The sequence below is a fragment of the Planococcus beijingensis genome, assembly GCF_016820615.1.
In the GTDB taxonomy this organism is placed as follows: domain Bacteria; phylum Bacillota; class Bacilli; order Bacillales_A; family Planococcaceae; genus Planococcus; species Planococcus notacanthi.
Genome location: NZ_JADHDZ010000002.1, coordinates 1 through 57,671, shown reverse-complemented (window position 1 = coordinate 57,671; position 57,671 = coordinate 1). Strand labels below are relative to the sequence as shown.

Sequence of the window (57,671 nt, the reverse complement as noted above, 5' to 3'; positions counted from 1 at the left end):
CATTTTTTCCGCTTCTTCAAATTCGCGGACTTGCATCAAAATACTTATGTATAATTCCATCGTCTCCAGGTAATGAATTGGTCCGATCTTCAATAATTCACGGCACACTTCAAGCGCTTCCTGGAATTCCCCAAGCTCATAGAGGCAATAGGCATAACCGCCCAGGGCTGCTGCGTGTTCAGGTTCATATGACAAAACTTGATATAGACTGTCACGGGCATCTTCGTACTTTTCTTCTTTTAAATAGGTCATTCCTTCAGACAACAAACGTGTTACGGTCGTCGGAAAAACAATGACATTCCCCTTGCGCTTTAAATCGCGATATTTCTTCCGCATCCTACCACCTCTTTTGTATCTCATAATCATATCATATTCCCGTTAGAGCGAAAATAAAAACCTTATTGTTGGAATAATGATTGCCCATCACCACAAAGCTTTCTGTTCGCTGGTCAGTTGCAGAAATTTCGGAATCAGGGACAGGCCAATTGCAAACAATCCAATCATCATGCCGACTGTGTAAACCAATGGAAAATCCAAAATGACCGCAAACGGCAAAGGCAAAAGAATCAGCCAATTGATCAGCGTCATTCGTTGCCGAGATTTTGGTGTTGCATATTGACTGCCTTTGCAATTCGGACAGTGCATGGGGCCATGGATTTTCCATGAGGCCTTGATCGACTGCTTCCAAGTCCATTGAGTTCCGCATCTTTCACATACTGGCATAAAAAAACCTCCTTATTAGTATTACGTCTTAAGCAGGATTTAGTTTCACTCTCCTTAAAATTCACGCCAAAAGCGAATACAAAAAGCCATATAGAAGCCGGTAGTTCAGAGATGAAAAAATCACCTGTTGCATGCACAAAGAAACCTCCCCGCCGTTCAATGAACGATGAGGAGGTTTCTTTCGTGTACTATGTACATTCCTATAATGTCCCAGGAGGGATTCGAACCCCCGACCGACGCCTTAGAAGGGCGTTGCTCTATCCAGCTGAGCTACTGAGACCAAAGCTTTCTTGTAGTCCAGACTGTGGCGCCTGCAGTTGCGGACGGCTTCGCTTTTCTAACGAAAGACAATTTTAATTATAGAAATGATTTGAATAAAAGTCAATGCTATTTTAAAAAAACATTAAAATTAATTTACAGACGTTTAATTTTGTTCGTTCATCCACGTTGGCAGGTTCGCTTGTAACTGGCGCAAAGCATTGCCACGGTGAGAGATCGCTGCTTTTTCATGCGGTTCAAGTTCAGCCATCGCTTTGTCTTGTTCAGGCACAAAGAAAATCGGATCGTAGCCAAAACCATTATTGCCTCGGCGTTCATGAAGGATCATTCCTTCACATGAACCTGAAAAGGTTTCAGTCTTCTGTCCGGGAGCTGAGACAGCCAGCACACAACGGAAACGCGCTGTACGCTCATTGTCCGGTACACCAGCCAATTTCCCAAGCACTTTATCGATATTGGCATCATCGCTCTTAGCGAGGCCGGCATAGCGCGCTGAGTAGACCCCCGGTTCCCCGTTCAATGCGTCGATCTCCAATCCGCTGTCATCTGAAATGACCGGGATGCCAAGCGCATCCGCCACAGCTTCAGCTTTCAAAATAGCGTTCTCTTCAAACGTTACCCCTGTTTCTTCTACGTCCATGTCTTGTGCCACGTCCCGCAAAGTCAGCACTTCATAACCGAGTGGAGACAGCATGGTTTCGAAATCCTTGGCTTTGCCTTTGTTTTGAGTTGCGATTACAATTTTTTTCATAGTTCCGCCGGCACCTTTTCACCAACACGCAAAGCGATGTCACCCAATGCCTGACGCTGCATGGTGATCAATTGGCTGATCCCCGCTTCTCCAAGATCCAGCAATTCGTTCAATTGGGCACGTGTGAAAGTAGATTCTTCGCCTGTCCCCTGCAATTCCACAAAATGTCCTGCACCGGTCATCACCAAGTTCATATCAACTTCCGCACTTGAATCTTCAACGTAATTCAAATCAAGGATCGGTCCGTTTTCAGCCGAAACACCGACACTTGTTGCCGCAAGAAAATCCGTTACCGGGAATGCCGGCAATTCTAATTTGCTGATGGCCATTGTCATCGCGATGAATGCACCTGTAATGGACGCTGTACGCGTTCCGCCGTCCGCCTGGATAACATCGCAATCAATCCACAAAGTACGCTCACCGAGCTTCTCCAGGTCGACTACAGCACGCAATGCACGGCCGATCAGTCGTTGGATCTCCATTGTGCGTCCACCAATTTTGCCGGCTGAAGCCTCGCGGCGGTTCCGGCTGTTGGTAGCGCGCGGCAACATAGAATATTCTGCAGTGATCCACCCTTTCCCCTGCCCCCGTAAAAATCCAGGTACTTTATCTTCAATCGTTGCTGTGCAAATGACTTTCGTCTGCCCTACAGTGATCAGGACAGAGCCTTCCGGATGAATCAAATAGTCGACATCCACTGATACGGGACGCAGTTCGTTTGTTTGTCTATTATCTATGCGTGTCATAAAAATCCTCCTCATATATGCTCAAATAGCTTACCATATTTCCTTGGCAACAACAAAAACCTGACAGCCGGAAGCCATCAGGTTTTGGGAAATCGAATCGAATGGATCATCGGTTCCTCGACTCCCAGCCATTTCTGGATGATGGAGCCGAAAATCTGCGTAGAGCCTGATGTATAAAAACGATGCACCGGCGGCTGTTTCCATTCAGCGAATTGATTTTTATAGCTCAAGTAACGTTCCACATCCTTGGCCGTCTCTTCAGCAGAAGACAGCACATGGACCGTATCGCCAAGAACTTCTTCGATAAAGCCTTGAAGCAATGGATAATGTGTGCAGCCTAAAATGGCGGTGTCGAATTCTTCATGGGCAATTGCTTCTAAAGTATCTTGGACAATGCGGTGAGCGAATTCCCCTTCATACTCATCACTTTCCACCAAAGGAACAAAACGCGGACAAGCCAGCTGTACGACATGGGAAGCAGAAACGAGCGACAAGATCGCTTTTTCGTAGGCACCGCTCTGCACTGTCCCTAAAGTGCCCAAAACGGCAATGTTTTTCGTCGTCGAAGATTTGATCGCAGCTCTGGCCCCTGGAAAAATCACACCGATTACAGGGATCGGCAAGTTTTTCTGTAGAGAAGACAGCGCTGCTGCCGTAGCGGTATTGCAAGCGATGACCAGCATTTTTATATTCTTTTTCATCAATGCATTAGCCATTTGCCATGTATAAGTCCGCACTTCCGAAAGCGGACGGGGACCATAAGGGCATCTGGCATTATCACCGATATAGTAAATTTGCTCATTCGGCAATAGTTTCATTATTTCCTTTGCGACGGTAAGTCCACCGACTCCTGAATCAATTACTCCGATTGGCGCGTTCAACATCATCGCCTCTATCCTATTTCATGTTTGTATGCAGTTTCTCAAGCAAAGCTGCAAATTGTTCCGCTTCGTCTACTGTGAAATCCGCTAATACCGTTTTCAAATATTCCTGGCGCTTCTGAATGACTTCTTCAATAACACGTTCGCCTTCTTTTAATAACTTGATCCGCACGACACGGCGATCCTGTTCTTCACGGATACGGACAACGAGCTCGTTCTTTTCCATGCGATCGACCAGATCCGTCGTTGTGCTGAACGCTAAATACATCTTGTTCGACAAATCGCCGATGGTCATGTCGCCATGCTCAAACAGCCATTGCAATGCAACGAATTGAGGTGGTGTAATCGTATAGGAATTCAGAATCTCCCGGCCTTTTTGCTTAATGATCCCTGAAATGTAACGCAGTTCCTTTTCCATGAATGCGATACGTTCTGAATCATGGCTGATGCCTTGCTTGTCATCATTCATTAATAATTACCACTCCTTGAAAAACCATCTTCTTCTTATAGTGAAGGTTTTTAATTGATATAGCAAGAACTCACTTATTTTTTAACGGTCGCCAACTGTTCGGCACGCAGCAATTCGATGTCTTGCTCGGACCAAGGATGGCCTTTTCCAGTCTTTTTCGAAATCTGGACGATCGTCCCTCTCCCAGTGAAACATGTTTCCTCTTTTTCGTTGACCGTCCAATAATGGACATCTGCCGAAGAAGTTCCGACACGCCCGATTTTGACGTAGACACGCAATTTTTCATCAAAAAAGACTTGCTGCACAAAATCCACTTGCATATCCGCGACGACAGGAAATAATTCATTTCCAGCTTCCAACCAACGCTGCATCAAACCCATCTCTTTCATGAATTCAATCCGTGCAAATTCAAAATAAGCGATCGGTACCGTATTGTTCACATGACCGAACATATCGGTTTCAGAAAACCGCACCTGCACCGGAGCGGAAAAGGAAAATTCCCGGCTCCACTCATTGAAATTCTCAATATAATTTGCTTTCATCGAAAAAACCTCCACTGGCTCAACTTCTTCATTTTCCTAGTATATCAAAAACTTGAGAAAAGAGCAGGCATTTTCTAAACAGGACAAAATAAAAACCCCGCCGCAGCGGGGTTTTCAGTAAATACTAGTCAACCATTCTGTCGCTTCCGAAGAAGTTACGGAACATTTGAACAGTCGTGTCGCGGTTCAACGCTGCGATTGAAGTTGTCAAAGGAATTCCTTTTGGACAAGATTCCACACAGTTTTGAGAGTTACCGCAGCTTGCAAGTCCGCCTTCACCCATGATCGCATTCAAACGTGCATCGCGGTTCATTGCCCCCGTTGGATGCGCGTTCATCAAGCGAACTTGTGAAAGTGGTGCAGCTCCGATGAAATCGGATTTATCGTTGACGTTCGGGCATGCTTCAAGACATACACCGCAAGTCATACATTTAGACAATTCGTAAGCCCATTGGCGCTTGCGCTCAGGCATACGTGGTCCGTCTCCAAGGTCATGCGTACCATCGATTGGCACCCATGCTTTAACTTTCTTCAACGAGTCGAACATACGGCTGCGGTCAATGACAAGGTCACGGACAACAGGGAATGTCTTCATCGGCTGAAGGCGGATTGGCTGTTCCAACTGATCGACCAAAGCAGTACATGATTGACGCGCTTTGCCATTGATGACCATTGAACATGCTCCACAAACCTCTTCCAGACAGTTCATGTCCCAGTTTACAGGAGTGGTTTTCTTCCCTTCCATGTTGACAGGGTTACGGCGAATTTCCATCAATGCCGAAATGACATTCATATTCGCCTTATATGGCAATTCGAACTTTTCCCAATACGAATCTTCATCCGTAGAGTTTCTGCGTTCGATTTCAAATATAACCGTCTTTGCTGCTTCACCCATGGTAAATTAGCTCCCTTCTAGATTATGCTTTTGCTGAATAATCACGTTTACGCGGTGGAATCAACGATGTGTCGACTTCTTCATAATGGAAGATAGGTGCATCATTGCCATTGAATTTAGCCATAGTCGTTTTAAGGAATTCTTCGTCATTACGTTCCGGGAATTCCGGTTTGTAGTGAGCTCCGCGGCTTTCGTTACGGTTAAGCGCTCCGATTGTGATCACTCGTGCTAAATGTAGCATATTTCGCAACTGGCGTGTAAACATTGCGCCTTGGTTGCTCCAAAGCTGTGTATCAGTAATGTTGATATGGTTGAAACGTTCAAGCAGTTCCTGGAGTTTTTCATCCGTCTTCTGCAAACGATCGTTGTAGCGTACGACTGTTACATTGTCCGTCATCCATTCGCCAAGCTCTTTGTGGAGGACATAAGCGTTTTCTGTGCCGTTCAATGCAAGGATTTCTTCCCATTTGCGCTGCTCTTCTGCTTCGTATTTTTCATAAATAGCCGAAGGAAGATCTTCTGCCAATACATCAAGGCCTTTTACATATTCAATAGCGTTCGGTCCTGCGACCATACCGCCGTAAATCGCTGAAAGCAATGAGTTCGCACCCAGACGGTTACCGCCGTGTTGAGAATAATCACATTCACCCGCCGCCAAAACGCCAGGGATGCTTGTCATTTGGTGGTCATCGACCCATAGTCCACCCATTGAATAATGGACAGCCGGGAAGATTTTCATTGGTACTTTGCGAGGGTCATCACCAGTGAATTTCTCGTAGATCTCAATGATGCCGCCTAGTTTAATATCAAGTTCTTTAGGATCTTTGTGTGAAAGATCCAGGTAGACCATGTTCTCGCCATTAATGCCGAGTTTTTGGTTGACGCAGACGTCAAAGATTTCACGTGTTGCAATATCACGTGGAACCAGGTTTCCGTAAGCTGGATATTTTTCTTCAAGGAAATACCAAGGCTTGCCGTCTTTGTATGTCCAAATACGTCCGCCTTCTCCACGAGCTGATTCTGACATTAAGCGCAGTTTATCGTCTCCTGGAATCGCTGTCGGGTGAATTTGGATAAATTCGCCGTTTGCGTAGTATGCACCTTGCTGATAGACGATAGAAGCCGCTGAACCTGTATTGATGACAGAGTTCGTTGATTTCCCGAAAATGATCCCCGGTCCGCCAGTTGCCATGATGATAGCATCTGCACGGAACGATTTGATTTCCATAGTCGTCATATTTTGAGCTGTGATTCCTTTACCGACGCCTTGCTCGTCAAGAACAAGACCCAGGAATTCCCAGCCTTCGTATTTTGTGATCAGTCCGTTCACTTCGTAGCGGCGAACTTGCTCATCAAGTGCATATAGCAATTGCTGACCAGTTGTTGCACCGGCAAACGCAGTTCTGTGGTACATCGTTCCACCAAAGCGGCGGAAGTCCAAAAGGCCTTCCGGCGTACGGTTGAACATAACGCCCATGCGGTCAAACATCCGGATAATTCCAGGTGCTGCATCCGCCATTGCTTTTACGGGACGCTGATTCGCAAGGAAGTCGCCTCCGTATACAGTATCATCAAAGTGAATATCCGGGGAATCCCCTTCACCTTTTGTATTAACCGCTCCGTTGATCCCGCCTTGCGCACATACTGAGTGGGACCGTTTAACGGGAACGATTGAAAATAAATCGACGGATGAACCTGCTTCTGCAACTTTAATTGCTGCCATCAATCCAGCAAGGCCGCCACCGACGATCGTAATTTTGCCCTTCGCCATGTTAGTATTCACTCCTCTTTTAGTTCACCAATGATTGAAACATTCTTAAACGAATGCAAACAATGCTCTGATACCAATGATCGATAATACAATAAATACTAGAAGCGTGAAATATGTTGCATTTCGTTGAGATGCTTCGGATTGTGTAATTCCCCAAGTAACAAGGAAAGACCAAATTCCGTTTGATAAATGGAAGACTGCAGCCAAGACACCGACGATGTAGAATGCCAGCATGAACGGATTGCTTAAAATGTTTTCCATCATGTTGAAATCAGCTGCAGCAGCTGCTCCGATTGCCACTTGGAATCTTGTTTCAAATACGTGCCAAGCGATGAAGACTACAAGGAAGACACCTGTATAGCGCTGTGCAACGAACAGAATGTTGCGCAAATAGCTATAATGGCCAGGATTGTTCTTCGAAGTAAACGCTATGTATAGGCCATAAAACGCATGATACAAGATTGGTAAATAGATGACAAAAATCTCCAGGAAAATGACGAATGGAAGATTAGCCATAAATTCGGATGCCTTATTGAATGACTCCACACCCTGAGTTGCAAAATGGTTGACGATTAAGTGCTGCGTTAAGAATAAACCGATAGGAATGATCCCCAACAATGAGTGCAGCCTGCGCATTAAAAATTCACGATTGTTATCCAAAATTTTACCCCCCTCAAAACATTGATTGGCAGCGTCCAGAGCAAACGAAAAATTGACGAAAGCACCTGAAGCCGCAACACCATCATGATACAAGAATATGACATATTTATTGTACTCCCCCCCTCTGAGAGCGTCAAGGCAACGAATTCCTTTTAAACAGATAGTTATTACATTAAAAAGGGGCACTTCACGCCGCATAAGGGGGAAAACCTATGTGAATGTAACCGTTTTATTAGATTTATGCGAAAAAGCGATTCTCTAATTGAGAATCGCTTTTTCGGCTGTTTCTGCTGTATTCCACTGTTGTCGGGATTATCGCAACATTGCTATTGAGAATTTGAACATTTTGTGAATATTTTCACGTACACTGTTTTTAATTCAAGATATGTCTTGATGCACCTGAAGTTCTGAAAGTCCATAGGCCTCGTGCAACGCATTTGCCGATTTCTTCATATCCGTTTCCGGCACTACCACTGAAATTTTGATCTCAGATGTGCTGACCATCTTCACTGGGATGTCTTGACTTCTCAAAATATCAAACATCCGTGCAGCCACCCCTGGATTTGATACCATGCCTGACCCCACAATGGAGACTTTCGATAGGCCGATTTCCACATTCACGGAAAGGAAGCCAATTTCACTTTGAGCTTCAGTCAACACGCGGCGTGTTTCTTCCAAGCATTCCTGGCTGATGGAAAACGATACCGAAGGAGGGAATTCATCACTGATGCTTTGAACAATAATATCAACGTCGATCTGATTTTCTGCCAACTTCGTAAAAATATTTGCCAGCGATCCGTTAAATGGTTTTTTGTAAGTGACAGTTACACGCGCCACACCAGGTTCAAACGCTACACCTCTGACGATTAAATTTTTTTCCACAGTGATCACCTCTTGTATGATTGTGCCAGGCTCGTCTGAATAACTTGCTCTGACGGATAATGGTACACGATTGTTCTTGGCAAACTCAACTGCACGAGGATGAAGCACTCCTGCTCCCAGATTGGCAAGTTCGAGCATTTCGTCATATGAAATCTGTTCGAGCTTCCGTGCACCTGTTACAAAACGCGGATCAGAAGTGTAGACACCGTCAACATCGGTGTAGATTTCGCATTTTTCAGCTCCGAGCGCTGCCGCAAGTGCGACTGCGGTCGTATCGGAACCTCCCCGCCCAAGGGTGGTGATGTTGCCGATTTTATCTACCCCTTGGAATCCAGCCACTACACATAAATAACCATTCTCAAGCACGCGTTCAAGCCGTTCCGTGTGAATTTGTTCAATCCGTGCATTGCGCGGCACAGACTCTGTTTCAATTCCGGCTTGCCAACCTGTAAACGAAAGCGCTTCATGGCCAAGTTTCTTAAAGGCCATAGCCAGTAACGAAATGGTAATCTGCTCGCCTGTAGCCAACAGCATATCCATTTCCCGTTTCGGCGGCTCAGCTGAGATCTTCCCTGCTAATCCGAGCAGTGTATCTGTCGTCTTGCCCATTGCTGAAACCACAATAACGACCCGTTTGCCTTTTTCTTTTTCACGGATGGCTCTTTCAGCAACTCCAATGATTTTTTCAGGTGTTGCAACGGATGTGCCTCCAAATTTCATGACGATCGTTTCCATTCCATCCACTCCCACATTTAGTATGTGGCCCTCAACATGCCGTGCCAAGAAGCTGCAGCAACTCCCAGGCAAAGACACAAAAAGAGGCAGCTCACCGCAACCGCGGCAAACTACCTCTTTTATCATGTACGAAAAACGTCCATGTGAGATAGCCCTCCAGAGATTGACTCTGACAGCTCTGCACTTCTTAAATGCAGAACCAGCATGCGCAACAGCAGTAAATACGCACACTTCGGCGACCGCCCCTTTCAACATTCTTCGCAGATTCTGCAAATCTCCGAATGTTTACTATTGACGTTCGCGCCTCTATCATCACTTTTCCAAGTGATTTAATTATGCTCTTACGATAACACGTTATGAATCGCTTGGCAACGCATCTTCAGCAAAATGCTGATTGATGGATGTCGCCAAAGCTAACGGGATTCCCGCTTGTTGAATATCTTCTATAGAAGCTTCTTTGATTTTTTTGACCGAACCGAAATGCTTCAGCAATTGCTGTTTGCGTTTCGGGCCAACTCCTTCAAGGCCATCCAAAGCGGACTGAATTGAATTCTTGCCGCGCAGCTGCCGGTGGAACGTGATAACGAACCGGTGGACTTCATCCTGAATGCGCTGCATTAAATAAAACGCTTCGCTGGTCCGTTTCAACGGAACCACTTCAGGAGGTGAACCATAGAGCAATTGGGACGTTTGGTGCTTGGCGTCTTTTGCCAAACCGGCAATCGGAATCGACAAGCCGAGTTCATCTTCCAGAATTTCACGGGCTGATTCCATTTGCCCTTTGCCGCCGTCAATGACGATTAAATCCGGCAAAGGCAAACCATCTTTCAAGACCCGTGAATAGCGCCGGCGGATCACTTCACGCATCGCTGCATAATCATCGGGCTTGGAAGCGTTTCGCGTTTTGTATTTCCGGTAATCTTTTTTAGAAGGCTTGCCGTCAATGAACGTAATCATTGCAGACACTGCATCTGCCCCTTGAATATGCGAGTTGTCGAACGCTTCGATGCGCAAAGGCGTTTCAATGTTCATTGCTTCACCTAAATCCACGCAGGCACCGACTGTCCGTTCTTCCTGACGCTCCAGCAGCTGGAATTTCTCTTTAATGGCAATTTCAGCATTTTTCTTCGCCAACGCCACCAAATCTTTTTTCTTGCCGCGCTGCGGAACGAGCACCCGGACTCCGAGCCATTCTTTCAGCATATCCGGATCGTCGGCTTCTGGAAGGAGAATTTCATTGGGCTTAACGTGGTTCGGCTTTTCGTAAAACTGGCCAAGATAAGTCAAAAATTCTTCTTCCGGGTCACGATAAAGCGGAAAAAGCGATACATCCCGTTCAATCAATTTGCCTTGGCGCACAAAAAAGACCTGTACACACATCCAGCCTTTATCGACCGCATAAGCAAATACATCGCGATTGGTGAAATCATTCATCGCCATTTTCTGTTTTTCCATAACGGTTTCAATCATCGAAATTTGGTCACGGTATTCCTTGGCCCGCTCAAATTCCAGATTTTCTGCCGCTTCAGACATTTTCTCGACTAATTCCTGTTTGACTTCACGGAAACCGCCATTCAGAAATTTGCTGATGCCGTCGATCATTTCCTGATAGGTTTCTTTTTCTACAGGCTTGACGCATGGCGCAAGACATTGCCCCAAATGATAATACAAACAAACCCGGTCCGGCATGGTATGGCATTTCCGCAATGGGTACAGGCGGTCCAACAACTTTTTCGTCTCTGCCGCGGCATAAGCATTCGGATACGGACCGAAATACTTGCCTTTGTCTTTTTTGACATGTCTGGTCGTGATCAGCTTCGGATGGCGCTCACCGGTAATCTTTAAATACGGATAGCTTTTGTCATCTTTCAGCATGATGTTGTACTTCGGATCGTATTTCTTGATCAAATTCAATTCAAGAATCAGCGCTTCCTTATCGGAAGATGTCACGATGTATTCAAAATCCTCGATTTCATTGACCAAACGCTGGGTTTTTGCATCGTGGCTTCCCGTAAAGTAGGAGCGCACGCGATTTTTAAGAACTTTCGCCTTGCCGACATAAATGACGGTATTCTGGCGGTCCTTCATCAAATAACAACCTGGTTGATCAGGCAATATTGCTAATTTATGCTGAATCAATTCGTTAGCCATCTTTTATCTCACCCTATTAAAAAACCGGGCACCATCACTGGACCCGGTTAAGAATTATGCGTGTTTTTCAACCAATTCAGCCAATGCTTCTTTTGGTCTGAAACCAACTACTTTATCTACTGTCTCTCCGTCTTTCATCAATAGCAAAGTCGGAATTGACATGATGCCGTAGTTTCCAGCTGTTTCCTGGTTTTGATCCACATCAACTTTTACGATTTTAACTTTATCGCTCATTTCAGCGTCTAACTCTTCCAGCACTGGAGCGATCATTTTACATGGTCCGCACCAAGTTGCCCAAAAATCTACTAAAACGAGTCCTTCTGATACTTCTTGTGAAAAGTTCTGATCTGTACCGTGTACGATTGCCATGAATAATTCCTCCTTATGATTAAAACCAAACTATATACAGAGTATAGCATGCGTTAAAAACAACAGCTATTTATTTGCCTACTCTTCCATTACCCGTCAATTGGGGACGTTAAACAGAAAATGGCGGCGAGTCCTGTAGACCCGCCGCCATCCAAAATTACATTACTTTCTTGAATTCTTCTGTCAGCATCGGGATGACTTCAAACAAGTCTCCGACAATGCCGTAATCTGCTACTTTGAAAATATTCGCTTCTGGATCTTTGTTGATCGCCACTATCACTTTCGAGTTGGACATACCCGCCATGTGCTGAATCGCTCCGGAAATGCCGGCTGCAATATACAGGTCCGGTGTAACCACTTTCCCTGTCTGTCCGATTTGAAGCGAGTAATCGCAATAGTCTGCGTCACAAGCGCCACGGGACGCGCCAACCGCGCCGCCTAGAAGATTCGCCAATTCCTGCAATGGCTCAAATCCTTCAGCACTCTTCACGCCACGGCCACCGGCGATGATGACTTTCGCTTCCGAAAGATCGACGCCTTCAGAAGATTTGCGGACAACGTTTTTAATGATGGTACGAAGGTTCGTGATATCTACAGACAATGAACTAACTTCGCCTGTACGCTCCTGGCGTTCAAGTGGTGCAATGTTGTTCGAACGCACTGTGATAAAGTCGATGCCTTCTTTCAGCTTCACTTTTTCAAATGCTTTACCAGAGAAGATCGGGCGGATAAAGACAGCTTCATCGCCTTCGCCTTCAATGTCCGTTACATCCGAAATCAATCCAGCTTGCAACTTGGAAGCGATTTTCGGTGCCAGGTCTTTTCCGACTGCTGTGTGGCCAAAGACAAGGCCTTCCGGGTTTTCCTGTTCAACGACTGCCATAAATGCTTGGCCATAGCCGTCAGACGTGTATGACTTCAAGTGCGGGTGTTCTACCGTTACGACACGGTCTGCTCCGTATGCAATCAATTCAGCACCAAAATCAGCAACCGAATCCCCAATCAGAACGCCTACTACTTCTCCGCCGCCAGAAATTTTCTTGGCAGCCGCAATTGCTTCAAATGAGACATTACGCAAAGCGCCTTCACGCGTTTCGCCCAAAACTAATACTTTTTTCGCCATAGTCCGTTTACCCCCTAAGTAGATGTGAAAATTATATGGAACCGTTACTTGCTGTCAGTCGAATGGAAAGTAGCCTATTCTTCGGGATGTAAGCCACTCTGGCTGTGCGGCTGAAAACATGCCGCTTCGCCAGATCGTCTTACCCCCGTCAGAGCTGAACGGGCACCTTCGCTTTTCTTTGTCCAGACTCCGGTACCCAGCTCTTTGGGTCATAAGCCAACCCAGCTGTGCGGCAAAGAGCGCCACTTCGCTGGTCTGTCTTATGCCCGTCAGAGCTGAACGGGCACCTTCGCTTTTCTTCAATTAAATAACTTTTGCTTCGTTGCGCAATAGTCCGACCAATTCTGTAACCTGGTTGGAGATGTCGCCTTCCAGAATACGCCCGGCCGCTTTTTTCGGCGGCAAGTAGATTTCGATTGTTTCAGTTTTAGCTTCTACATCGTCTTCTTCGATGTCCAGATCATCCAATTCCAATTCTTCAAGCGGCTTTTTCTTCGCTTTCATGATTCCTGGAAGTGATGGATAGCGAGGCTCATTCAACCCTTGTTGTGCTGTAACCAGAAGCGGCAAGGATGTTTCCAATTCTTCCGCATCCCCTTCGATATCGCGGACGATGGTAACTGTTTCGCCTTCAATGCTCAAGCTAGTGATTGTCGTTACGTAGTTGATGCCAAGCAAATCAGCCACACGCGGTCCGACTTGCCCAGATCCGCCGTCGATTGCTACGTTCCCTGCTAGAATCAAATCAGCTTCTTTGTCTTTCAAGTATTCAGCCAGTATGTACGCAGAAGTAAACTGGTCCATTTCTTCAACATCGTCTTCTGTATTGATCAAGACAGCTTTGTCAGCGCCCATCGCAAGTGCGGTACGCAGCTGTTTCTCTGCTTCTTCATTGCCGATTGTGACTACAGTCACTTCGCCGCCATGTGCGTCACGGACTGTGATGGCTTCTTCAATTGCGTACTCATCGTAAGGATTGATGATGAATTCCGCTCCGTCTTCCTGGATTTGTCCACCAGAAACGACGATTTTCTCTTCTGTGTCAAACGTACGTTTTACCAATACATAAATGTTCATGAACGTAAACCTCCCAAGTATTATTTCCCTTTAAATTGTGCTTCACGTTTTTCCAGAAATGCCTGGATTCCTTCTTTTGCATCTTCTGAAACAAAGACAGTTCCAAAAGATTGTGCTTCTGCATTTACGCCTTCATGATAAGACGCAGGCTTTGTGTACTGCAGCATCCCAATCGCCGCTTTGACGGAAACCGGGCTTTTCTTCGCAATTTTACGGGCGATTGAAAGCGTTTCCGTTAACAGGTCTTCTTCAGCGTAAGCACGGTTAGCCAAACCGTATTGTGCAGCTTCGGTACCGGAGATCGGATCGCTCGTCAACAGCATTTCAGCCGCTTTCGCTGAGCCTACATATCTTGGCAGGCGCTGTGTCCCAGCAAACCCGGGTATTAAGCCCAGTTGAAGCTCCGGTAATCCCAGTTTAGCATTTTCAGTGACAAATCGCATATGGCAACTCATTGCCAATTCCAATCCGCCTCCTAAGGCTGCTCCGTGGATCGCCGCGATTACAGGCTTGTGGAAGGTTTCAACCCGTTCAAAAACTTCCTGGCCGCTCGCTGATAATTTTGAAAATTCTTCTCCTGAAGATACTTGCGTAAACTCCTTGATGTCAGCTCCTGCAGAAAAGAATCTACCTTCCCCGTGCAGGACAATGACGCGAACCTCTTCATCATTCTCAACTTGGTTCAACAATTCATCGACTTCCAAAATGAGCGAACGCGACAGTGCATTTGCCGGTGGACGATTAATCGTCGCGACAGCTACCCCATCTTCTTTTTTCCAACTGATAAATTCCATCCAATGAGCCCCTTCCTTTAAGCCTGCATACCTTTCAGCAGCAAACGCTGAACTTGTGGTGCGAGTTCGACTAAATCATATTTATGATCATTCATCACCCAAGTGGTGATGGTCTCATCCATTGTACCAAAAACCATTTGTCTTGCTAAACGAATATCCATCGCTTGATCAAATTCTCCATCTTCCATGCCTTTAACCAGAATCTGATCCATCAGCTTCAAATACTCCCTCAGCACATTATTGATTTTCATGCGGATTTCGTAGTTGGATTGGCGCAATTCGAGCTGTGTGACAATCGCTAAATGGATGTCACCGGCTAAAAGTTCAAAATGGCTTTCAATCATCAATCCCAATTTGGATGCAGCATCCAAATCACGCGAGATGATCTGTTCAAGTTTGCTGACGAACACACCCATCTTTTCCTGGAATACAGAAATCAGAATGTCTTCTTTGTTTTTGAAATACAGATAAATCGTTCCGTCGGCTACCCCTGCTTGTTTGGCTATTTTCGAGACTTGTGCTTGATGATAGCCATTTTCAGCAATGACAATAACAGCCGCATCAATGATTTGTTTGTATTTCGGCTTATCCTTTTTTACCATGTTGTCACCACCCAAAAAAATATGAAAATATGAATGGCGATTCATTCATATTTTCATATTATAGTTTATTCAATAATGTGTCAAGCTTATTTCGTTAAGACGGCACTGCTTCATTCTGCTTGGCAATCTCTTCATCGACCAGTGAACGGCGCAGAATTTTCCCGACTGCTGTTTTCGGCAGTTCTTTGCGGAATTCATAAACGCGCGGCACTTTAAATGAAGCGAGGTGTTCACGGCAATACTGATTGAATTCTTCCTCTGTTACAGTATAGCCTTCTTTTAGCACAATGTATGCTTTTACCGTTTCACCTCGATACGGATCCGGTATACCTGCCACGACGCACTCTTGAACAGCTTCATGTTCATACAGCACTTCCTCGATTTCACGCGGATAAATATTGAATCCACCGGCAATGATCATGTCTTTTTTGCGGTCGACGATAAAGAAATGGCCTTCATCGTCCATATAGCCAAGGTCTCCTGTCAATAACCAGCCATCGACGATTGTAGCAGCTGTTTCTTCAGGTTTGTTCCAATATCCTTTCATTACCTGAGGCCCTTTGATGGCGATTTCACCGATTTCCCCATTTGGTACCGGATTGGTTGTGCCCGTTTGGAAAATTTTGCAGTCCGTATCCGGGTATGGAAGGCCGATTGATCCTTTTGTCCGTTCGCCCCAAACCAGGTTCGAGTGGGTTACCGGTGATGTTTCCGTCAAACCATAGCCTTCAACCAATTTCCCGCCGGTCAATGCTTCAAATTTCTCTTGTACTTCAGCCGGCAGAGGTGCTGAACCGCTCAAGCAGGCTTCAATGGAAGACAAATCATATTTGGCGATATCAGGATGGTTCATCAAGCCGATATACAAAGTTGGCGCTCCAGGGAAAAGCGTCGGTTTTTGCTTATTGATGGTCTTCAATGCCGTTTCCGGATCGAATTTCGGAAGCAACACCATTTTATTTCCCTGCATGACCGATAAAATCAAGACCGTCGTTAAACCATAAACGTGGAATAACGGGATGATTCCGATGATCGTTTCTTCCCCGTCCGTTGTTTTGTATAGCCAGCTGTCGCACATTGTTGCATTGGAGATGAGGTTCTTATGCGTCAGCATGACGCCTTTAGGAGAACCTGTTGTGCCTCCTGTATATTGCAGCAAAGCCAAATCTTCATCGAAATCAAATGGCGTTTCCGCTACAGTTGGCTGCGCCGTTTTCATGATTTCAGTAAACAAGTGATTGATGCCCCGATGTTCCACTTTCACGTTCATGCCATATTGCTTTTTCTGGATAAACGGATAAACCAAATTTTTGGGGAATGCCAGGTAATCCTTGATGCCTGTGACGATGACATTTTCCAGATCCGTTTCCTTCAATACTTTCGAAATCCTCGGGAACAGGATATCCAACCCAATAATGGCACGGGCTCCTGAATCTTTCATTTGGTAAGCGATTTCCCGTTCTGTGTAAAGCGGATTGGTCATAACGACAACACCGCCGGCATAGAGGATCCCATAAAAACTGATGACCGCCTGCGGACAGTTCGGCAACATGATTGAAACCCGATCACCTTTCTGGATGCCCAGTTTCTGCAGGTAGTTGGCAAACTTCATAGAGGATTGATAAAGTTCTTCATAAGAAAGTTCTCTCCCCATGAAATGGATGGCTATTTTTTTCGGGAACTTTCTGTATGCCTTTGTTAAATAATCCTGTACCGGCATGCTGGGATACGTTAACGTGTGCGGAACTTCCGGTGGGTAATGGGCTAACCACGGCTTTTCAGTCATTCTTTTGACCCCCTAGTTTTTTTAGAATCGCGCGAATATTCCTATATTTAATTATAGAGAAAAATGATACCGCTTACAAACTTTATTTTTTATATATTGTACTATCTTGCTTAAATCTGTCTATTCTTGGATTAAGGCAAGAAAAAAGCCAGCTCCAAGGCTGGCACTGTTCTTTAGAAAAGAAACAGAAAAATGACTCCCACAATCAGAAAGATTGCACAAAACACAAATAATATTTTGATTAAGTTTTCCACGACATCCAACTCCTATTGAATACTGGCTCCGATCACAAAAGACAAACCGACAGAAATGACCATTGAAATCAATCCGACAGACCGGTTGTCCTGCTCAATTTCATCATCCACTTTAAACTTAGGCGTCAGAAACTCAAACAGGATATAAGCAAAAATCAGCAAGGTGAAACCGAACAATCCCCAGCCGATCATTTCGAACAAGGAATTATGCTGTTCAATTGAAAAGCGAAAAATATTGGTGACACCAAAAATCTTTCCGCCTGTAGCCATTGCTACCGCTAAATTCCCTTTTTTGATTTGTTCCCAGTTATTATATTTTGTCACCATTTCAAAAATTACCATGGCAACGATCAGGCACAATACCACCACACTGAAGTAGCCAGCTGATTCAACTACTGGGTGCGTCCAAAATCCATTCTCAGTCATGTCCTATACTCCTCTGCGGAAACTCACTTTAACTCGGCTACGGTAACGCCCGAGCCGCCTTCCCCTGCTTCACCAAAACGATAGCTTTTCACCCGTGGATGCTTTTTCAAATATTGCTGGACACCTTGGCGCAATGCACCGGTCCCTTTTCCATGGATGATCGATACTTGATGGTAATTTGATAATAACGCATCGTCGAGGTATTTTTCAACACGCGCCAGGGCATCTTCATATCGTTCTCCGCGCAAATCGAGTTCCATCTTCACATGGCTGTCCCGGTCTTTCAAGGTTGCCATGGTCCGGGTCTCTTTCTGTTTTTCGGGTTTGGTATAGGATAAATCAGACTCCGGCAACTTCATTTTCAAAATGCCGATTTGAACAATCCATTCATTTTCCGATACTTTCTCGACCAATGTCCCTTTTTGGCCAAAGGAAATCACTTTGACTTCGTCATTGGCTTTCAGCGGTTTGGCTGCGTTATCTTTTGCCGCTTTTTTCAGGATTCGATTTTGAGGCATCGCATCTTCCAGGCGTTTTTTCGCATCGATCAATTCATGCTCTTTTACAGACGAGCTTTGATTCAGCTGCATCTTGCGAAGATCCGAAATGACAGCTTCCGCTTCTGCCCGTGCCTGCTCAACGATTTTCCGGGCTTTTTCTTTCGCTTTTTCTTCAAGCCGTTCTTTTTGCTGTTCGTACTCTTCCAGCTGCTTCGCCAACTCTTTTTTCAAGCGTTCTGATTCCGCCAGCACCTGTTTGCTTTCTTCGGCGTCCTGCTCCGCTTCACGGCGGCTCTTTTCGAGAGAAGCGATCATCGAATCGACTGCTTTGCTGTCAGTTCCTGTAAAGCTCTTGGCATGGCTGATGATATGTTCAGGCAAGCCGAGTCGCTTGGAGATTTCAAAAGCATTGCTTCGGCCTGGTACTCCGATCAACAGACGATAAGTCGGGCTTAGTGTTTCTACGTCAAATTCTACACTGGCATTGGCTACACCCGGACGGTTAAAGCCATAAGCCTTCAATTCCGGATAATGGGTTGTTGCAATGACACGTGCTCCTCTGCCATGCACTTCATCCAGCAGTGAAATGGCCAGTGCTGCGCCTTCCTGTGGATCTGTACCTGCACCCAGCTCATCAAAAATCACCAATGAATTCTCATCGAACTTGGTCAGGATATCAACGATATTGACCATATGGGATGAAAAGGTACTGAGGCTTTGTTCGATGGACTGTTCATCGCCGATATCCGCAAAAATCTGATCGAATACCGCCAGTTCCGATCCATCGAGCGCAGTAACCGGCAAACCGGATTGTGCCATCAAAGTTGATAAGCCAACTGTTTTCAACGTCACTGTTTTACCGCCTGTATTCGGGCCCGTAATGACAATTGCAGTGATTTCTCCGCCGAATTCGATATCATTCGGCACCACTTCATCTTTCGGAATCAATGGATGGCGGGCTTTCTTCAAATTGATGTAGCCTTCTATGTTCATAGTCGGCTTGGTCCCTCTATGGGCAGCTCCGTATTTCGCTTTTGCCAAAATCAAATCGATTTCCCCAAGCACTTCCACTAAATCAAATAGTTCATGGGCCACTTCCTGCACCTGTGCTGACAACATTTGCAGAATCCGGTCGATTTCCTCTTTTTCTTTCATTTTCAGGCGGCGCACTTCATTATTGGCCTGTACCACGGCATCCGGTTCAATGAACAATGTTTGCCCGGATGATGATTGATCGTGCACAATGCCGCCATAATGGCTGCGGTATTCCTGTTTAACGGGAATAACAAAACGGTCATTGCGGATGGTGACGATGGAATCCGACAGCATTTTCGATGCATTTTTACCGCGCACCAGACTTTCCAGCCGTTCACGGACACGGCTTTCCTGCGTCCGCAGTTGCTGGCGAATTGAGCGCAATTCAGAACTCGCACTGTCCAAAACGCCGCCGTTATCGTCAATACAGATGTTGATGGCATGTTCGAGAGCTGTCAGAATCGGCATCGATTCTTTTTTCTCCAGGAAATGTGGAATTTGAATCACTGCTTCTTCCTGGATCGTTTCGAAAAACTGGCGCAGAATGCGGCTGGCACGGATGGTCGATGAAACTTCCATCAGTTCCATCGGGCTCAGGCTGCCGCCAATTTGCGCTCTCCGTGCATGCAGACGGATATCAAAAATACCGCCCATCGGCACATTATTTTTGACACGCAATACTTGTGCGCCTTCATCCATTTCTTCGAGCAAACGATTAACTTCGTTGATATCTGTAGATGGCAGCAAGTTATCCACATGGGCTTTTCCTAGTGACGATGTGCAATACCGTGCCACTTCATCCCGGATTTTATAAAATTCAAGTGTTCTTAACGCGCGTTCTGCGATCATTTAAGAACCTCCTAACGTTTCAGATAAATTAATAAAGATATTCCGAAAAACAACTTCATTTTATTTTAAAAACTAATTTACTTCGATTTATTCAAATAGGCTTTCAATTTTTCCAGCGACCATGTGTTTACTACATTGTCTTTTTTCAGCCATGCCTTTTGGGCATGCTTGACGCCTGTTTCCATGACTTCCAGGCCTTCAATGGCATGGGCATCCGTATTGATTGCGACAGGCACACCTTTTTCCTGCGCCATCACCAAATACGGGACAGCAAGATCCAAACGGTACGGGCTGGCGTTCAACTCGACAATTTTGCCGTATTCCTTGGCCCAATCCAGAATCTGTTCAACATCCGGATCGTACCCTTCGCGTTGGCCTACGATTCGGCCAGTCGGATGCGCAATCATGTGGACATGCGGATTTTTCATCGCAGTCAAAATGCGTTCCATGATCTGTTCCTGCGACTGTTGGAAGCTAGAGTGGATGCTGGCAATGACAAAATCCAATTGTTTCAGCATGGCATCGTCAAAATCCAAGGTGGCATCCGGTAAAATGTCCATTTCTGTTCCGGACAACACTTCAATCGCCGGGTACTGCTTATTGATTTCGCGGATCAATCCATGCTGCTCCGTCAAACGCTCGGGTGTCAGGCCGTTAGCGACTTTCAAATATTGAGAATGGTCGGTGATGACCATGAATTCATAGGATTTCGCCACACAGGCATCGACCATTTCCTTCAAGGAATTGGCTCCGTCCGACCAGGTGGTGTGCATATGAAGATCGCCTTTGATGTCTTCAATCGCCACCAGCTCAGGCAACTCTTCCAGGCGGTCAAGCTCACGCCCATCTTCACGAACGGATGGCGGAATGAAAGGCAGTCCGAAATGCGCGAAAAATTCTTTCTCGGATGCAAAAGTCGCAACCGTCCCGTCTTCTTGCTCCACTCCGTATTCACTGATTTTCTTGTTCTGGGATTTCGCCAATTGGCGCATTTTGACATTATGGTCTTTAGATCCGGTGAAGTGATGCAAAGCGGTGACGAACTCTTCAGGCGCCACCAGGCGGAAATCGACATCGATCGGTTCCAATACATCTACAGTGACAGAGACTTTCGTTTCTCCTGATGCAATTGTTTCCTGTACAGGCAACGCCGCCAGCAATTGCTCCTTCACGATCGCCGGTTCAGCCGTCGCAATGATGAAGTCCAAATCCTTGCTGGTTTCTTTGGTCCGCCGGAAACTGCCGGCCACTGAAAACTCGGTGACTTCCGCAATCGTGATCAATACGTCTTCAATGAATGCCACGGTTTCTTCCGTTTTCCAGATCGGCTGGCGATCAGGTTTCGTCTCAAAATCATTCAGTTCTTTCAAAATTTTTTCTTCCGACTTCGGCCCGAACCCTGGAAGCTTTTGAATTTCCTGGTTCAAGCAAGCTGCTTTCAAGGCTTCCATCGAATCGATGCCAAGTTCCTTGTAGAGTTTGGCGATCTTTTTGCCGCCCATTCCCTGCAGCTTCATCATTGGGATGAGGCCTTTTGGGACTTCTTCCTGAAGTTCTTCAAGAACGGTCGATTTGCCGTCGTTGATCAATTCGAGGATGACGTCTCCCGTGCCTTTGCCGATGCCTTTCAGCTTCGTAACATCTTCAATTTCGTCCAGGCTGCGCTGATCCAGTTCAAGCGCCTGCGCAGCTTTTCGGAAAGCGGATACTTTAAACGGGTTTTCCCCTTTAAGTTCCATGTATAACGCTATTTTTTCAAGCGTACGAATGATGATTTTTTTATTCAACGAGAGCCCTCCCCATTTCGATTAAAAAAACTCCCCTCGTAAGAGAGAAGTTCCTACTACATATAAATATACCACCATTCTTTCACTTTCTCAGAGAAATAAGGCGTATGTTCAAGCATAGACTGGGCAATTCCGGAATTCTCCAATTGGTTCTGCACGGCATCAACCGGCAGTAACGCCAGTACATAGATGAAGATAAACAACAGGATGTAAACTTCAATTAAGCCTAATACCGCTCCAAGAATCTTGCTGAAAAATCCGAGCACCGGCAAAAACTTCAAGAAATCAAACATAGAAGCAATCAGCTGCAAACCGAACTTCACCACAAAGAAAATAAGCGCAAACGCCAATAATTGATAGAAGGTCTGATCCAGATCCAATTGGTCTACGACGATCGTGAACTGCGAGTTTTCATTTACTGCCGGGTACGGAATCCATAACGTGAAGTATTCGGACAAGGGTTTATAGTACTTATAAGCCACAATCAAAGCGACAACAAAGCCGACCATGTGGATTAACTGGACAATAAAGCCTCGTTTGGCGCCCACGATGATGCCACCGAGCAGAATGATGAGTAAAAGTATATCAAGCATTAGCGTCAACCCTTCAGTTTTTTCAATTCATTTTCTAATTGTTCAACTTGCTCTTTCAGTTTAAGATAGTCATGTACCGCATTTGAAGCCGTCAAGACCGCAAGCTTCGCTTGGTCCAGCGATGGATTCAAGGCATTGATCTCGCGCATTTTGCTGTCGACGATCGATGCGACCAGACGCATGTGGCCGGAAGTCTCAGTACCGACCATTTTATAGGTGTTGCCATAGATGTCAACGACCGTGTGAATTTTATGTTGCTCTGACAATGCAATATCCCCCTTTGGAATTCTATAGACCATCATACCATGAAAACAAGCCGATTGTGAATCAAAGAAAGGTGACGTGTCCATGTCAAATACAGTTCTGAAACTCCCGGAGGAAAGTCTGCTCCAAGTGATTTCGCATTACCAGAAAAACAAAATCCAGACCAAAAATCCATATGCCCGCTTTAGCGCCAAACTGCCGGATGCTGTGGTCACTGTCTACACTTCCGGAAAAGTCATGTTCCAAGGAAACGGTGCCGCTCGTGAAGCCGCCAAATGGGGAGCTGCAGAATCAGCAGTCGAAAAGACCGTTTCGACGAAAGGCGACAAACTGCCTGACGGATTCGCCAAGCTATCCGTCCTCGGGTCTGATGAAACCGGCACCGGCGACTTCTTCGGCCCGATTACGGTAGCTGCCTGTTATGTACCTGCAGACAAAGTCGAACTCGCCCATGAACTCGGCGTCAAAGATTCCAAGCAGCTTACCGATGCATGGATGCGCCAAGTGGCACCCGACTTAAGGGAAGCATTTGCCCATAAAGTGCTGACTTTGAAAAATGATAAATACAACAAAGTGCAAGGCCAGGGCTGGTCACAAGGTAAAATAAAAGCGCTTTTGCATAATCAGGCGCTGAAGCATGTGCTTCATGAGATCGCGCCGGAAAAACCGGACGCCATCCTGATTGACCAATTTGCCGAGCGCGGCATCTACTACAAACACATCAAAGAAGAACCTGAAATCATCCGCGAGAACGTCCTGTTCTCCACTAAAGCAGAAGGTCTCCACGTATCGGTTGCCTGTGCTTCCATCATTGCACGCGTCGCTTTTCTCGAAGAAATGGACCGCATGAGCGCTGAAGCTGGCGTCACGTTGCCGAAAGGGGCAGGGAAAATTGTTGATGAAGCAGCCGCGAAGATTTTGCTGAAGCATGGTGAGGAATATTTGAAGAGTTTGACGAAGGTGCATTTTGCGAATACGGGGAAGGCGAAGGTTTTGGCTGGGAAGAAAAAGAAATCTGATTGATATTTACAGCCGACTATTATCGTATTTAAAAGAAGCCGAAAAGGAATTGAAACTTCCTTTTCGGCTTCTTTTTGGCTATTGGAATGAGAATACTTGTTTCTTCATACTGTATTATTGATAGTTTATTATTTTTTCATCCTGCAAAATCCATTTAGGTACACCCAATATATCTTCTTTTGAAGCAGTAACCCCGCATGATAGTTTACTGGCATCTGTTACTTGTTGTCCTTTAAGTGCTTTAAAAGGATTTTTGATCTCGTTATACTTATTTTGGCTATCTAATTGATAAACCTTTCCGGCAATATAAAGATTTCTATCATCTTGCTTTTTGACATCATAATTATAGGTTCTTGGTAAGTATAAATCTCCGAAGACATATGCATTCACTTGATTTTTTTGCCAATTCCCAATTGTCGAGGGCAAATATGCATCATTCCTAACTAGTAACGAGGTTTTACTATGTCCCCAATTAAAAGACTTTAAAGCCACGAAATTTCCTCCAGCTGCAATACAAGCATGATTCTGAATAACTATATTTCCCGTAATATATAAATCTTTTCCAACTATTAAACTATCTGAACTACCACCCTCAATATCTAATTTTGTATTAATAATTAAATTTCCAGTATACCTTTTTATTTCCTTTTTCATAGTTAGTTCACTGAGTGTCACTGTATCAGGACTAGTAGGCATAGTAGGGGAATCTGCACTGCCACTAGCAATCGGTGCAGATGTAGAAACTCCTTGGTTTGCAGCATAAAAAGTTGCCTTAACTTCTTTTATAGTATCTTCGTTTATGATTCCTTTACTTTTGATCGTTATTTCCAATAGCTTGCTATTTTCCATTTCTTTGCATGAAGAACCTAAAGCATTGACAGGTTCCACTATATAATTACCGGCTGTAATTTTTTTCGTTGTACCTAGTAAGGCATCTATATCGCTACATTTCATAGCCGTGGCTGATGAATTTTTAATTTTTTCTTCCAGCACAGCACCATAATGTAGAATGCCCATTTCAGCCTGATGCCTTGCTTGTACTTGCTCTTCTTTAGTATTGAATTGTTTCGCTGCATTCATATTCATCGTAAGCAAGCCCATTCCCATTAAAGTAAAGAGAACGACCAATAGCATAACTAGTAATAATGCATAACCTTTTTCATTTCGGATCCGGTCCATTCTTTTTCCTCCTAGTTCAACTTACTGAATGACGTCTGGACTTCAAAGCATTGATCATTTGAACAAATCTCTAAATAAAAAGGCGAAGTTTTAGTTCTATCCAAAAATACTTCTAAGGTTCCTGTGGACTTAGCTAATTTATATTGGTAACCGTTAGATAAGGTTTTCTCGTTCTCATCTTCTAATGATGTAACCAACAATTCATCACCTTCAATTTTCACCTTAAACTCTTCAGCTATCAAATCAGATTTTTCATTTTCCAAGTAAGTCGTCCGGATCTGTTCCACAATCAGATTTGCTTCCTGTTGGAGCTGCTGGCGGCTCGCATTCCGATCAGAGGAATTCACTCCAGTGGAAAAAACGGACATGATTGCAACTACAATTATCCCCATAATCGCTAATGCAGCTAAAAGTTCTACTAATGTAATTCCTTTTTCGTTTTTCATCTAATTCACCTCAAAATACATTTCTGTTTTAAATGCAGAAGTAGGTTTGTCGAGGTTTTTTTTAGATAAGACAGTTATTGTTACTTTTTGTAGTTTAGAAGCAACTAAACCACCTTCTTTTTTTACACTAATATCATAATCAGAATATAGAATAGCTGAAGCAACTTTCTCTTCGTTTCCACTAAATTTTTCAGGAGCTTGTGTCAAATCCACAAGCGAATGAATATTTCTTACTTTAGATACAACTTCCTCTCCAACTTGGACCGCAGTTAATGTTTCATGATTACTGGCTGTAAACTTCGCCGACTGGGTAAAGAAACTCATCACACTCACAAGGACAATTCCCAGTATCACTAAAGCTGCCAACAACTCAACTAGCGTCAATCCTTTTTCATTTTGCATCAGGCTCTTCACGAGAGTACCTCCGTTTTTCATAATAGATAAATACTACCACATTTTTATGATGAAAAATCTAAAAAGTCCTATAAAAAGTAAATTTTTTATATCAAGTTACTTACTAAATCAAATAAAAAGGATGAACCCAATAGGTTCATCCTTTTTACACATTACTATCGAATCATTTTAACTTCTCAGCTCAGCGCCGACTTCCGTCAATGCTGCTAATACTTTATCGTGTGCGTTGATGACTTCTTCGTCCGTCAACGTCTTCTCAGGATCGAAGTAAGTCAACGAGAAGGCCACTGATTTTTTGCCTTCTTCCATTTTATCGCCTTCGTACAGATCGAATACGCGAACGTCTTTCAATAGCTTGCCGCCTGCGTTGCGGATGACTGTTTCAATCGTTGCCGCTTCGACAATTTTCGAAAGGACTAATGCCACATCTCGTGACATGGATGGGTAGCGCGGCACTGGCGTGTAGACCAAAGCTTCTGTTTCCAGGTTCAACAGCGCTGCCAGGTTTAATTCCATGACAATCGTTGTTTTTAAGTCGCGTGCTTTTTGCTCGGACGGGTGCAATTGGCCCATAACACCAATGCGTTGGCCGTCGTGCATGATGAATGCGGTTCTGCCTGGATGCAAGTCGTCCATTTGGCCGCGTTCAAACGTCAATTGAACGCCAAGTTTATCGGCAAGGCTTTCCACAATGCCTTTCAAGACGAAAAAGTCGACTGGCTTTTTCTCGCCCTGCCAGCTGTTATCAAGCCAAAGACCGGTCATGGCGACTGCCAAATGCTCCTGCTCGTTCAAAAGCTCGTCATCGCCTTTTAGGAAGACTGAACCAGTTTCATACAATGCCACTGAATCCATTCTTCTCGCTGTGTTATACGTAACAGATTCCAAAAGATGCGGAAGCAAGCTTTGGCGAAGGATGCTGCGCTCTTCGCTCATCGGCATCAACAGACGCGTCGTATCCGTTTCTTCCAAAGCGAATTGCTTCGCCGATTTTTCGGAAGTCAGTGAATACGTCGTCGCCTGAAGCAAACCGGCGCCTTCCATCAGGTTGCGGACAATGCGGCGTTTTGCCTGGTAAGGCGTCAAACCTCCTGGCGTTGTTTCTGCTTCCGGCAAGGTTGCTGGAATTTCGTCGTAGCCATAAAGGCGTGCGATTTCTTCCACCACGTCTTCAGAAATTTGAATATCCTGGCGGCGTGTCGGTACCGAAATCACCAATTGGCCATTTACAGCTTGCGTATCGAATTTCAGGCGCTTCAGAATTTCCAGCATGTCTTCGAAAGGAATTTTCATGCCGAGACGGCTGTTAATGAAATCCGGAGAAACTTTAACGATTTTCTCTTCTTTATTTAATTCGTCAAATACCACTGATCCTGCCAATACTTCTCCACCGGCAAGTTCAGACAGCAATTGCGCCGCACGTTCTGCAGCCGGGATGACACGATTTGGATCAACGCCTTTTTCGTAGCGTGAACTTGCATCGCTGCGAAGTCCGTGATCTTTCGATGTCTGGCGAACAGATCCTGATGCAAAATAAGCCGATTCAATGACAACCGTCGTTGTCGAATCACTTACTTCTGAGTTGGCTCCACCCATTACGCCGGCAATCGCCACTGGTTTTTCACCATTGGTGATGACCAGGTGATGGCCGGATAACTTACGTTCTGCGTCGTCAAGCGTAGTAATCATTTCGCCTTCTTTGGCGTGGCGAACTGTAATGTTGCCGGTTCCCAGTGCATCGTAATCAAATGCGTGAAGCGGCTGGCCGTATTCCATCAAAATGTAGTTGGTGATATCGACCACATTGTTATGCGGGCGGACGCCTGCAGCCATCAAGCGCTGTTGCAGCCACATTGGCGATTCCTGTACTTTGATGTTGCGGACCACTTTTGCAACATATAATGGATTGGCTTCAGGTGCATCCACATTCAACGTCAACATGGACGCCGCAGTATCCGATGCTTCGTTGTAGCTGATTTCAGGAAGCTGCACTTCTTCGGAAAGAATCGCACCGACTTCATAAGCGACTCCAAGCATGCTCATCGCGTCTGCACGGTTGGGCGTCAAGCCCAGTTCCAATACTGTGTCATCCAAATCAAAATTGGTGATGACATCAGATCCTGTTTCCGCATCTTCCGGCAATACATAGATTCCTTCTGCGTAAGCTTTCGGTACGAGTTTGCCTTCAATGCCCAGTTCTTGCAGCGAGCAGATCATGCCATGCGATTCTTCTCCACGAAGTTTCGCTTTCTTGATTTTGATGTCGCCCGGAAGTTTTGCGCCAGGACGAGCCACGATGACTTTTTGGCCGGCCGCGATATTCGGTGCGCCACAGATGATTTGAGTGGTTTCTTCGCCAACGTTGACTTGGCAAATGGATAGTTTATCTGCTTCCGGATGCTTGACGCACGACTCGACATAGCCGACGACGATATTTGTCATGCCGTGCGAACGGTCGATGACTGCGTCCACTTCGATACCGGAACGCGTTATTTTTTCACCCAATTCAGCGGGCGGCAATTGTTGTGTATTTACATAGTCTTTCAACCAATTAATGGATACGAGCATGTTTTATTTCCTCCTTAAAGTTCTGTACGTTGGAATTGGGATAAAAAGCGGACATCGTTTGTATAGAAATGACGGATATCTTCGACGCCATATTTCAACATGGCAATGCGCTCAGGCCCCATGCCGAAAGCGAATCCAGTCAGGCGTTTTGAATCATAGCCGGCCATTTCAAGAACATTCGGATGCACCATTCCAGCGCCCAGAATTTCGATCCAGCCTGTTTTTTTGCAGACGTTGCAGCCACTGCCGCCGCATTTGAAGCAGGAAATATCCATTTCCACAGAAGGCTCCGTGAATGGGAAGAAACTTGGGCGAAGACGGATCTCGCGGTCGTCCCCGAACATTTTCTTGGCGAAGACGGAAAGTGTCCCTTTCAAGTCGCTCATGCGGATATCTTCTCCGATGACCAATCCTTCTATTTGCGTGAACTGGTGCGAATGCGTCGCGTCATCACTGTCGCGGCGATACACTTTGCCTGGGCAGATGATTTTAATCGGTTCTCCACCTTTGGCTTCCATCGTACGCGCCTGTACCGGTGACGTATGTGTACGCAATAGAATATCTTCTGTTATATAGAAGGAATCCTGCATATCGCGAGCCGGATGACCTTTCGGCAAATTCAATGCTTCAAAGTTGTAATAATCCTTTTCCACTTCCGGCCCTTCTGCCACTTCGTAGCCCATGGAAATAAACAAGTCTTCGATTTCTTCCACAACGCGCGTCAACGGATGCGAATTGCCTGTTTTCACAGGGCGTCCTGGCAAGGTGATGTCGATTGTTTCACTTTGCAGCTTCATATTGATCGCTTCTTCTTCCAGGATAGCCATACGGCCTTCCAATTGAGTTGTCACTTCTTCACGTACAACATTGACCAAAGCACCCATTTTCGGACGTTCTTCAGCCGGGAGTTTCCCCATGCCTTTCAATAAATCCGTAATCGGCCCTTTTTTCCCTAAATACGCCACGCGGACGTCGTTCAGTTCTTTGACCGTTGAAGCTGCGGCAATCTGATCGAGTGCCTGTGTTTTCAATTCCTGCAATTGTGCTTCCATTCTTTTCTCCTCCTTAGACAGTAAAAAGCCCCGTCCCAGAAAAGGGACGAGGCATTATTCGCGGTACCACCCTAGTTATCGCCATACAGCAATCACTCATTTACATAACGGCTCTTCACCGGCCCATCTTTACAGCATTTCTACTGGTCCCGTCGGGCAGCTCGCGGGGTGAACTTCTGAGGCGTTTACATATCCACACTTCCAGTCAAGGTGCGGAATCTCTGTGATGTAAGGGCGCAACGTACTTTTCCCGTTCTTCGCTTTTACTTATATTTACTCTTTCATTATACGAAAGTTCACGGCTTTTATCAAACTTAGTTTTTCGGGACGAGACTATACAAAAGAATGCCAGTTGCTACTGCGACATTCAACGACTCTGCACTGCCGTAAAGCGGCACCATCAGGTTTTGGTCTGTCTGCTGAAGCAGCACTTGGTCAACGCCGCTGCCTTCATTCCCAACGATTAAAGCAAATTTCTCATTCGTCTCCGCTTCATGGACCGGCACCGAGTTTTGCAATGCCGTCCCGAAAATTTGGATGCCGCTTGCTTTGGACTGTTCGATCCACTCAATCAATTCCCCTTTAACGACAGGGATTTGGAAATGCGACCCTTGCGCCGAACGCACGGTTTTCGGATTATACGGATCTGCGCATCCTTTGCCCAGAATCACGGCGTCTATGCCGCTCGCCGATGCTGTACGGATCATTGTGCCGATATTGCCCGGATCCTGGACAGCATCGATCATCAGAAGCTTCGTCCATGTCTTCTGCTCGTCTTCCGCAAACTCAGGCTGCGCACAATGTGCAAAAATGCCCTGTGTATGTTCGGTTTCCGATATTTCTTTTGCTACACCCGCTGTTACGGAATATTGAGGAACTCCTTCAACGTCCCAGTCTGCTGGAATATCCACACCTTCACGGACGATCAATGACTTGATCAGCTCTTTTTTCTTTAAAGCCTCTTCCGTTAAATGAAAGCCTTCGACCAGGAATTCCGCGAATTTATCGCGTTCTTTCCGGGTCGTTCCAAGCTTTTTCCAATGCTTAACGAGTGAGTTTTGGTTCGATTCAATTCTTTTCATTACAGGATCACGCCTTTATTTCAGAATAGCTTCAGTATAGCATACAGAAAAGCGGAAGCGCCCATCTAGCCCCGACAAGCGCTGGAAGCCTTTACGGTAATGGCGTCCTTTGCCATTGCTGGAAAGGCTGAAGCGACTCGAGGGGCTGGGCGCTGGAATCTGGACACAGCTTAGATTTCCCTCGTGAAGAAATCAAAGCCAAGAGCTGTCAAAATGCCGAAAGCCAATGTCCAGACGGCAATGCTGATGGTCAGCCAAAGGGTCGTATTCTTTTTGGTTGCGCCGAGTGTCATGCCGATAAAGGCGGCAATATGTGTGCCGATCAGAATCGGTCCAAGCATCGCAAGTCCAGGCAAACCGTATCTGTTCCAAATGCGTTTCGCACGTTCACTCTTTTTCGAAACGTTTTTTCCTTTCGCTTCTTGGCGCTTGTTATACCAGATTTGGAAGCGATCGAAGCCGATGATCAATGCTAATACAGTCAGCATATTGCCGATAAAGGCCACCACCATCACCCAAAAAGGCGACAAGCCCCAGATGATGCCAAGCGGAATCACTAAAGCAATTTCAAACCACGGAATTGCGGCTCCTAAAAAAACCAGAAAATATTCATAAATCATTCAGTTTCCCCCTTCAAGTGCTTGTGGAAGTTCAAAAATACAAAGCGAAAACTCTCCTTTTCAATAAAGACAATCGTCTGGCGGGCGGCATCCACTTGCTTTGCGCGAAACCAGAGCGGACTCTCAGTTCTTTTACGCGATTTTTAAGCATTGGTTTCATATTCCTAATGAGATGTTCTGTTTTTATACACAATGTAAATTAAACATAACATATTTCCAGTATCCGTTTATACTCCATTCCTTTTTAAAGGCTTGTTTGCGGAAACGCGCTAGTTGTTTGCAGAATTCGTATGTTTATTTGCGGAATAACCATTTTTTTTGCAGAATACCCAAGGTTGTTTGCGGAATTCGGCAGTTTGTTTGCAGAACGCATAAAAAGCTCTTCACCAAGGGCGAAAAGCTACTGTTTCTTCTTTAATTTGATAACTGCGGTTCCGCAAAGCGCCAATGGGTTCAAGATCGAACGCTGCCAGCAAACGTGAAGCCAGATAAGGCGAGTCAATATTGCAGAATTGCCGAAGCTGCCGGTTGCTCAGCCGCGGATGGACCAACGAGAAATATTCTTGCACAGCACATTCCAACGCAAGCGGATCCACCAGCTGACATCTCTAACATATCCACCCTGATTTGTGTTTGCGTACCATACTATATTTTTTACAAGCTGCACAGAGAATGCCTGTTTGCAATTCATTGGGATCGATAAAGTATTGCTGGCACAATGGATACCGATTGTAAGGAGTTTGAAATTTTTGAAGCAGTTTATCAATCTTCTGTAGATTTTGAGGTGTGGCTTGTTGAGGGAATGTATCGAGTATGGTGAACAAATAATCAATGAGTTGATAATTTTTGCAGACATAGCGCATTTTCGGCTTTGTCATGAACTCACAATACTTTGAAGTGAAAACCACTATGCCGTCGATTGGCAAATTGATTTTGTGCTGTTTGAAGAATAGTGAAAGAAAACGGATATGCTTATTTAATTGGACTGTCGGATCTTCCATAACAGTTCGGATGCCTTCCAAGTCGATTCGTGAGAATTCGCCTGTCTTGTCATCGAAAAACAATTGGCCGCTGATGTTTTTGGACTCAATGATGATGGCCCCCCGTTCGGTCAGCAATAGTCCATCCATCTGAATTCTCCACTCGCCCTTTGATAAGCAAACATTCCGCAGAAAAAGATGATTTTCTGCAAGTCTAAATTCTTTCAATTTTTGTTCCAGCCGCTTTTCTCCTCTTTTTCCTGCAGCTGTTCTAAACAATTCGACTTGCAAAAATTGGCGTTTCGGATGATTTTCCGGCAAACGATATAACAGCCTTTCCAGCGACTCTGTTTCCGACAGTAAACCCATTTCTTTTTTGCTCATTAAGCACCTCCCCATAGAATAGTTGAAGTATAGCATTAAGCGACGTTTCTTTCTTTCGTAGGTTTTTGTTGAACTTATCAAGATTCCGCATTTCCAAATAAAAAAACACTTGTAATGAATGCTTTTCGCAGGCGAAAAGCGAAAGATCAAACGATTGTTTGCGGAATACAACAGTTTATTGGCGGAATACAATGACTTGTTTGTAGAATACCGGCTTTGTTTGCAGAATAGGACGATTTGTTTGCGGAAAAGTGATAGTTGTTTGCAGAATCAACAAAAATTTAAAAACCCCTTCGCCAAAGCGAAGAGGTCACCTAGTTTATTCAAATGTAATGCGCGCGACTGTGTCTTTATCCAATTTTTTTATCACTTCGATGATCAGTTTCACGGCATTTTCATAATCATCACGGTGCAGGATCCCTGCGTGCGAGTGGATGTAGCGTGTGGCTACACCAATGGCAAGCGCCGGCACGCCGTTTGCCGTCAAATGGATCGAGCCTGCATCGGTTCCGCCGCCGGCAATCGTTTCGAACTGATATGGAATGCCTGCTTCTTCAGCTGTGTCTACGACTAATTCGCGCAAGCCGCGGTGGGAAACCATAGAAGCATCGAACAACAGCAATTGTGGACCATCGCCCATTTTGCTGTTGGACTCTTTGCTGGTAATCCCCGGTGTATCGCCGGCAATGCCCACGTCCACAGCAAACCCGATATCCGGCTGTATTTGGGCAGTCGCTGTTTTAGCGCCGCGCAAGCCGATTTCTTCCTGCACCGTACCCACTCCGTAAACCACGTTCGGGTGGTCGACGCCTTTCAGTCCTTTTAGAACATCGATAGCGATTGCACAACCAATGCGGTTGTCCCAAGCTTTCGCCATCAGCAATTTTTCATTGTTCATTACCGTGAACTCGAAATATGGAGTGACCATGTCGCCGGGAGTCACGCCCCACTCTTTCACTTCTTCACGCGAAGATGCGCCGATATCAATGAACATGTCTTTGATTTCGACAGGTTTTTTGCGCGCTTCCGGAGACAGGATATGCGGTGGCTTGGAACCGATCACCCCTGTAATTTCCTTGCCGTTGCGCGTTGTGATTGTCACGCGCTGCGCCAGCATCACTTGTGACCACCAGCCGCCTACCGGTTGGAATTTCAAGAAGCCTTTTTCGTCAATTTGCGTGACCATAAAACCGACCTCGTCCAAATGGCCAGCTACCATGATCTTAGGTCCGTCAGCCAGTCCTTCTTTTCGTGCAATCAAACTTCCCAAGCCATCTGTTTCTATGGAATCGGCAAATGGTGCTATGTATTTTTTCATGACTTCACGCGATTGGCGCTCATTTCCAGGAATGCCGTTCGCATCCGTCAATTCTTTTAACATCAATTGTGTTTTATCTAGAGTAGACATTATTTCGACCTCCTAAGTAATCCGTTGCTTTTCCATTATAATGCAATCCTGCTCAGTTATCAAAACATTCATTCTTTCAATAGCCGTTATGCTGGCGGTCATAATTGGTTTTATTCTTTTGGATATAGGCTTCGAGGACTTCTTCGTAGCTGAATTCCAATGCTAAAGCCAATCCGCCATAGCAGCTCCAAATCTCCATGAAATTGGACATTGAATAATTCTCCAGAAACTCTTGAATGGCTTTTTGAGTCAGCAAAAACAGCTCCGTCAAATCCGTTTCCGCTACGGGCTCGGGCCACTTCTTTAAGGTATTCAAATCCTTCTCAATACCGAGTGACAGCAAGAAATGAATCGAGTCAACGTATTCCTCTAAAATGACCGGCCGCTCAGAAGGTCCTTTGGTACTCCAAAACTTGAAGCAGCGCGTTTCATTCGCCAGTTCAGCTAACTCCACTAATAAAGCTAAACCTTTCTTTCTGAAAACGTCTTCGTTGATTTCCTGATTCGATTGGATAAATCGATCCAATTCTTCCTGCATTTTGAATAGTTCATGCAAATTCATAAAAATCTCCCCTTTTAATAGAATAAATCTTGAAACCAAACTACTTTTGATTCGTATATAAGACAGATAGGACTATGTAACTTAGGAGGTAATTTAGATGGCTTTTCTCATACGCCTCATTGTACTGGCATTGATTATCTACTTATTCTATCGATTGATCCGTTTTATTTTAGATCCGAAAAGAAAATTAGACTCTGCCCTTGAATCAGGTACGTATTATTTCCTTGATGATGTAAAAAATGTACAAAAGAACTTTTTTATTGCCTTCCGCGGTGTGTTGTTCGAAGGCGAAAAATATCTTGGTACTACTGAAAATGCATTCGAAGTGGTTTCCATCTTTGTGTGGGTAGAGAATCCCGACAAATTGCAGGGCTTCACGAAAGAGGATTTCCATTTCCTCGAAAAAGAGATCTTAATGAATTATCCCGAAGCCCGCATCAATTGGAAAAATCCGATTGAACAGTTAATGAAGCAAAACGAATGAGCATTATGCCCATCCATTAAAAAATTTCAGGTAGCACCAGATTAAAATGGCGGCATCCAGCATGGCAAGCATCAAAAAACCGACACGGAAATTGGTGTGCTTCGTTTTGTGGCGAAATGCCATCATGCCAAGATAAGCGCCGATGCCTCCGCCAAAAATGGCAACAGTCCACAGGTTCTTTTCAGGAATCCGTTGTCCGCGCCGTTGAGCCTGGTGTTTGTCGACCTTCATCATAGTGAAAGCCATGATGGTTAAAATCGCGAAATACGCAGCAATAATCAAGAACATAAGGTTTTCCTCCATAAGAAAAGACTGACGAAAATTCGTCAGTCTTTTTTATTGTTCGCTAAACGCCTGAGCATTGCAGCTTTCTAGTTGTGTGATGTCTATGGACCGCTTGGTCAGGCGCTTACATTTTTATTACTCTAGCTTCAGCGCCTAGTCCCTCGGGGTCTTAAGTCAGCCCATCTATGCGGCAAAAAACGCCGCTTCGATGGGCCGCCTTAAGCCTGTCGGGCCTAAACAGGCGCTTCCGCTTTTCTTACTTAGCTACTGCTTGTTTTGCTTGGTCAACCAATGCTGTGAATGCAGCTGCATCAGATACAGCGATTTCAGCTAGCATTTTGCGGTTGATGTCGATGCCCGCAACTTTCAATCCGTGCATAAGACGGCTGTATGAAATGTCGTTCATGCGAGCTGCTGCGTTGATGCGTGTAATCCATAGTTTACGGAAATCACGTTTTTTGTTGCGACGGTCACGGTAAGCATAGTTACCTGACTTCATTACCTGTTGGTTTGCTACTTTGAAAAGGATGTGCTTTGCACCATAATAACCTTTTGCTAATTTAATGACCTTTTTACGACGCTGGCGCGTCACTGTTCCACCTTTTACGCGTGGCATATCACATTACCTCCTGCTGAATATATAAAATTCGATTTTTGTTCATGTCTAGACTTCAGCATCCAGATTCTCGGGGTCTTATGCCCGGCGAATCTATACGGACGCTTACGCTTTTCTTACTTCATGTTATAGATTAATGATTTGATGCGTTTCAAGTCGCCTGAAGAAACTAATTTCCCTTTGCGAAGTTTACGCTTTTGCTTAGTAGATTTGTTTGCAAATAAGTGGCTAGTGTGTGAGCTGTTGCGTCTTACTTTACCAGTACCCGTTTTTTTGAAACGTTTTGACGCACCTCTATGGCTTTTCATTTTCGGCATTTCGAATTCCTCCTAAACAATGATCTCTTATTCTTTTTCGTTGATCGGTGCAAGCATCAAGAACATGCTGCGGCCATCCATTTTAGGGCGCTGTTCAACCGTTGCAACTTCTTTGCAGTCTTCTGCGAAACGTTCAAGGACACGTTGTCCGATTTCTTTGTGCGTAATCGCACGGCCTTTGAAACGAATAGAAGCTTTCACTTTGTCGCCTTTTTCAAGGAACTTGATCGCGTTGCGAAGTTTCGTGTTGAAATCGTGATCGTCAATTGAAGGGCTTAAGCGTACTTCTTTGACGACTATCACTTTCTGATTTTTACGGATTTCACGATCTTTCTTCTGCTGCTCAAACTTGAATTTACCATGGTCCATGATACGAGCAACCGGCGGCTTAGCTTGAGGAGCCACAAGAACAAGATCCAAGTTGACACGAGCTGCAATTTCAAGTGCTTCGTTACGTGTTTTGATGCCAAGTTGTTCACCGTTTTGATCAATAACTCGCAACTCACGTGCACGAATACCGTCATTTACATTAATGTCTTTGCTAATAGTAATCCACCTCCGGATAGTGTCGCGAATAGCTTAAATGTGTGAACCGGCCGAACCGGTTTACAGGGTTCCGATCAAAACAAAAGCGGGTGGACCACAGAGGTCCACCCGCAAATATGACAACACGCTTCTTTCTGCGTGTAAAAGTCAATCGTGTATACCTGCCAACAATCGGTCGATCAGGTGAGAAGCGGGTGCTCCTGCTTGCACATATAAGTATTCTATAACCTTAACTATAATATCACGTGCCTTTGGACCTGTCAACCCTTCTAGCGAAGTTCGCTTTGAACCAGTTTCACGAAGTCTTCAAATGGCATGCTTTCAGATTTCTGCTCCCCGTATTTCCGGACGTTGACCGAACCATCTTCCAGTTCCTTATCGCCGATGACCAGCATATATGGAACTTTCTGCATCTGTGCTTCGCGGATTTTATAGCCAAGCTTTTCATCGCGCTCATCAATGTCCACACGGATCTTGTGAATCTGCAGTTTTTCTTGCAGTTCTTTTGTATAAGTACTGTGGGCATCGAGCGATACTGGAATCAATTCCACCTGGACAGGGGCAAGCCACGTCGGGAATGCCCCTTTGTATTCTTCAATCAGGAATGCCACAAAACGCTCCATAGTCGAAACGACTCCACGGTGGATTACGACCGGACGGTGCTGTTTGCCATCTTCACCGATATATGACAAGTCAAAGCGTTCCGGCAAAAGGAAATCAAGCTGGACAGTCGATAATGTTTCTTCTTTGCCAAGCGCCGTTTTCACTTGAACATCCACTTTCGGTCCGTAGAATGCCGCTTCGCCTTCTACTTCGATATAATCGATTTCCAGTTCGTCCATCGCTTCTTTCAGCATGGCCTGTGCACGGTTCCACATAGCATCATCGTCAAAGTATTTTTCTTTGTCGGCCGGATCGCGGTAGGACAAACGGAATGAATAATCCTTGATGTCGAAATCTTTATAGACTTCCACCACCAAATTAACAACACGCTTGAATTCTTCCTTGATCTGGTCTGGACGGACGAAGATGTGGGCATCGTTCAATGTCATGCCGCGGACACGCTGCAATCCAGACAAAGCACCTGACATTTCGTAGCGGTGCATCAAGCCAAGTTCCGCAATACGGACCGGCATTTGGCGGTATGAATGAATGCCTTGTTTGAAAATCATCATATGATGCGGGCAGTTCATTGGACGCAGCACCAATTCCTCGTTATCCATTTTCATGACCGGGAACATATCATCCTGGTAATGATCCCAGTGGCCGCTCGTTTTATACAGCTCCACGCTTCCCATTACCGGAGTATAAACGTGGTCATAGCCCAGACGTTCTTCTTTGTCGACAATATATCGTTCGATGATGCGGCGGATTGTCGCCCCTTTAGGAAGCCACATCGGCAAGCCTTGCCCAACTTTCTGGGAATTCATGAACAAATCCAGTTCTTTCCCTATTTTGCGATGGTCGCGTTCTTTCGCTTCCTCCAGCATAGCCAAATGCGCTTTCAGGTCTTCTTTCTTGAAGAATGCAGTTCCGTAGATGCGCTGAAGCATTTTGTTGTCGCTGTTCCCTCTCCAATAAGCTCCGGCAACACTCAATAATTTGAACTCTTTCAGTTTTCCTGTCGAAGGCACGTGAATGCCTCGGCACAAGTCAAAAAAGTCGCCTTGTTCGTAGATGGATACTTGATCGCCTTCTGGAATTGCTTCAAGCAGCTCCAATTTGTAAGGATCTTCAATTGCCGCAAAACGTTCTTGAGCTTCTGCACGAGTTACGTCCTGGCGGATGATTTCGAAGTTCTCGTTGATCAGTTGCTTCATTTCTTTTTCAATCAACGGCAAGTCTTCTGAAGTGATGGCTGTCTCTGTATCGATATCGTAATAAAAACCGTTTTCGATGACCGGACCTACACCGAGTTTTGCATCCGGATACATCCGTTTGATTGCTTGTGCCAATAAGTGAGCAGTACTGTGACGCAAAATTTCCAATGCCTCATCCGATTCTGGTGTGATGATGGCGATGTCTCCATCTTCCTTCAACGGTGCACGCAAATCGACTAGTTTGTCGCCTACTTTGCCGGCCAACGCTTTTTTGCGTAATCCCGGACTGATTGATTGTGCAATTTCCTCAGTAGTTGTGCCCTGTTCAAACTCTTTTACTGCTCCATCAGGGAATTTCAGTTGAATCATGTCTGCCATGCCAATCTCTCCTTTTATATGTTCTGCCGGAAATGCCTTGCCACAGGGTCTGGCTTGGTATTCCCGCTTTTCTTTGTCCAGCTTCAGCGGCTAGAACCTCGGGGTCTTAAGTCAATCTGCCTGTGCGGCTAAAGCCGCTTCGGCAGCTCACCTTAAGCCTTATGGCTCTACACAGCCGCTTCCGCCTTTCTTTTTTTCCACGCAAAAAAGCTCCATCCCAAAAGGGACGAAGCTTTAGTTCGTGGTTCCACCCTTCTTCTATTCGATACGGACAGTTCCGTTCGAATGAAGCTCTGCATCGGCTAACGGGCCGGTACCGTCAGCTGCTACTGATAAAAACGTTCACAGCTGCTGCTCGAAGGTGGTAAATGGGATTGCCGGTACTTAAGAAGCTTACAGCCTGGGCTTCTCTCTCTGAAAGTCGTACAATTCCACTATTGTCCTTGTCTGCGCATGTAAAATCTTTGCTTGATTGTCTTTACTATAAACCGAAATGGACTAAAACGCAATACTTCCAGCGGTTAATTCCGGCGATTAAGACCTTCCAGCTTCACTGGCTTGGTCAAGGCACGAATTCGCTCCATGACGCGTGCAGCTTTCAAATCTTCTTTTTCTCCGCGCTGTGAGTAAGTCAGATGATGTTCCAACTCCGAATAACTAAAGTTCGATGACATGAAAGTCGGGAGTTTTTCAGCCATCCGGTAATGGAGAATCGTTCCGAGCACTTCATCGCGCGTCCAGCTCGACATCGCTTCTGCTCCGATATCATCGAGCATCAGGACATCGGCCTTTTTGACGTAGTCGACTTTCTCCTGCAAGGTCTGGTCACCGATTGCTTGTTTCATTTCCCGCATGAATTCAGGGACGAACACCAATACCGTTTTGACATTCAGTTCGGCCAGTTCGTTGGCGGCTGCGCTCAATAAATACGATTTGCCGATGCCGAATTGACCGTACAAATACAAGCCTTTTTCAGGCAGGCTGCCAGGCCCAGTCACCTGATCCAGAAATTCCCCGACAGCCATCAACGCTTCCATCCGGCTTTCGTCTGCATCAAATTTATCCAATGTCGCCTGCATGACTTCTTTCGGCATGTACATGCTGTGAATCAGTGAAGAGGCATGGCGTTTGTTGTCTGCGGCTTCTTTCAAACGGCATTTGGTGTAAGAGATGCCGATGGTGCCGCGCTCCAATACCAGATTCGGTTCGAAACCTTTCAAATGGTTGATGCATGCATCTACACTTGGGCATTTATTGCAGTCATGGGACTGATCAATATATTCATATAACTTCCCAAGCCCTCTATCAATGGTGGAATCATCTATTTCGTCTGCATGGTCTTCCCGGAATTTTTGGACCCCGGGATGGGCCAGCACTTCTTTGCGCATGTCGTTGTATCGCTCAGAGAAAGCAGGCGCATTGACTACACGTTTCAATGTTTCACGAATCGGTTCCATTTAACCACCTTTTCCTTTCTTCAGCGCAAGTTTCGCAAGAAGTTTTTGTTTTTCCACTTCCAGGCTATCGTTTTTCGGTCCGGTCTTGACGACACGTGCCTGATCCTTATTATGGAACCATTCCGGCAGCTTTTCTTCACGCAGCGGTTTTCGGTTTCCGTTGCCTGTAAACGGCTTGGCAACTGTCGTAGGCGAGCCTTCTGATTTCCACTTCATATACTGCATATGCTCGACGCGAGCCAGTTCCATCGCTTCTTTTGCCGTAGTGACATTTTTGCGCAGCCAATGCGAAGCGATTTTTTCCACGTACGCTTTTGTCAGTTTCATATCAGTACGCAAGAGTACATACTGGAGCAGCACATTGACGACAGCCGGCTTCATGCCATGGGTTACCACCAACTGATTGGCCAGCTGGACATCTGCCGGCAGCGGTTCGTTGCCATCAGCGATGTCGCGGAGCACTTGAATCGGTGGCGCCGTTTCCAAATAGGCCAGCAATTCGTCCTGTTTGGTTTTCGGAACCTCCTCTCCTTCTGTTTCCGGCAGTTTCGGAGTTTCCTTCTGCATTTGGACGAGCTGAGGAGCAGTAGTGGAAACTGTCAATTTATAGTACTCGGATGCTGCTCGTTTCAGCCCCTCCACCGTTAAACGGTAATCGTCTTCAATCGCCAGCAAAACCACTTTTTGCATTTCCAATGGCCCCCATCCATACAGGTAAGCCAGTTTGGAAATGAACTCTCTGATGACAGCGGTCAAAACTCGCCGAGGCACCAGCTGTTCTGACAGTCCTTGGCGAAGCAAAGTAAAATCAAACTCGAAATCAGATTCGTATCCACCTTTTTTCCGTTCCTGCAAATCCTCCTGTGCCGGAGGATATCCTGCTTTCGCATGGACAGGCTGGAAAATATCCGTGAACGTCCGCGACACTTCGTCAAAATCCGAAGGGATTTCATTGTGCACAAGAAAACGATCGCGTACACGGCGATAAGACGTTTCACCGATTTTGCTGAATAGGAACATCGACAACAAAGGATCCATAAAAAAGGTTTTCGGGTCTAACGGCGGACATAACTCATAGATAAAGCAGCGGTCGTCCGTGTTTTTCCGATAAGTTTTCAGCAAACCGATCGCTTCCAATTGAATTCTTGCTTCAAAAATTTTCGCGATGGGTTTTCCCAATGTATTCATCAGCGTGTAATGCGTTGCCTCTTCCTTAGCGCCTTCTGCTTCCGCCCACAGCGTCAAATACAACGCGATGGCTTCCGCTCCAATCATCGGCTGATACAGCATCGTCAACAATTGCCGGTCATAATTTGAGAACGGGTACGGCAAGCGGATCCGATACGGATCAGCAGCTTGTAATTCTTTATAATACGCAGTCATAAGTCACCGCCTTATTCGCTTTTCTTATCTTCCGGACTTTTATTGAGCAAATCCTTCAGTTCGTCGATAAAGACTGTAATGTCTTTGAATTGGCGGTAAACAGAGGCGAAGCGCACATATGCCACTTCATCGATTGTTGCCAGCCGGTTCATGACCAATTCACCGACTTCTTCGGATTTCACTTCCGGGTTGCCTGCTCGGCGCAGGTCTTTCTCGATCGTAAAGACGACTTCTTCCAATACTTCCAAAGATACCGGCCGTTTTTCGCAAGCACGAATTAAGCCCCGCAATACTTTTTCACGGCTGAACTCTTCACGTGACCCATCTTTTTTGACGACAATCAGCGGCATTTCTTCGACTTTTTCGAAAGTGGTAAAGCGGTAACCGCATGACTCACATTCTCTGCGCCTTCTGATTGACTTCATTTCATCGATTGGCCGCGAATCGACAACACGTGTGCCGTTATGTTGGCAAGCTGGACATTTCATTTCGACATCTCCCTAACTTCTCTATCTAGTGTATCTAGTATAACAAAAATTCATTGGGAAAATAGAAAAAGCAGAGGATTTTGTCCCCTGCTTAGTGTTTTTTGTTAAATGGATTATACAGTTACTGAAACTTTGGATTTCTCAACACTGACTGGACCCATACCGCGCGGAATTTCGACAAGCTCACTTGAGGTTGACCCTAGCGCTTCTGCGATATATTTCGCTGCAATAGTTGGATCTAAATCGCCGCAAGTATAAACATCTACACTTGCATAGCCGTGTTCCGGGAAGCTGTGGATGGTTAAGTGAGATTCAGAGATGATCACAACTCCGCTGACACCTTGTGGCGCGAATTTATGAAAAGCTACCTCTCTTACTTCAGCTCCAGATTTGAGTGCAGCATCAACAAAAGTTTGTTCGATAAAATCCATATCGTTTAATTTGTCAAAATCACACTGCCAAAGTTCTGCAATTACGTGACGTCCCATTGTTTCCATGGTTCGTTTTCCCCCTTTGATATCATTTTGTTTTTTGCGCAAAATATTCAAAGTTGACTACCACGGGGGAAAGTTAGTCCAAAGAGGTCCTAACCCTTTAAGCAGTCATGTGAATAAAAATCTTACGCTCCTAATTCCGAGGTACATGATGGAAATTCAGAAGTGGTAGTCGTTTTTCAACTACGATTCATAGTATAAAACGGATTTATCGCAATTGCAATAATAATATCTTTTGGATATTGAAAAACTTTCATTAAATTTCCCATAAAAAAACCCCGTTTCTCCAGACGTTCTGGAAGAAACGGGATGTAAGACCTTATTTAGATACCAGTACCATAGCCTGAGCAACTTTCTTGGTCAAATCGATGACACGGGCTGAATAGCCCCATTCGTTGTCATACCATGCCAGAACTTTCACTTTCCGGTCACCAATGACCATTGTCGACAAACCGTCTATAATCGCTGAACTAGGATTGCTGTTGAAGTCGACAGAAACCAACGGCTCCATCGTTAAGCTTAAAATTCCAGCTAAACCATTTTCAGATGCTTCGACAAAAGCCTGATTGACTTCTTCGATGGTCACTCCTGTCTCCAGGTCAACTACCAAATCCACAAGAGATACATTCGGTGTCGGTACACGCAATGCCATACCATGAAGTTTGCCCTGTAATTCAGGCAATACTAATGATAACGCTTTCGCAGCACCTGTAGAAGTTGGAATGATGGATTGTGCACATGCCCGTGCCCGGCGAAGATCTTTATGCGGGTTATCTAAGTTCTGCTGGTCATTTGTGTAAGAGTGGATTGTCGTCATCAAACCGTTTTCGATGCCAAATTTGTCATGGAGCACTTTGACAACAGGCGCAAGACAGTTTGTTGTGCAGCTTGCATTGGAGATGATGTCATGTTGGTCGATATCCAACTTTTCATCGTTGACGCCCATAACGATCGTGATATCCTCTTTTTTGCCAGGTGCCGTCAAAATGACTTTCTTAGCTCCTGCTTCTAAATGCTGAGCCGCTTTCTCGCGTGAATTGAATTTGCCTGTCGCTTCAATGACAATATCAATGCCCATTTCTTTCCATGGCAGATTCAAAGGATTGCGTTCGCTTACCAATTGAACACGTTTCCCGTTAACAATTAATGCATCCTCTTCTGAAGATACGTCACCTGCGAAGGTGCCGTGATTTGTGTCATACTTAATCAAATGCGCCAGGGTTTCAGCTGGATGAGTGGCGTTGACTGCCGTAATTGTGACATCGTCCATCATTATCGCCTGTCTGAAAACCATACGGCCAATACGGCCAAATCCGTTAATTGCAATAGAAACTGTCATGTGGGAGTCCTCCGTTTATAATTAAGTTATACTGATGTTTTTAATTTCTTATATAGTATAACACAATTAACCATTTAGAGAACCTTAAAAACCACATATGTCTATTCTTTTTCTGGACTCGCTTTCCAGTTATCCAAAATTCTGTTCAATTGCCATTTTGTTTCATCCAATGTTCCATTATTGTATATAACTGCATCCGCACCATCTTCTTTCACCGACATCGGCAATTGTGAACTGATGCGTGCCCGTGCCTCTTTTTCCGTAAAGCCGTTCCGCTCCACCAACCGGTTGAATTGATTTTCTTCTGTTACGCTGACGACCAGAATTTTATCCACCAGATGCTGAAGGCGGCTTTCAAACAACAAGGGAATGTCCATAACGATGGTCTTATATCCTTCTGTCATGTAATCATGGCGCTGCTGAAGCATTTCCTGGCGGATGGCCGGGTGGATTATGTCATTCAGGATTTTCCGCTTGGCGGGATCGTTGAAAATGATTTCCCCCACTTTTGGCCGGTCCATCGTTCCATCTTCCCGAATTACCTCCGGACCGAATGCCTGTTCAATTTGTTCGAGTGTATCGGAACCTGGTTCTACAACCTGACGCGCAACAAGGTCCGCATCAATAATCGGATATCCAGAGTTTTTCAGCATTTCCGATACCGTGCTTTTTCCACTGGCAATACTGCCTGTCAATCCAATGATCATCATCCATCCTCATTTCTGGCAAGCGGGACAGTAAACCGATGCCCGCCCGCCTATTTTCAAGGTTTTTGTCATCGTTCCACATACCATGCATTGTTTTTTTCCATACATGCCAAAACGGTTTTGCATGCTGCCCGATTCGCCGTTGATGTTGCGGTAATCCGAAATGGTACTGCCTCCTGCTTCGATGCTTTCCAGTAAAACGGCCACAATGGCTTCGAATAGTTCCACTTTGCGTTTTTTGCTGATCCGGCTGGCAGCCCGTTTTGGGTGAATTTTCATTTTAAAAAGCGCTTCAGTAGCATAAATGTTGCCGCAGCCAGAAATGACCTGGCCATCCATGATCACTTCTTTGATGGCCTTGTTCCGGTATTTTGGGCTTTCCGCCATCAACAGGAAATGATCGAGGGCGACTGCTTCAAAAGGCTCTGGTGCCATCAGCAGCAAGGGCGGAAAATCCGCCTCTTCCTGCAATACCCTCATTTCCCCGAAGCGGCGGATATCAGAAAACGCCAGTAAATTGCCGTCGCTTAATGTTAGGACCACATGGACATGCCGCCGGAATTTGTCTTCAGGAATGGACTGCAGCTGGTCGACATAAAACCAGGCTCCCGACATCCCCAAATGATTGACCAATAAAAATTCGTTTTCATTTCGCAATGTAAAATAAATGTATTTGCTGCGCCGTTCGACACGGATGATTTGTGCACCGACCAGGCTATCGATAAACCGGTCAGCTTCCATCCGTTTAATGATCGCTTCTTTGCCGTTCGTTTTCGACACACGGATGGTGTCTGAAACTTCTACTGCTTCAATCTTTTTTCCAATAGAGACGGGGCGGATCTGCCGAACGACACCTTCCACTTCCGGAAGTTCAGGCATATCGTTGCCCTCCTGTCATTTAGTGTCGTACCAAGTGTCGCCTTGTGCAATGTCGACTTTCAATGGAACGCTCAGCTTCACTGCATTTTCCATTATTTCAGGCACCAATTTCATAAGTTTGTTCACTTCTTCCGGCGGTGCTTCAAAAATCAATTCATCATGCACTTGCAGCAGCATGCGCGTTTGCATGTCTTCACGCTCTAATGCGGCATCCATATCGATCATAGCTTTTTTGATGATGTCTGCTGCACTGCCTTGAATCGGTGTATTCATTGCCGTCCGCTCAGCAAAACTGCGCAAATTGAAATTCGAGCTGGTAATGTCCGGCAAGTAACGCCGGCGGTTCATCAAAGTCGTCACAAACCCATCCCGCTTGGCATCTTCAACAATAGTAGTCATATACGTCTTAACGCCAGGGAAGCTTTCGAAATAACGCTCGATAAATGCTGCCGCTTCTTTCCGGGTGATGTTCAGGTTCTGTGACAGGCCATAATCGCTGATGCCGTAGACAATTCCGAAGTTGACGGCTTTTGCCGCTCTTCGCATATCGCCGGTAACTTGTTCTTCAGGCACGTGGAAAACATCACTTGCTGTCGTCGTATGGATATCGCGATCGTCTTTAAATGCCTGAACCAATCGCTCATCTTCCGACATATCCGCCAATACTCGTAATTCAATCTGCGAATAATCGGCTGCCACCATCACCCAGCCCGGTTCGGATGGAACAAAGGCTTTGCGGATCTTGCGTCCTTCTTCCAGGCGCACAGGAATGTTCTGCAGATTCGGATTGGTGGAACTGAGGCGTCCCGTTGTCGTCAGTGCTTGCTGGAAGCGTGTATGGACTTTGCCGTCTTTATGGATTTCTTTCAATAAACCTTCTATATAAGTAGACAGCAACTTGCCTAATTGGCGGTACAACAAGATATGGGAAATAATTTCATGCTGGCCTTCCAGTTTCTCCAGGACGTCCGCTGCTGTCGAATAGCCTGTCTTCGTTTTCTTCAACGCCGGCAATCCCAAATGCTCAAACAGGACTACACCCAGTTGCTTCGGTGAATTGATATTGAATTCCTGTCCAGCCAGACTGTAAATGTCCGACTCGATTTTCTCCAGCTTATGGGACAATTCCTTGCCCATTTCGGATAATTGGTTGCGGTCGACCATGACGCCCAATGATTCCATCTGGCCAAGAACAGTCGCTAGCGGCAATTCCAGTTTGTCATACAAATCAAATTGCTCGTTTTCTTCCAGCTTGTCTACGACCAACGGACGCACTTTCCAAATAGTCCGTGCTTTTCTGGCGATATGCTCGTGTAGAATTGAATCTTCCGGCACTTTCTTCTTAGCGCCTTTTCCGTAAATCTGTTCATTGGTGGAAACATCTGTATAGCCATACTCTTGCACAATGCTCGCCATATCCGTGTAAGTGAGCGAAGGATTGACGATGTAAGCGCCCAGCATCAAATCGAAATCGACGCCTTTCAGCTCAATGCCACAGCGCAAAAATGCTGCGGTTGCGGCTTTCGAATCCGCCATGAATTTTTTCTTCGATGGATCTTTGAACCAATCACGGAATTCCTTCGACTGCTCCACAACCTCCATGGGAATCACATACGTTTCCGTGTCAGTCGCCAGAGAGACCCCAAGCAAATCACAGCTATGGTAATGCTCATCATACAATTCCAGGTGAACCGCCATTTCATCCTTCAGAATAGCCGGATCTACAGTCGACAGCACTTCGAATGTCAATTCTTCTTTGACGGTTTCTTCAGCTGTATAATCCATTTTCTCCAATAAGGATTTAAACGCCAGTTCATTCCAAACTTTCACCAATTCATCCTGGTCCGGTCCTGCATAGCTTAATTCCTCGATGCTGATGTCAATCGGTGCATTGCGTTCGATGGTAGCCAGTTGTTTGCTGATATAGGCAAGATCTTCATTGGCAACCAACTTTTCCTTCATTTTTCCTTTTTGCTGTTCAATGGCTTCATAGACGCCTTCAACTGATCCATGGGCTGCCAACAATTTCAACGCCGTTTTTTCACCGACACCCGGCACACCCGGAATATTATCTGAAGAGTCGCCCATCAGCCCTTTCATGTCGATGATTTGAAGAGGTGTCAGTCCATACTTTTCTTTAATATGTTCTACTGTATATTTCTCAATATCGGTGATGCCTTTTCGGGTGATGTAAACGGTCGTCGACGGCGAAGCCAATTGCGTCAAATCTTTATCTCCTGAAATGACCACTACTTCGTCGCCTTCCCGCTCCGCTTCCAAGCTCAAGGTACCGATAATATCATCCGCTTCGTAATTCTCCAATTCATAGCGTTTGATCCGGTACGCATCGATCAATTTTTTCAAATAAGGAAATTGTTCCGATAACTCAGGCGGCGTCTTTTGCCGTCCGCCTTTGTATTCGCTGAACGTCTTATGCCGGAAAGTCGTTTTCCCCGCGTCAAAAGCTACGATCATATGTGTCGGCTTTTCTTCCTCCAATACTCGTTGAAGCATCATGGTAAATCCGTATACTGCATTCGTATGGATGCCATTTTCATTGGTCAACAGCGGCAAGGCGAAAAACGCACGATACGCCAAGCTGTTCCCATCTAATAAAAGTATTTTCTTTGCCACAAAATTACCCCTTTCCATAAAAAAAGCCGTCATTCCCTTTATTTTACCACGCGGGCAAATAGAAGAGAAATGACGGCCTTGGCCTTATTCGAAATTACCGGATAGAATATCCGCATATGGAGAATCCGACGGCAGAATAATCACTGTGTCATCACCAATTGTTTTCTTATAGGATTCCAATGAACGGTACAGTTCATAGAATTCGGGATCTTTCGAGAATGATTGGTTATAGATTTTCGCAGCTTCCGACTCACCTTCAGCCTGGATCAATGCCGCTTCCTTACGTGCCGTCGCAATTACTTCCTGCGCTTCCCGATCAGCTTGTGCTTCGATTTCACGTTTTTTCGCATCGCCTTGTGACAAATAGTCCTGAGCGGTGGAATCACGTTCTGAAATCATCCGCGTGTACACGGACTGCTCATTTTCTTCAGGCAGATCCGTACGCTTGATGCGGACATCCATCACTCGGATGCCGTATTGATCTTTTTCCAGCAGCTCATTGACTTTAGCAGTGACATTATCGTTCAGGCTACCGCGGGACGAATTTTCATCATTGATGATTTCATCGTAATTCAATTGCCCAAGTTCTGTCCGTACCACTGAATAAATGAATTCTTCCATCCGGCTTTCTGCATTGACGATCGTCCCGGCATTTGAAATAAGATCAAGCGGATTCACTACGTGCCAAACTGCATAATTATCAATAATGATGCGTTTTTTGTCTTTGGTGTTGATTTCCGCTTCGGACACGTCATAAGTCATTTGGTAGTTCGGCAAAGTCGTAACACTTTGGATAAAAGGGATTTTCATTTTGATGCCAGGCTCTTCCTGGATTTTTACAACTTCCCCAAACTGGCGGACAACCCGGTATTCACTTTCCTTCACCACATAAACGTTCGTCAAAACGATAAGCAGCACAGCGAAAGCGATTGTCAGACCGACTATCAACTTCCAGTATTTTTTGAAATCAATGGGATCTTTCGGTTCTTTTTTCTTTTTCGGTTTTGCATAAGGGTTGTATTTTTTCACTTCATCTAAGGGTTTATTTGGTTCCATTAATTGCCGCCCCCTTCTTCTTCCGTTTCAGCCACGGGCGGAACTGCTGTCTGCAGCCCATCCAGCGGCAAGTACTTCATGGTCCCGCCATCGTCGTTCATAATGTACAGTTTCGCATTTGGCAGAACGGATTCCAGCGTTTCCATAACGATCCGCTGTTTCGTCACTTCGGGATTGTTGTCATATTCCAGATACAGCTTATCGAATAAAGCCACATCCCCTGTTGCCTGTTGGACACGAGCAACTTTTTCACCTTCTGCACGTGAATTGATGGCGGCTTTTTCACCCAACGCTTCGTTGCGTTTTTGGTTTTCATACTTCTTCGCTTCATTGATTTTCGTATTCATCGTTTCTCGGGCATCCGTTACATTTGTAAATGCCGCGCGCACTTCTTCGTTCGGCAGCTCGACGTCCTGCAGTTTGACTGCCAGAACCGTGATGCCGATATCGTATTTTTCAATCAATGAGGCGAGCAAATCGCGGGTTTCGGCTTCAATTTCGGCCTTTCCGGATGTCAGGGCATCATCGATCAATGAACTGCCGATGATGGAGCGGATGGAAGCAGAGGTTGCATCGTGCAAAATGTCCTGTGGCGCTTCCGCATTAAACAAGTATTTTTTAGGGTCCGTGATTTTCCACTGGACTACCAAGTCAGTTAAGACGATGTTTTCGTCTCCTGTAATCATCTTGGTTTCCTTATCGAAAGCCACAATCTCCCCTTCAGCGTTCTGGTTATAGCCGAATTGCAGGCTATACGTTTCTTTGGAGAGGATTTCCGCTTTTTGAATTGGCCAAGGCAATTTGAAATGCAGTCCGGCCTCTGTATTGGTTTCATTTGCTACACCAAATGTAACAATGACTGCCTGTTCGGATTCATCTACTGTATACCAGGAAGTAAAGACTGCAATAAGCAGAAGTATTCCCACAATAGACAAACCGATCACCGACAACAACTTTTTCGTCGACATGATAAGTCCCCCTTTTTCTTGTTATCTGTAATACGGAATAATTGTAAAATAGTTTCATAAAAATAGAAAAAGAGCCCGGGGAAGGACTCTTTTTCCAATTATGCGGTTGAAGGGGGTTCTATTAAACCTTACCATCCGACTGTGAAGCTGGTGTTAAGTTACTGTAAAATTACCATTGATTGTTTTTGTACTTTTTATAGTAATTCACTTGCCGTGCCAGCAAATAGAGCTTGCGCTTTAAATGCTTGTCTTTTTTGTAGAACAAAGGATTGCCGTACTGGCCTTTCTTAATCAGGCGCTTGATGTCTTTGAGAACTGCTTTGTTATCTACGAAATTGCGCAGGACAGCTTTCGGCACAACCGTAAACAGGAAATCCTCGTTCAGATATGTCACCGGCTTGTCCGCCTGATAAATCAGGTCATCGACAAAATACTCAGCCATATTATGGCCAAGAGCGGTCACATAATAGCTTGAACGGCCCTGTCGAATGTTTACTTCGAACACTTTGAATTTTTTGTCACGTGCATCGTATTTCAAATCGAAATTTGCAAAACCGGTATAACCGACAGCTTCCAGGAAATTCTGCAGCTTGACCATCATTTCTTTATCGAAACGTGTAATCAATGCGGTATAATTCCCGATGGCCGTAACAGTATGCTCCTGCAAAACTACTTGAGCAAAAGTCACCAACTGCGTCTTCCCTTTTGAATTCGCATAAATAACCGAATCCCACATGAAAGTGTCGTCTCCCGGGATATAATCCTGGATGATCAATTCGTCGCTATAACCGCTTGCTTTGATTTGCTGGATGACGTTGTGCATCTCTTTCGGGCTATCGACTTTATAGACTTTCTGCTGCCCTTCAAACTTGTTTCGGCTGTATTCGATCCCGTTGCTCGGCTTGATGATGATTGGGTACATCATTTCTTCCTCGAACGGTTCAGCTGATTTGCAGTCATAGAAAAATGTCGTTGGCGTTTCGATGCCATGCACTTTACACAATTCATAGAAATTCGCTTTGACCTGCAGCTGGTTCATCAAATCTTCCGTAATATAATTGAAGACATAGTGCTCGCGCAAAACTTTTGCGTTTTCGATAATCAACCGAACATACAGGTCATTGGTTCCGATCAGCAAAAGCGTTTTTCCAGGTGCTCGGTATTTTTCGGCAATATCAATTAAGATATCGGCAAACTGGGAATCTTCCGCCAATCCAGAACGCAATTCGATCGTTTCGGTAATTGTGCTCAATGAAGTAAATGATAACGGTTCTTTACCGACTAAAATCGGCTTGATGCCATATGCTTCGTGAAAAGAAATGGCCATATTATAGGCATTCATGTCTGTGCCGATGATGATTGGCAAAAATGGGTGTTTGGTTTCCATACTTTCCTCCTAAATTAACTAGCCAATGGCAAATAAATGGTGAATGTCGTGCCGACGCCAACTTCGCTGTCGACTTCCACTTTTCCATGATGCGCCTCGATTAAATGTTTGACAATGGAGAGACCCAGGCCGGTGCCGCCTGAATTGCGGCTGCGTGCACGGTCAACACGGTAAAAACGCTCAAATAAACGGCCGATTTCTGAGCTTTCAATACCGATTCCTTGGTCTGCCACTTGAATGACGGCTTGCTCGCCTTTGACGAAAAGCCGGATATTGATTTCTGTATTGGCACTAGAATATGTAACAGCGTTGATCAATAAATTCATGATCACTTGAATTAACCGGTTAGCGTCACCGAATACAGTGACCGGCTTTACATCCAGCTTTAAGCGGATCGATTTTTCATCAAGTTTCGATTGAATCATTTCGACTGCCCGTTTAATGACCACTTTCATATCCGTCGGCTGGGCTTTCACATCAAATCCACTTTGTTCAACTCTTGATAAGTCCAACAAGTCATTGATGAGCATCTCCAGCCTGTTGCTTTCGGTATGGACAATTTCCAGAAACGACAATAACGTTTCTGTATCCTTATAGGCACCATCAAGCAGCGTCTCTGAAAATCCTTTAATGGAAGTGACCGGCGTCCGAAGTTCATGGGAAACGTTTGCGACAAAATCTTTGCGGATCTGTTCCAACCGCTTCAGTTCCGTAATATCATGGAAGACAATTACAATGCCAAGCCAGCGCTGATGTTCTCCGATTACCGGTGCCCCGTATACGTTTAAATTTTTTAAGGTTAACCCCGACATAAATTCAATTTGGGCACGGGAATGGGTTTCCGTCATGAACACATCTTCAATAAAGCTTTCCAATTCTATTGGGATTCGAAGCTCTTTGTAGAACTTGCCCATGACATGATCGGGAGCCAAATCGAATTCTTCCAGAAATGGTTTATTGACAAGTGAAATGCCTCCTTGCCGATCAATCATGATCAACGCGCTGCCCATATTTTCAATCAGCGTTTTCAACCGTTCCTGTTCCATGATACGGACTGCTGTAATTTCCTGCAAATTTCGCGCTAGTACATTGATGGTCCGGCTTAATCCAACACTGCTTTGTGCATTTGATTCAGATGCACGTGCCCGGTAATTTCCTTTTACCAATTCCATAGCCGTCTCTGTGGCATTTTCAATCGGTTTGATATGGACATCGATGATTCTGCTGCCCACGATGCCTGAAAACACCAAAGCTGCCGCAAATGCCAAAAATAAGACAAGCCAGATATTCGAATTATCCTCAGTACCTTCGTAGAATTGCAGTATCTGAAGCACGATCATAAACAGACCCGTAAGCATCGTTCCAATCCACACCAGCAAGGTGAGCAACAGCCGATGCCGAAAAGATTTCATGAGCTTTTCGGCTCCTCAAACTTATAGCCCAATCCCCTGATCGTTTTGATGAAGGTCGGTTTCCGGCTGTTTTCTTCTATCTTATCGCGCAAATGGCTGATATGGACATCAACAATGCGAGTATCTCCTGCAAAATCATATTTCCACACAGCACTCAGCAACTGATCCCGTGTTAACACACGATTTTTATTTTCCATCAAATAGACCAGAAGCTCAAATTCTTTAGGCGTAAACTCCAACTGCTCCTTATTGAGAAATACTTCGAATCGATCAGGATAAACATCCAATTTTCCGAGAGAAATCGGTGCGGATGAATCCTGTTGCGGAGTAGGGACATTGTTCGCTCTTCTCAACACCGCTTTAATGCGCGCAACTACTTCTCTTGGACTGAACGGTTTGGTCATGTAATCGTCCGCTCCCAATTCCAGACCCAAGACTTTGTCGAACTCATCACCTTTTGCCGTCAACATAATAATCGGTGTATTGATTTTTTGCTGGCGCAGCGATTTACAGACTTCTACACCGTCCATGGATGGAAGCATGAGATCCAAGACAATCAAAGATGGATTCTCGCTCAGAGCCAAATCGTAGCCTTGTTTGCCATCGTTGGCGATAATGGTTTCAAAACCCGCTTGGACAAGGTTATAGGATAATAAGGTTGCAATTGAATGTTCATCTTCAATGATCAATATTTTCTTCGGCATTTTACATCCTCCACACTCAGTTTGAAACCCCCATCTCAAACCGCGTCAGAAATTATCTAGTGCATAAGTTGTTACTTGTTCCCCTATTGCGGTGGGTTAGCTGTGATTTGACCTTGAACAACGACATCCCCATGTTCATCGCTTCCTTGAACTTGGATGACAACCTCATTATGCTTGATGTCCACTTCGGCAACTTCCAATAAAAAATCGATCGTTGCGTAATGGTGGACGGGTTTTAAAAACTTCAGCTGCTGTCCCGTGATATACGAACCGGGGCCCGGTATATATTTGGAAACCGCTGATGTAAGAATGCCCGTCAACATAATATTCGGCACCACAGGCTTTTCAAAAGCGGTTTGCGCCGCAAAATCGTGTTGAATATACAGCGGATTGCTGTCATTAGTCAAACCCAGATAAAGAAGAAGATCTTTGTCTTCAATTTTTTCTGTCAATTTCAGTTTTTCTCCGATTTTGATGTCTTCTACTCGCCGGCCTAATTTCCGCTTTTTCCCAAGCAACAAATAACATCCCTCCAATTAACTTGATACTCTTATAGTATCAAGTTAATCAATGAAAGTGCAAGCGCCCAAGGTACCGGGAACGTTTGAATGCAGAGGGCTGCCGATTTTTAAGGACAGAAAAACGGACAGGAGTTCCCCCTGTCCGCTTCGCACATTGCCTATGCCAATACTTTCATGACCGCTTTCACCGAATCGGCTGACTGGTTCAACAATGTTTTTTCTTCTTCATTCAAATCGATTTCAATAATTTTTTCAATGCCGCCCGCACCCAAAATGGTTGGCACGCCTAAGTAGATGCCATCCAATCCATACTCGCCTTCCAAATAAGCGATGGACGGCAGGATGCGGCGCTGGTCTTTGATGATGGCCTCTGCCATTTCAACCAGTGATGCTGCAGGTGCGTAATAAGCTGAACCATTCCCCAACAGATTGACGATTTCAGCTCCGCCTTTGCGTGTGCGCTCCACAATTGCATCTAAGCGCTCTTTTGCAATCATCGTCTCCAGTGGGATTCCACCAGCGTAAGAATACCTCACAAGCGGCACCATGTCATCACCATGTCCTCCTAGCACGAATCCAGTCACGTCTTTGACTGAAACATTCAATTCTTCAGCTACGAACGTGCGGAAACGTGCGGAATCCAAGACGCCCGATTGTCCGATAACACGTTCTTTCGGAAAGCCGGATGCCTGGAAAACCGTGTACGTCATGGCATCAACAGGATTTGTCAGAACAATGATTGTCGTCTCCGGAGAGTACTTCACAATATCCGCTGTAACAGCTTTCATGACTTTTTGGTTGGTTTGGACCAAATCATCCCGGCTCATGCCAGGTTTTCGGGCAATTCCAGCTGTGATGATGACCAGATCTGAATCCTTGGTATCTTCGTAATTGGATGTGCCTGATACGCGGGCATCGAATCCTTGTACAGGACCAGCCTCCGCCATATCCAACGCCTTTCCTTTTGCCGGATTTTCCATCGGGGGAATATCAACCAACACGACATCTCCCAACTCTTTTTGAGCCAATAGGAATGCCGTTGTCGCCCCGGTGAAGCCAGAACCAATCACTGAAATCTTTGTACGTTTGAATGTCATGAACGATCTCTCCTTTAACAGTAGTTGAGTTGAAATAAAACACCTTCTTCCCGTGGCCGTTGCTGCCGCTTTGGGTACAGCGAAGGCAGTTGCTCCTAAGCAAGCAGCGCGCGTCGCTATAATAATTTAGTAAGAAAGATGTATGTTTTCTTTCTTTACCCTAAAGGAATTGGACCAAAACAGCGGACGTCCCAAAAGGAGCATGACAGGCTGTTAACAAATGGCCAGCAGTGAAAACCGACAAACGTTCTGGTGAATATTTATCAGAAATAATTGCGACAAAAAAAGGAGGGGAAAATCCCCCTCCTTTTTGCTTGTCATTTACTCTTATAGGTTTTTGATCAATTCATCAGCAAACTCAGAGCATTTCACTTCTGTAGCGCCGTCCATTAGACGAGCAAAGTCATAAGTTACAACTTTAGAAGCAATTGTTTTCTCCATAGAGTTTGTGATCATTTTAGCAGCTTCTCCCCATCCTAAGTGTTCAAGCATCAATACACCTGAAAGGATAACTGAAGAAGGGTTTACTTTATCAAGGCCAGCATATTTAGGAGCTGTTCCGTGAGTTGCTTCGAAAATCGCATGTCCAGTATCGTAGTTGATGTTCGCTCCAGGAGCAATACCAATTCCGCCTACTTGAGCAGCCAAAGCATCAGAGATGTAATCTCCGTTCAAGTTCATTGTTGCAACAACATCGAACTCGCTTGGGCGTGTAAGGATTTGTTGAAGGAAGATATCAGCGATTGAATCTTTAACAAGGATTTTACCTGAAGCAAGTGCTTCTTCCTGTGCTTTGTTCGCAGCGTCTGTACCTTTTTCATCTTTAATTGCATCGTATTCGTTCCATGTGAATACTTTATCGCCGAATTCTTGTTCAGCCACTTCGTAGCCCCAGTTTTTGAAAGCTCCTTCAGTGAACTTCATGATGTTACCTTTGTGAACTAGTGTCAATGATTCGCGGCCTTCAGAAATTGCATAGTTGATTGCAGCGCGCACTAAACGTTTTGTTCCATCTTCTGAAATCGGTTTGATGCCGATACCTGAAGACTCAGGGAAACGGATGTTTTTAACGCCCATTTCATCCTGTAGGAATGAAATCAATTTTTTCACTTCATCTGAACCGTTAGCGTATTCGATACCAGCATAGATATCTTCAGTGTTTTCGCGGAAAATAACCATGTCAGTGTCTTCAGGACGTTTTACCGGTGAAGGTACGCCGTCGAAGTAACGAACTGGACGCAAGCAAGTGTACAAATCAAGTTCCTGGCGAAGTGCTACGTTCAATGAACGGATACCGCCGCCGATTGGCGTAGTAAGAGGTCCTTTGATAGCGATCAAGTACTCACGGATTACTTCAAGAGTTTCTTCAGGAAGCCATTCTCCTGTTTCGTCGAATGCTTTTTGTCCTGCAAGAACTTCTTTCCAGACAATTGATTTTTCACCGTTATAAGCTTTCGTTACTGCTTCTTCTAAAACGCGTGAAGCTGCATTCCAGATATCCGGTCCTGTTCCGTCACCGATAATATAAGGGATTACTGCGTTATTTGGAACATTCAAGACACCGTTTTCTACTGAAATTTTTTCGCCGTTAGTCATTTGTAATTTCCTCCTGTGGTCAAAGTCATAGGGCTGCACAAAAAGTGCTAGCCCTATGAGTTATATTTTTTTGTGGATCTGAAATGAATACTCCTTAGCGTTCTTCAACCGGTACATACGTCTGCATGCCAGGCCCGATGTATTCCGCACGCGGACGGATCAAGCGGTTGTTTGAGTACTGCTCAAGGATATGTGCCAGCCAGCCGGATGTGCGGGAAACCGCAAAGATCGGCGTGAACAGGTCATGTTCGATGTTCAGGCTGTGGTAAACCGATGCCGAGTAGAAATCGACGTTCGGCGGCAGGTTCTTCTGGCCAGTGACGATTTCGTGGATCTTCACGGACATGTCGTACCATTTTTCTTCGCCGCGGATCTGCGTCAATTTCTGGGACATTTCACGCAAGTGCTTCGCACGCGGGTCGCCATTGCGGTAGACACGGTGGC

Annotated in this window: 58 protein-coding genes, 1 tRNA gene, 1 riboswitch and 2 other annotated features (1 of these 62 running past the window's edge); of the genes, 2 read left to right on the top strand and 57 right to left on the bottom strand. The window is 45.2% G+C overall.

All coding sequences use genetic code 11. The features are described from left to right. The 24 genes from IRE19_RS06490 to zapA form a co-directional block, all read right to left on the bottom strand. Positions 1-336, bottom strand: the beginning of a protein-coding gene (locus tag IRE19_RS06490) for a tetratricopeptide repeat protein (RefSeq protein ID WP_203339754.1). The gene continues 645 nt to the left of window position 1, outside the view; the window shows 336 of its 981 coding nt (coding positions 1-336); it begins with the start codon at positions 334-336; the stop codon falls past the left edge of the window. An 87-nt stretch (positions 337-423) separates the two neighbouring features. Beyond that, positions 424-723, bottom strand: coding sequence for a TIGR04104 family putative zinc finger protein (locus IRE19_RS06485; RefSeq protein WP_203339753.1), 300 nt, complete (start codon positions 721-723; stop codon positions 424-426). Positions 724-929: 206 nt separating this feature from the next. Continuing rightward, positions 930-1,003 (bottom strand) — tRNA-Arg (locus IRE19_RS06480). 144 nt (positions 1,004-1,147) lie between these two features. After that, positions 1,148-1,753: an XTP/dITP diphosphatase gene (locus IRE19_RS06475; protein WP_203339752.1), complete on the bottom strand. Its 606-nt coding sequence runs from the start codon at positions 1,751-1,753 to the stop codon at positions 1,148-1,150. After that, on the bottom strand, positions 1,750-2,499 hold the full coding sequence (gene rph / locus IRE19_RS06470) for a ribonuclease PH (RefSeq protein WP_203339751.1): 750 nt from the start codon (positions 2,497-2,499) through the stop codon (positions 1,750-1,752). The genes IRE19_RS06475 and rph overlap by 4 nt, the downstream gene beginning before the upstream one ends. Before the next feature lie 77 nt (positions 2,500-2,576). Continuing rightward, on the bottom strand, positions 2,577-3,380 hold the full coding sequence (racE, locus tag IRE19_RS06465; RefSeq protein WP_203340034.1) for a glutamate racemase: 804 nt from the start codon (positions 3,378-3,380) through the stop codon (positions 2,577-2,579). Between the two features lie 16 nt (positions 3,381-3,396). Then, positions 3,397-3,849 (bottom strand): MarR family winged helix-turn-helix transcriptional regulator, encoded by a 453-nt coding sequence (locus IRE19_RS06460; protein WP_191715998.1) that lies wholly within the window; start codon positions 3,847-3,849, stop codon positions 3,397-3,399. Positions 3,850-3,923: 74 nt separating this feature from the next. Next, positions 3,924-4,391 (bottom strand): acyl-CoA thioesterase, encoded by a 468-nt coding sequence (locus IRE19_RS06455; RefSeq protein WP_203339750.1) that lies wholly within the window; start codon positions 4,389-4,391, stop codon positions 3,924-3,926. Positions 4,392-4,515: 124 nt separating this feature from the next. Beyond that, positions 4,516-5,286 carry a succinate dehydrogenase iron-sulfur subunit gene (sdhB, locus tag IRE19_RS06450; RefSeq protein WP_203339749.1) on the bottom strand — a complete coding sequence of 257 codons (771 nt, stop codon included), beginning with the start codon at positions 5,284-5,286 and terminating at the stop codon, positions 4,516-4,518. 22 nt (positions 5,287-5,308) lie between these two features. Beyond that, entirely contained in the window at positions 5,309-7,057 is a 1,749-nt protein-coding gene (gene sdhA / locus IRE19_RS06445) for a succinate dehydrogenase flavoprotein subunit (protein ID WP_203339748.1), read from the bottom strand. 45 nt (positions 7,058-7,102) lie between these two features. Beyond that, positions 7,103-7,717, bottom strand: coding sequence for a succinate dehydrogenase cytochrome b558 subunit (locus IRE19_RS06440; protein ID WP_203339747.1), 615 nt, complete (start codon positions 7,715-7,717; stop codon positions 7,103-7,105). Positions 7,718-8,095: 378 nt separating this feature from the next. Next, positions 8,096-9,334 (bottom strand): aspartate kinase, encoded by a 1,239-nt coding sequence (locus IRE19_RS06435; protein ID WP_203339746.1) that lies wholly within the window; start codon positions 9,332-9,334, stop codon positions 8,096-8,098. A gap of 141 nt (positions 9,335-9,475) precedes the next feature. Next, positions 9,476-9,651, bottom strand: a riboswitch (Lysine riboswitch). Between the two features lie 37 nt (positions 9,652-9,688). Continuing rightward, entirely contained in the window at positions 9,689-11,485 is a 1,797-nt protein-coding gene (gene uvrC, locus IRE19_RS06430; protein ID WP_203339745.1) for an excinuclease ABC subunit UvrC, read from the bottom strand. Between the two features lie 54 nt (positions 11,486-11,539). Continuing rightward, positions 11,540-11,854: a thioredoxin gene (gene trxA / locus IRE19_RS06425; protein WP_008431421.1), complete on the bottom strand. Its 315-nt coding sequence runs from the start codon at positions 11,852-11,854 to the stop codon at positions 11,540-11,542. A gap of 157 nt (positions 11,855-12,011) precedes the next feature. After that, on the bottom strand, positions 12,012-12,977 hold the full coding sequence (locus IRE19_RS06420) for an electron transfer flavoprotein subunit alpha/FixB family protein (RefSeq protein ID WP_191716005.1): 966 nt from the start codon (positions 12,975-12,977) through the stop codon (positions 12,012-12,014). Positions 12,978-13,280: 303 nt separating this feature from the next. Further along, positions 13,281-14,054 carry an electron transfer flavoprotein subunit beta/FixA family protein gene (locus tag IRE19_RS06415; RefSeq protein ID WP_191716006.1) on the bottom strand — a complete coding sequence of 258 codons (774 nt, stop codon included), beginning with the start codon at positions 14,052-14,054 and terminating at the stop codon, positions 13,281-13,283. A gap of 20 nt (positions 14,055-14,074) precedes the next feature. Beyond that, on the bottom strand, positions 14,075-14,848 hold the full coding sequence (locus tag IRE19_RS06410; protein ID WP_191716007.1) for an enoyl-CoA hydratase: 774 nt from the start codon (positions 14,846-14,848) through the stop codon (positions 14,075-14,077). Positions 14,849-14,865: 17 nt separating this feature from the next. Then, positions 14,866-15,450, bottom strand: a complete 585-nt coding sequence (gene fadR / locus IRE19_RS06405; protein ID WP_191716008.1) for a fatty acid metabolism transcriptional regulator FadR — start codon at positions 15,448-15,450, stop codon at positions 14,866-14,868. A gap of 94 nt (positions 15,451-15,544) precedes the next feature. Further along, complete coding sequence (locus IRE19_RS06400; protein WP_203339744.1) at positions 15,545-17,236, bottom strand: AMP-binding protein; 1,692 nt, start codon at positions 17,234-17,236, stop codon at positions 15,545-15,547. 266 nt (positions 17,237-17,502) lie between these two features. Next, positions 17,503-17,916 carry a DUF350 domain-containing protein gene (locus IRE19_RS06395; RefSeq protein WP_191716010.1) on the bottom strand — a complete coding sequence of 138 codons (414 nt, stop codon included), beginning with the start codon at positions 17,914-17,916 and terminating at the stop codon, positions 17,503-17,505. Positions 17,917-17,939: 23 nt separating this feature from the next. Next, positions 17,940-20,300, bottom strand: a complete 2,361-nt coding sequence (locus IRE19_RS06390; protein ID WP_203339743.1) for an endonuclease MutS2 — start codon at positions 20,298-20,300, stop codon at positions 17,940-17,942. A gap of 77 nt (positions 20,301-20,377) precedes the next feature. Further along, entirely contained in the window at positions 20,378-22,087 is a 1,710-nt protein-coding gene (gene polX / locus IRE19_RS06385) for a DNA polymerase/3'-5' exonuclease PolX (protein ID WP_203339742.1), read from the bottom strand. Positions 22,088-22,143: 56 nt separating this feature from the next. Then, on the bottom strand, positions 22,144-22,680 hold the full coding sequence (locus tag IRE19_RS06380) for a CvpA family protein (RefSeq protein ID WP_203339741.1): 537 nt from the start codon (positions 22,678-22,680) through the stop codon (positions 22,144-22,146). A gap of 5 nt (positions 22,681-22,685) precedes the next feature. Continuing rightward, positions 22,686-22,946, bottom strand: coding sequence for a cell division protein ZapA (zapA, locus tag IRE19_RS06375; RefSeq protein WP_065537053.1), 261 nt, complete (start codon positions 22,944-22,946; stop codon positions 22,686-22,688). An 82-nt stretch (positions 22,947-23,028) separates the two neighbouring features. On the opposite strand from zapA, the gene rnhC reads away from it, so the two are divergent. Beyond that, positions 23,029-23,967 (top strand): ribonuclease HIII, encoded by a 939-nt coding sequence (gene rnhC / locus IRE19_RS06370; RefSeq protein ID WP_203339740.1) that lies wholly within the window; start codon positions 23,029-23,031, stop codon positions 23,965-23,967. Between the two features lie 111 nt (positions 23,968-24,078). On the opposite strand, the gene IRE19_RS06365 is transcribed toward rnhC, so the two are convergent. The 11 genes from IRE19_RS06365 to IRE19_RS06320 form a co-directional block, all read right to left on the bottom strand. Then, positions 24,079-25,143 (bottom strand): hypothetical protein, encoded by a 1,065-nt coding sequence (locus tag IRE19_RS06365; protein ID WP_203339739.1) that lies wholly within the window; start codon positions 25,141-25,143, stop codon positions 24,079-24,081. An 11-nt stretch (positions 25,144-25,154) separates the two neighbouring features. Beyond that, positions 25,155-25,589: a PilW family protein gene (locus IRE19_RS06360; protein ID WP_203339738.1), complete on the bottom strand. Its 435-nt coding sequence runs from the start codon at positions 25,587-25,589 to the stop codon at positions 25,155-25,157. After that, complete coding sequence (locus IRE19_RS06355; protein WP_203339737.1) at positions 25,590-26,003, bottom strand: prepilin-type N-terminal cleavage/methylation domain-containing protein; 414 nt, start codon at positions 26,001-26,003, stop codon at positions 25,590-25,592. It lies immediately after the preceding gene. Positions 26,004-26,171: 168 nt separating this feature from the next. After that, the gene (gene pheT, locus IRE19_RS06350; protein WP_203339736.1) at positions 26,172-28,571 is read right to left on the bottom strand and encodes a phenylalanine--tRNA ligase subunit beta; all 2,400 of its coding nucleotides are present in this window, start codon (positions 28,569-28,571) and stop codon (positions 26,172-26,174) included. Positions 28,572-28,585: 14 nt separating this feature from the next. Continuing rightward, positions 28,586-29,623 (bottom strand): phenylalanine--tRNA ligase subunit alpha, encoded by a 1,038-nt coding sequence (pheS, locus tag IRE19_RS06345; RefSeq protein WP_191716016.1) that lies wholly within the window; start codon positions 29,621-29,623, stop codon positions 28,586-28,588. 39 nt (positions 29,624-29,662) lie between these two features. Next, positions 29,663-29,890: a binding site (T-box leader), on the bottom strand. A gap of 47 nt (positions 29,891-29,937) precedes the next feature. Next, positions 29,938-30,705 (bottom strand): TrmH family RNA methyltransferase, encoded by a 768-nt coding sequence (locus IRE19_RS06340; protein ID WP_191716017.1) that lies wholly within the window; start codon positions 30,703-30,705, stop codon positions 29,938-29,940. Between the two features lie 170 nt (positions 30,706-30,875). After that, positions 30,876-31,325: a small multi-drug export protein gene (locus IRE19_RS06335; protein WP_203339735.1), complete on the bottom strand. Its 450-nt coding sequence runs from the start codon at positions 31,323-31,325 to the stop codon at positions 30,876-30,878. Positions 31,326-31,708: 383 nt separating this feature from the next. After that, positions 31,709-31,921 carry a hypothetical protein gene (locus IRE19_RS18410; RefSeq protein WP_238943110.1) on the bottom strand — a complete coding sequence of 71 codons (213 nt, stop codon included), beginning with the start codon at positions 31,919-31,921 and terminating at the stop codon, positions 31,709-31,711. A 12-nt stretch (positions 31,922-31,933) separates the two neighbouring features. Continuing rightward, on the bottom strand, positions 31,934-32,689 hold the full coding sequence (locus IRE19_RS06330; protein WP_238943109.1) for a nuclease-related domain-containing protein: 756 nt from the start codon (positions 32,687-32,689) through the stop codon (positions 31,934-31,936). A 319-nt stretch (positions 32,690-33,008) separates the two neighbouring features. After that, a complete protein-coding gene (locus tag IRE19_RS06325; RefSeq protein ID WP_203339734.1) occupies positions 33,009-34,097 on the bottom strand; it encodes a M42 family metallopeptidase in 1,089 nt (362 codons plus the stop codon). Positions 34,098-34,173: 76 nt separating this feature from the next. Further along, positions 34,174-34,659, bottom strand: a complete 486-nt coding sequence (locus IRE19_RS06320; protein WP_203339733.1) for a dUTP diphosphatase — start codon at positions 34,657-34,659, stop codon at positions 34,174-34,176. Between the two features lie 97 nt (positions 34,660-34,756). Between IRE19_RS06320 and IRE19_RS06315 the strand changes: the two genes are divergently transcribed. Further along, positions 34,757-35,143: a sigma-w pathway protein ysdB gene (locus IRE19_RS06315; protein WP_203339732.1), complete on the top strand. Its 387-nt coding sequence runs from the start codon at positions 34,757-34,759 to the stop codon at positions 35,141-35,143. A 3-nt stretch (positions 35,144-35,146) separates the two neighbouring features. Here the strand turns inward: IRE19_RS06315 and IRE19_RS06310 are convergent, their stop codons facing one another. The 22 genes from IRE19_RS06310 to IRE19_RS06205 form a co-directional block, all read right to left on the bottom strand. After that, complete coding sequence (locus IRE19_RS06310; RefSeq protein ID WP_191716022.1) at positions 35,147-35,431, bottom strand: DUF1294 domain-containing protein; 285 nt, start codon at positions 35,429-35,431, stop codon at positions 35,147-35,149. 253 nt (positions 35,432-35,684) lie between these two features. Further along, complete coding sequence (rplT, locus tag IRE19_RS06305; RefSeq protein WP_146557605.1) at positions 35,685-36,044, bottom strand: 50S ribosomal protein L20; 360 nt, start codon at positions 36,042-36,044, stop codon at positions 35,685-35,687. Between the two features lie 116 nt (positions 36,045-36,160). Then, on the bottom strand, positions 36,161-36,361 hold the full coding sequence (rpmI, locus tag IRE19_RS06300) for a 50S ribosomal protein L35 (RefSeq protein WP_191716023.1): 201 nt from the start codon (positions 36,359-36,361) through the stop codon (positions 36,161-36,163). A 27-nt stretch (positions 36,362-36,388) separates the two neighbouring features. After that, positions 36,389-36,895, bottom strand: a complete 507-nt coding sequence (infC, locus tag IRE19_RS06295) for a translation initiation factor IF-3 (RefSeq protein ID WP_203340033.1) — start codon at positions 36,893-36,895, stop codon at positions 36,389-36,391. 83 nt (positions 36,896-36,978) lie between these two features. Further along, positions 36,979-37,119, bottom strand: a sequence feature (ribosomal protein L20 leader region). Between the two features lie 57 nt (positions 37,120-37,176). Then, positions 37,177-39,105 (bottom strand): threonine--tRNA ligase, encoded by a 1,929-nt coding sequence (gene thrS, locus IRE19_RS06290; RefSeq protein ID WP_203339731.1) that lies wholly within the window; start codon positions 39,103-39,105, stop codon positions 37,177-37,179. Positions 39,106-39,626: 521 nt separating this feature from the next. Beyond that, positions 39,627-40,562: a primosomal protein DnaI gene (gene dnaI / locus IRE19_RS06285; protein WP_191716025.1), complete on the bottom strand. Its 936-nt coding sequence runs from the start codon at positions 40,560-40,562 to the stop codon at positions 39,627-39,629. Then, a complete protein-coding gene (locus IRE19_RS06280; RefSeq protein WP_203339730.1) occupies positions 40,563-41,945 on the bottom strand; it encodes a replication initiation and membrane attachment family protein in 1,383 nt (460 codons plus the stop codon). Positions 41,946-41,956: 11 nt separating this feature from the next. Then, positions 41,957-42,433 (bottom strand): transcriptional regulator NrdR, encoded by a 477-nt coding sequence (gene nrdR, locus IRE19_RS06275; RefSeq protein ID WP_191716027.1) that lies wholly within the window; start codon positions 42,431-42,433, stop codon positions 41,957-41,959. Positions 42,434-42,546: 113 nt separating this feature from the next. Beyond that, positions 42,547-42,930, bottom strand: coding sequence for an adenosylmethionine decarboxylase (gene speD / locus IRE19_RS06270; RefSeq protein WP_191716028.1), 384 nt, complete (start codon positions 42,928-42,930; stop codon positions 42,547-42,549). Positions 42,931-43,246: 316 nt separating this feature from the next. Beyond that, positions 43,247-44,266, bottom strand: coding sequence for a glyceraldehyde-3-phosphate dehydrogenase (locus IRE19_RS06265; RefSeq protein WP_191716029.1), 1,020 nt, complete (start codon positions 44,264-44,266; stop codon positions 43,247-43,249). 101 nt (positions 44,267-44,367) lie between these two features. Further along, the gene (gene coaE, locus IRE19_RS06260) at positions 44,368-44,973 is read right to left on the bottom strand and encodes a dephospho-CoA kinase (protein WP_191716077.1); all 606 of its coding nucleotides are present in this window, start codon (positions 44,971-44,973) and stop codon (positions 44,368-44,370) included. Between the two features lie 9 nt (positions 44,974-44,982). Then, positions 44,983-45,852: a bifunctional DNA-formamidopyrimidine glycosylase/DNA-(apurinic or apyrimidinic site) lyase gene (gene mutM / locus IRE19_RS06255; RefSeq protein WP_191716030.1), complete on the bottom strand. Its 870-nt coding sequence runs from the start codon at positions 45,850-45,852 to the stop codon at positions 44,983-44,985. Positions 45,853-45,867: 15 nt separating this feature from the next. Next, positions 45,868-48,504, bottom strand: coding sequence for a DNA polymerase I (gene polA, locus IRE19_RS06250; RefSeq protein ID WP_203339729.1), 2,637 nt, complete (start codon positions 48,502-48,504; stop codon positions 45,868-45,870). 66 nt (positions 48,505-48,570) lie between these two features. Further along, on the bottom strand, positions 48,571-49,542 hold the full coding sequence (gene hflC, locus IRE19_RS06245) for a protease modulator HflC (protein ID WP_203339728.1): 972 nt from the start codon (positions 49,540-49,542) through the stop codon (positions 48,571-48,573). Further along, the gene (gene hflK, locus IRE19_RS06240; RefSeq protein ID WP_203339727.1) at positions 49,542-50,510 is read right to left on the bottom strand and encodes an FtsH protease activity modulator HflK; all 969 of its coding nucleotides are present in this window, start codon (positions 50,508-50,510) and stop codon (positions 49,542-49,544) included. Before hflK ends, hflC begins: the two co-directional genes overlap by 1 nt. A gap of 169 nt (positions 50,511-50,679) precedes the next feature. Then, positions 50,680-51,897, bottom strand: coding sequence for a carboxylate--amine ligase (locus IRE19_RS06235; protein WP_203339726.1), 1,218 nt, complete (start codon positions 51,895-51,897; stop codon positions 50,680-50,682). Between the two features lie 14 nt (positions 51,898-51,911). Beyond that, positions 51,912-53,309 carry a two-component system histidine kinase PnpS gene (gene pnpS, locus IRE19_RS06230; RefSeq protein WP_203339725.1) on the bottom strand — a complete coding sequence of 466 codons (1,398 nt, stop codon included), beginning with the start codon at positions 53,307-53,309 and terminating at the stop codon, positions 51,912-51,914. Then, the gene (locus IRE19_RS06225) at positions 53,306-54,013 is read right to left on the bottom strand and encodes a response regulator transcription factor (RefSeq protein WP_203339724.1); all 708 of its coding nucleotides are present in this window, start codon (positions 54,011-54,013) and stop codon (positions 53,306-53,308) included. Before IRE19_RS06225 ends, pnpS begins: the two co-directional genes overlap by 4 nt. 83 nt (positions 54,014-54,096) lie before the next feature. Next, positions 54,097-54,534 carry a MaoC/PaaZ C-terminal domain-containing protein gene (locus tag IRE19_RS06220; protein ID WP_203339723.1) on the bottom strand — a complete coding sequence of 146 codons (438 nt, stop codon included), beginning with the start codon at positions 54,532-54,534 and terminating at the stop codon, positions 54,097-54,099. 158 nt (positions 54,535-54,692) lie between these two features. Continuing rightward, positions 54,693-55,631: a malate dehydrogenase gene (gene mdh, locus IRE19_RS06215; protein WP_203339722.1), complete on the bottom strand. Its 939-nt coding sequence runs from the start codon at positions 55,629-55,631 to the stop codon at positions 54,693-54,695. 327 nt (positions 55,632-55,958) lie between these two features. Then, positions 55,959-57,227: an NADP-dependent isocitrate dehydrogenase gene (gene icd / locus IRE19_RS06210; RefSeq protein WP_191716039.1), complete on the bottom strand. Its 1,269-nt coding sequence runs from the start codon at positions 57,225-57,227 to the stop codon at positions 55,959-55,961. Positions 57,228-57,321: 94 nt separating this feature from the next. After that, on the bottom strand, positions 57,322-57,671 hold a 350-nt coding region (locus IRE19_RS06205; protein ID WP_284700304.1), incomplete at its 5' end, for a citrate/2-methylcitrate synthase.

What these genes read in the sequence shown, in the direction of transcription:
- icd (WP_191716039.1), bottom strand. Translation starts at nt 57,227, where the DNA reads ATGACTAACGGCGAAAAAATTTCAGTAGAAAACGGTGTCTTGAATGTT.
- IRE19_RS06280 (WP_203339730.1), bottom strand. Translation starts at nt 41,945, where the DNA reads ATGACTGCGTATTATAAAGAATTACAAGCTGCTGATCCGTATCGGATC.
- IRE19_RS06435 (WP_203339746.1), bottom strand. Translation starts at nt 9,334, where the DNA reads ATGGAAACGATCGTCATGAAATTTGGAGGCACATCCGTTGCAACACCT.
- hflK (WP_203339727.1), bottom strand. Translation starts at nt 50,510, where the DNA reads ATGTCGACGAAAAAGTTGTTGTCGGTGATCGGTTTGTCTATTGTGGGA.
- mdh (WP_203339722.1), bottom strand. Translation starts at nt 55,631, where the DNA reads ATGACATTCAAACGTACAAAGATTTCAGTGATTGGTTCTGGCTTCACC.
- hflC (WP_203339728.1), bottom strand. Translation starts at nt 49,542, where the DNA reads ATGGAACCAAATAAACCCTTAGATGAAGTGAAAAAATACAACCCTTAT.
- rnhC (WP_203339740.1), top strand. Translation starts at nt 23,029, where the DNA reads ATGTCAAATACAGTTCTGAAACTCCCGGAGGAAAGTCTGCTCCAAGTG.
- IRE19_RS06265 (WP_191716029.1), bottom strand. Translation starts at nt 44,266, where the DNA reads ATGACAGTTTCTATTGCAATTAACGGATTTGGCCGTATTGGCCGTATG.
- thrS (WP_203339731.1), bottom strand. Translation starts at nt 39,105, where the DNA reads ATGGCAGACATGATTCAACTGAAATTCCCTGATGGAGCAGTAAAAGAG.
- rplT (WP_146557605.1), bottom strand. Translation starts at nt 36,044, where the DNA reads ATGCCACGCGTAAAAGGTGGAACAGTGACGCGCCAGCGTCGTAAAAAG.
- pnpS (WP_203339725.1), bottom strand. Translation starts at nt 53,309, where the DNA reads ATGAAATCTTTTCGGCATCGGCTGTTGCTCACCTTGCTGGTGTGGATT.
- IRE19_RS06390 (WP_203339743.1), bottom strand. Translation starts at nt 20,300, where the DNA reads ATGATCGCAGAACGCGCGTTAAGAACACTTGAATTTTATAAAATCCGG.
- IRE19_RS06380 (WP_203339741.1), bottom strand. Translation starts at nt 22,680, where the DNA reads ATGCTTGATATACTTTTACTCATCATTCTGCTCGGTGGCATCATCGTG.
- IRE19_RS06415 (WP_191716006.1), bottom strand. Translation starts at nt 14,054, where the DNA reads ATGAACATTTATGTATTGGTAAAACGTACGTTTGACACAGAAGAGAAA.
- uvrC (WP_203339745.1), bottom strand. Translation starts at nt 11,485, where the DNA reads ATGGCTAACGAATTGATTCAGCATAAATTAGCAATATTGCCTGATCAA.
- IRE19_RS06315 (WP_203339732.1), top strand. Translation starts at nt 34,757, where the DNA reads ATGGCTTTTCTCATACGCCTCATTGTACTGGCATTGATTATCTACTTA.
- trxA (WP_008431421.1), bottom strand. Translation starts at nt 11,854, where the DNA reads ATGGCAATCGTACACGGTACAGATCAGAACTTTTCACAAGAAGTATCA.
- IRE19_RS06455 (WP_203339750.1), bottom strand. Translation starts at nt 4,391, where the DNA reads ATGAAAGCAAATTATATTGAGAATTTCAATGAGTGGAGCCGGGAATTT.
- IRE19_RS06365 (WP_203339739.1), bottom strand. Translation starts at nt 25,143, where the DNA reads ATGGACCGGATCCGAAATGAAAAAGGTTATGCATTATTACTAGTTATG.
- IRE19_RS06420 (WP_191716005.1), bottom strand. Translation starts at nt 12,977, where the DNA reads ATGGCGAAAAAAGTATTAGTTTTGGGCGAAACGCGTGAAGGCGCTTTG.
- IRE19_RS06410 (WP_191716007.1), bottom strand. Translation starts at nt 14,848, where the DNA reads ATGGAATTTATCAGTTGGAAAAAAGAAGATGGGGTAGCTGTCGCGACG.
- IRE19_RS06330 (WP_238943109.1), bottom strand. Translation starts at nt 32,689, where the DNA reads ATGAGCAAAAAAGAAATGGGTTTACTGTCGGAAACAGAGTCGCTGGAA.
- pheS (WP_191716016.1), bottom strand. Translation starts at nt 29,623, where the DNA reads ATGGAAGCACAATTGCAGGAATTGAAAACACAGGCACTCGATCAGATT.
- IRE19_RS06310 (WP_191716022.1), bottom strand. Translation starts at nt 35,431, where the DNA reads ATGTTCTTGATTATTGCTGCGTATTTCGCGATTTTAACCATCATGGCT.
- rph (WP_203339751.1), bottom strand. Translation starts at nt 2,499, where the DNA reads ATGACACGCATAGATAATAGACAAACAAACGAACTGCGTCCCGTATCA.
- sdhA (WP_203339748.1), bottom strand. Translation starts at nt 7,057, where the DNA reads ATGGCGAAGGGCAAAATTACGATCGTCGGTGGCGGCCTTGCTGGATTG.
- fadR (WP_191716008.1), bottom strand. Translation starts at nt 15,450, where the DNA reads ATGGTAAAAAAGGATAAGCCGAAATACAAACAAATCATTGATGCGGCT.
- mutM (WP_191716030.1), bottom strand. Translation starts at nt 45,852, where the DNA reads ATGCCTGAACTTCCGGAAGTGGAAGGTGTCGTTCGGCAGATCCGCCCC.
- IRE19_RS06460 (WP_191715998.1), bottom strand. Translation starts at nt 3,849, where the DNA reads ATGAATGATGACAAGCAAGGCATCAGCCATGATTCAGAACGTATCGCA.
- IRE19_RS06475 (WP_203339752.1), bottom strand. Translation starts at nt 1,753, where the DNA reads ATGAAAAAAATTGTAATCGCAACTCAAAACAAAGGCAAAGCCAAGGAT.
- coaE (WP_191716077.1), bottom strand. Translation starts at nt 44,973, where the DNA reads ATGATCATTGGATTGACAGGCAGTATTGCCAGTGGAAAAAGCACGGTA.
- dnaI (WP_191716025.1), bottom strand. Translation starts at nt 40,562, where the DNA reads ATGGAACCGATTCGTGAAACATTGAAACGTGTAGTCAATGCGCCTGCT.
- IRE19_RS06335 (WP_203339735.1), bottom strand. Translation starts at nt 31,325, where the DNA reads ATGATTTATGAATATTTTCTGGTTTTTTTAGGAGCCGCAATTCCGTGG.
- IRE19_RS06340 (WP_191716017.1), bottom strand. Translation starts at nt 30,705, where the DNA reads ATGAAAAGAATTGAATCGAACCAAAACTCACTCGTTAAGCATTGGAAA.
- polA (WP_203339729.1), bottom strand. Translation starts at nt 48,504, where the DNA reads ATGGAAAGGGGTAATTTTGTGGCAAAGAAAATACTTTTATTAGATGGG.
- pheT (WP_203339736.1), bottom strand. Translation starts at nt 28,571, where the DNA reads ATGCTCGTATCCATTAATTGGTTGAAAGACTATGTAAATACACAACAA.
- rpmI (WP_191716023.1), bottom strand. Translation starts at nt 36,361, where the DNA reads ATGCCGAAAATGAAAAGCCATAGAGGTGCGTCAAAACGTTTCAAAAAA.
- sdhB (WP_203339749.1), bottom strand. Translation starts at nt 5,286, where the DNA reads ATGGGTGAAGCAGCAAAGACGGTTATATTTGAAATCGAACGCAGAAAC.
- IRE19_RS06360 (WP_203339738.1), bottom strand. Translation starts at nt 25,589, where the DNA reads ATGAAAAACGAAAAAGGAATTACATTAGTAGAACTTTTAGCTGCATTA.
- IRE19_RS06325 (WP_203339734.1), bottom strand. Translation starts at nt 34,097, where the DNA reads ATGTCTACTCTAGATAAAACACAATTGATGTTAAAAGAATTGACGGAT.
- IRE19_RS06320 (WP_203339733.1), bottom strand. Translation starts at nt 34,659, where the DNA reads ATGAATTTGCATGAACTATTCAAAATGCAGGAAGAATTGGATCGATTT.
- speD (WP_191716028.1), bottom strand. Translation starts at nt 42,930, where the DNA reads ATGGAAACAATGGGACGTCACGTAATTGCAGAACTTTGGCAGTGTGAT.
- IRE19_RS06395 (WP_191716010.1), bottom strand. Translation starts at nt 17,916, where the DNA reads ATGACTGAGAATGGATTTTGGACGCACCCAGTAGTTGAATCAGCTGGC.
- IRE19_RS06225 (WP_203339724.1), bottom strand. Translation starts at nt 54,013, where the DNA reads ATGCCGAAGAAAATATTGATCATTGAAGATGAACATTCAATTGCAACC.
- nrdR (WP_191716027.1), bottom strand. Translation starts at nt 42,433, where the DNA reads ATGAAATGTCCAGCTTGCCAACATAACGGCACACGTGTTGTCGATTCG.
- IRE19_RS06400 (WP_203339744.1), bottom strand. Translation starts at nt 17,236, where the DNA reads ATGACTGAAAAGCCGTGGTTAGCCCATTACCCACCGGAAGTTCCGCAC.
- IRE19_RS06485 (WP_203339753.1), bottom strand. Translation starts at nt 723, where the DNA reads ATGCCAGTATGTGAAAGATGCGGAACTCAATGGACTTGGAAGCAGTCG.
- IRE19_RS06235 (WP_203339726.1), bottom strand. Translation starts at nt 51,897, where the DNA reads ATGGAAACCAAACACCCATTTTTGCCAATCATCATCGGCACAGACATG.